This is a genomic window from Streptomyces sp. BoleA5 (assembly GCF_000373665.1).
Classification (GTDB): Bacteria; Actinomycetota; Actinomycetes; order Streptomycetales; family Streptomycetaceae; genus Actinacidiphila.
The window spans coordinates 1-56,421 of sequence record NZ_KB892110.1 but is presented as its reverse complement, the minus strand read 5'-3'; the positions used below and the strand labels follow the sequence as shown (position 1 = coordinate 56,421).

48 protein-coding genes and 2 pseudogenes (1 of these 50 only partly in view) are annotated in these 56,421 nt (G+C 74.0%); 29 read left to right on the top strand and 21 right to left on the bottom strand.

Translation table 11 applies throughout. The features are described from left to right. Together B085_RS0123145 and B085_RS0123140 are read left to right on the top strand one after the other, a co-directional pair. Positions 1-780 carry the 3' portion of an ABC transporter ATP-binding protein gene (locus tag B085_RS0123145; protein WP_018560978.1) on the top strand. The gene continues 21 nt to the left of window position 1, outside the view, so only the last 780 of its 801 coding nucleotides appear in the window; its start codon lies off the left edge, out of view; it ends in the stop codon at positions 778-780. After that, on the top strand, positions 777-1,280 hold the full coding sequence (locus B085_RS0123140) for a methyltransferase family protein (protein ID WP_018560977.1): 504 nt from the start codon (positions 777-779) through the stop codon (positions 1,278-1,280). The genes B085_RS0123145 and B085_RS0123140 overlap by 4 nt, the downstream gene beginning before the upstream one ends. Here the strand turns inward: B085_RS0123140 and B085_RS0123135 are convergent. Together B085_RS0123135 and fes are read right to left on the bottom strand one after the other, a co-directional pair. Continuing rightward, positions 1,253-1,771: a GNAT family N-acetyltransferase gene (locus tag B085_RS0123135; RefSeq protein WP_026251342.1), complete on the bottom strand. Its 519-nt coding sequence runs from the start codon at positions 1,769-1,771 to the stop codon at positions 1,253-1,255. The genes B085_RS0123140 and B085_RS0123135 overlap by 28 nt on opposite strands. A gap of 303 nt (positions 1,772-2,074) precedes the next feature. Continuing rightward, entirely contained in the window at positions 2,075-3,427 is a 1,353-nt protein-coding gene (fes, locus tag B085_RS0123130; protein ID WP_037732309.1) for an enterochelin esterase, read from the bottom strand. A gap of 172 nt (positions 3,428-3,599) precedes the next feature. Here fes and B085_RS0123125 point away from each other — a divergent pair, with 172 nt between their 5' ends. From B085_RS0123125 to B085_RS0123115, 3 genes are all read left to right on the top strand, one after another. Continuing rightward, a complete protein-coding gene (locus B085_RS0123125; protein WP_018560974.1) occupies positions 3,600-5,525 on the top strand; it encodes a DUF5107 domain-containing protein in 1,926 nt (641 codons plus the stop codon). Between the two features lie 73 nt (positions 5,526-5,598). Continuing rightward, positions 5,599-6,669 carry an RNA ligase (ATP) gene (locus B085_RS0123120; RefSeq protein ID WP_018560973.1) on the top strand — a complete coding sequence of 357 codons (1,071 nt, stop codon included), beginning with the start codon at positions 5,599-5,601 and terminating at the stop codon, positions 6,667-6,669. 88 nt (positions 6,670-6,757) lie between these two features. Next, positions 6,758-7,171: an SseB family protein gene (locus tag B085_RS0123115; protein WP_018560972.1), complete on the top strand. Its 414-nt coding sequence runs from the start codon at positions 6,758-6,760 to the stop codon at positions 7,169-7,171. Positions 7,172-7,244: 73 nt separating this feature from the next. Here the strand turns inward: B085_RS0123115 and B085_RS0123110 are convergent, their stop codons facing one another. After that, entirely contained in the window at positions 7,245-8,729 is a 1,485-nt protein-coding gene (locus B085_RS0123110) for a phosphatase PAP2 family protein (RefSeq protein WP_037732295.1), read from the bottom strand. Between the two features lie 120 nt (positions 8,730-8,849). After that, positions 8,850-9,230, bottom strand: a complete 381-nt coding sequence (locus B085_RS0123105; protein ID WP_026251341.1) for a DUF2795 domain-containing protein — start codon at positions 9,228-9,230, stop codon at positions 8,850-8,852. A 152-nt stretch (positions 9,231-9,382) separates the two neighbouring features. On the opposite strand from B085_RS0123105, the gene B085_RS0123100 reads away from it, so the two are divergent. Beyond that, on the top strand, positions 9,383-9,643 hold the full coding sequence (locus B085_RS0123100) for a DUF6158 family protein (protein ID WP_018560969.1): 261 nt from the start codon (positions 9,383-9,385) through the stop codon (positions 9,641-9,643). 104 nt (positions 9,644-9,747) lie between these two features. Here B085_RS0123100 and B085_RS0123095 read toward each other — a convergent pair whose 3' ends face one another. Continuing rightward, positions 9,748-9,909 carry a hypothetical protein gene (locus B085_RS0123095; RefSeq protein ID WP_018560968.1) on the bottom strand — a complete coding sequence of 54 codons (162 nt, stop codon included), beginning with the start codon at positions 9,907-9,909 and terminating at the stop codon, positions 9,748-9,750. A 167-nt stretch (positions 9,910-10,076) separates the two neighbouring features. On the opposite strand from B085_RS0123095, the gene B085_RS0123090 reads away from it, so the two are divergent. Then, positions 10,077-11,309 carry an aminotransferase class I/II-fold pyridoxal phosphate-dependent enzyme gene (locus B085_RS0123090; protein WP_026251340.1) on the top strand — a complete coding sequence of 411 codons (1,233 nt, stop codon included), beginning with the start codon at positions 10,077-10,079 and terminating at the stop codon, positions 11,307-11,309. 449 nt (positions 11,310-11,758) lie between these two features. On the opposite strand, the gene B085_RS0123085 is transcribed toward B085_RS0123090, so the two are convergent. Further along, on the bottom strand, positions 11,759-12,427 hold the full coding sequence (locus B085_RS0123085) for a DedA family protein (RefSeq protein ID WP_018560966.1): 669 nt from the start codon (positions 12,425-12,427) through the stop codon (positions 11,759-11,761). Beyond that, positions 12,424-13,206, bottom strand: coding sequence for an MBL fold metallo-hydrolase (locus tag B085_RS0123080; protein ID WP_018560965.1), 783 nt, complete (start codon positions 13,204-13,206; stop codon positions 12,424-12,426). The genes B085_RS0123085 and B085_RS0123080 overlap by 4 nt, the downstream gene beginning before the upstream one ends. A 167-nt stretch (positions 13,207-13,373) precedes the next feature. On the opposite strand from B085_RS0123080, the gene B085_RS0123075 reads away from it, so the two are divergent. Then, positions 13,374-15,596: a phage holin family protein gene (locus B085_RS0123075; RefSeq protein WP_018560964.1), complete on the top strand. Its 2,223-nt coding sequence runs from the start codon at positions 13,374-13,376 to the stop codon at positions 15,594-15,596. Between the two features lie 187 nt (positions 15,597-15,783). Further along, positions 15,784-16,215 (top strand): hypothetical protein, encoded by a 432-nt coding sequence (locus B085_RS0123070; RefSeq protein WP_018560963.1) that lies wholly within the window; start codon positions 15,784-15,786, stop codon positions 16,213-16,215. A 12-nt stretch (positions 16,216-16,227) separates the two neighbouring features. Here B085_RS0123070 and B085_RS0123065 read toward each other — a convergent pair whose 3' ends face one another. Together B085_RS0123065 and B085_RS0123060 are read right to left on the bottom strand one after the other, a co-directional pair. Beyond that, entirely contained in the window at positions 16,228-17,331 is a 1,104-nt protein-coding gene (locus B085_RS0123065) for a calcium:proton antiporter (protein ID WP_018560962.1), read from the bottom strand. A 62-nt stretch (positions 17,332-17,393) separates the two neighbouring features. Further along, positions 17,394-17,618 (bottom strand): annotated as a pseudogene (locus B085_RS0123060) (ATP-binding protein); the annotation flags it as partial. A 72-nt stretch (positions 17,619-17,690) separates the two neighbouring features. Between B085_RS0123060 and B085_RS0123055 the strand changes: the two are divergent. Beyond that, the gene (locus B085_RS0123055) at positions 17,691-18,701 is read left to right on the top strand and encodes a helix-turn-helix transcriptional regulator (RefSeq protein WP_051102147.1); all 1,011 of its coding nucleotides are present in this window, start codon (positions 17,691-17,693) and stop codon (positions 18,699-18,701) included. Between the two features lie 109 nt (positions 18,702-18,810). On the opposite strand, the pseudogene B085_RS47330 reads toward B085_RS0123055, so the two are convergent. Then, positions 18,811-19,821, bottom strand: a pseudogene (locus tag B085_RS47330) (MFS transporter); the annotation flags it as partial. Positions 19,822-19,932: 111 nt separating this feature from the next. Here B085_RS47330 and B085_RS0123045 point away from each other — a divergent pair. Next, the gene (locus tag B085_RS0123045; RefSeq protein ID WP_018560958.1) at positions 19,933-20,436 is read left to right on the top strand and encodes a DinB family protein; all 504 of its coding nucleotides are present in this window, start codon (positions 19,933-19,935) and stop codon (positions 20,434-20,436) included. Positions 20,437-20,510: 74 nt separating this feature from the next. Next, positions 20,511-21,359, top strand: a complete 849-nt coding sequence (locus B085_RS0123040; protein ID WP_234018642.1) for a hypothetical protein — start codon at positions 20,511-20,513, stop codon at positions 21,357-21,359. Positions 21,360-21,468: 109 nt separating this feature from the next. Here the strand turns inward: B085_RS0123040 and B085_RS0123035 are convergent, their stop codons facing one another. The 3 genes from B085_RS0123035 to rhaI form a co-directional block, all read right to left on the bottom strand. Continuing rightward, on the bottom strand, positions 21,469-22,956 hold the full coding sequence (locus B085_RS0123035; protein WP_018560956.1) for a rhamnulokinase: 1,488 nt from the start codon (positions 22,954-22,956) through the stop codon (positions 21,469-21,471). A 139-nt stretch (positions 22,957-23,095) separates the two neighbouring features. Beyond that, positions 23,096-25,141, bottom strand: a complete 2,046-nt coding sequence (locus tag B085_RS0123030) for a bifunctional rhamnulose-1-phosphate aldolase/short-chain dehydrogenase (protein WP_018560955.1) — start codon at positions 25,139-25,141, stop codon at positions 23,096-23,098. A gap of 50 nt (positions 25,142-25,191) precedes the next feature. Next, complete coding sequence (gene rhaI / locus B085_RS0123025) at positions 25,192-26,358, bottom strand: L-rhamnose isomerase (protein ID WP_026251338.1); 1,167 nt, start codon at positions 26,356-26,358, stop codon at positions 25,192-25,194. Positions 26,359-26,671: 313 nt separating this feature from the next. Here rhaI and B085_RS0123020 point away from each other — a divergent pair, with 313 nt between their 5' ends. The 5 genes from B085_RS0123020 (at position 26,672) to B085_RS0123000 (ending at position 32,503) form a co-directional block, all read left to right on the top strand. Then, entirely contained in the window at positions 26,672-28,192 is a 1,521-nt protein-coding gene (locus B085_RS0123020) for a sugar ABC transporter ATP-binding protein (protein ID WP_018560953.1), read from the top strand. A 2-nt stretch (positions 28,193-28,194) separates the two neighbouring features. Then, complete coding sequence (locus B085_RS0123015; RefSeq protein WP_051102146.1) at positions 28,195-29,244, top strand: ABC transporter permease; 1,050 nt, start codon at positions 28,195-28,197, stop codon at positions 29,242-29,244. Next, on the top strand, positions 29,237-30,268 hold the full coding sequence (locus B085_RS0123010; protein ID WP_018560951.1) for an ABC transporter permease: 1,032 nt from the start codon (positions 29,237-29,239) through the stop codon (positions 30,266-30,268). Before B085_RS0123015 ends, B085_RS0123010 begins: the two co-directional genes overlap by 8 nt. 110 nt (positions 30,269-30,378) lie before the next feature. Then, positions 30,379-31,464: a rhamnose ABC transporter substrate-binding protein gene (gene rhaS, locus B085_RS0123005; protein WP_018560950.1), complete on the top strand. Its 1,086-nt coding sequence runs from the start codon at positions 30,379-30,381 to the stop codon at positions 31,462-31,464. Positions 31,465-31,474: 10 nt separating this feature from the next. After that, a complete protein-coding gene (locus tag B085_RS0123000; RefSeq protein WP_018560949.1) occupies positions 31,475-32,503 on the top strand; it encodes a LacI family DNA-binding transcriptional regulator in 1,029 nt (342 codons plus the stop codon). Between the two features lie 165 nt (positions 32,504-32,668). Here B085_RS0123000 and B085_RS0122995 read toward each other — a convergent pair whose 3' ends face one another. Next, complete coding sequence (locus tag B085_RS0122995) at positions 32,669-34,021, bottom strand: diacylglycerol kinase family protein (protein ID WP_018560948.1); 1,353 nt, start codon at positions 34,019-34,021, stop codon at positions 32,669-32,671. A gap of 214 nt (positions 34,022-34,235) precedes the next feature. Here B085_RS0122995 and B085_RS0122990 point away from each other — a divergent pair, with 214 nt between their 5' ends. Beyond that, a complete protein-coding gene (locus B085_RS0122990; protein WP_018560947.1) occupies positions 34,236-34,529 on the top strand; it encodes a hypothetical protein in 294 nt (97 codons plus the stop codon). A 28-nt stretch (positions 34,530-34,557) separates the two neighbouring features. Here the strand turns inward: B085_RS0122990 and B085_RS43530 are convergent, their stop codons facing one another. After that, a complete protein-coding gene (locus B085_RS43530; protein WP_234018641.1) occupies positions 34,558-35,760 on the bottom strand; it encodes a glycoside hydrolase family 3 N-terminal domain-containing protein in 1,203 nt (400 codons plus the stop codon). Between the two features lie 63 nt (positions 35,761-35,823). Between B085_RS43530 and B085_RS46265 the strand changes: the two genes are divergently transcribed. From B085_RS46265 to B085_RS0122955, 6 genes are all read left to right on the top strand, one after another. Further along, a complete protein-coding gene (locus B085_RS46265; RefSeq protein WP_018560944.1) occupies positions 35,824-36,894 on the top strand; it encodes a TIGR00725 family protein in 1,071 nt (356 codons plus the stop codon). A gap of 77 nt (positions 36,895-36,971) precedes the next feature. Then, entirely contained in the window at positions 36,972-40,835 is a 3,864-nt protein-coding gene (locus tag B085_RS0122975; RefSeq protein ID WP_051102143.1) for a S8 family peptidase, read from the top strand. A 177-nt stretch (positions 40,836-41,012) separates the two neighbouring features. Then, entirely contained in the window at positions 41,013-42,014 is a 1,002-nt protein-coding gene (locus B085_RS0122970) for a helix-turn-helix domain-containing protein (RefSeq protein ID WP_026251335.1), read from the top strand. A 74-nt stretch (positions 42,015-42,088) separates the two neighbouring features. Then, positions 42,089-42,925 carry a PP2C family protein-serine/threonine phosphatase gene (locus B085_RS0122965; RefSeq protein ID WP_018560941.1) on the top strand — a complete coding sequence of 279 codons (837 nt, stop codon included), beginning with the start codon at positions 42,089-42,091 and terminating at the stop codon, positions 42,923-42,925. Continuing rightward, positions 42,922-43,923 carry an MASE1 domain-containing protein gene (locus B085_RS0122960; RefSeq protein ID WP_018560940.1) on the top strand — a complete coding sequence of 334 codons (1,002 nt, stop codon included), beginning with the start codon at positions 42,922-42,924 and terminating at the stop codon, positions 43,921-43,923. Before B085_RS0122965 ends, B085_RS0122960 begins: the two co-directional genes overlap by 4 nt. An 87-nt stretch (positions 43,924-44,010) precedes the next feature. Next, entirely contained in the window at positions 44,011-45,723 is a 1,713-nt protein-coding gene (locus B085_RS0122955) for a GAF domain-containing sensor histidine kinase (protein ID WP_018560939.1), read from the top strand. On the opposite strand, the gene B085_RS43515 is transcribed toward B085_RS0122955, so the two are convergent. From B085_RS43515 to B085_RS0122940, 3 genes are all read right to left on the bottom strand, one after another. Next, positions 45,724-46,617 carry a hypothetical protein gene (locus B085_RS43515; RefSeq protein WP_018560938.1) on the bottom strand — a complete coding sequence of 298 codons (894 nt, stop codon included), beginning with the start codon at positions 46,615-46,617 and terminating at the stop codon, positions 45,724-45,726. Positions 46,618-46,758: 141 nt separating this feature from the next. Next, positions 46,759-47,460: a response regulator gene (locus tag B085_RS0122945; RefSeq protein ID WP_018560937.1), complete on the bottom strand. Its 702-nt coding sequence runs from the start codon at positions 47,458-47,460 to the stop codon at positions 46,759-46,761. A 179-nt stretch (positions 47,461-47,639) separates the two neighbouring features. Then, positions 47,640-48,104 carry a Crp/Fnr family transcriptional regulator gene (locus B085_RS0122940; RefSeq protein WP_018560936.1) on the bottom strand — a complete coding sequence of 155 codons (465 nt, stop codon included), beginning with the start codon at positions 48,102-48,104 and terminating at the stop codon, positions 47,640-47,642. Positions 48,105-48,215: 111 nt separating this feature from the next. On the opposite strand from B085_RS0122940, the gene B085_RS0122935 reads away from it, so the two are divergent. Together B085_RS0122935 and B085_RS0122930 are read left to right on the top strand one after the other, a co-directional pair. After that, positions 48,216-49,994 carry a SulP family inorganic anion transporter gene (locus B085_RS0122935; RefSeq protein ID WP_018560935.1) on the top strand — a complete coding sequence of 593 codons (1,779 nt, stop codon included), beginning with the start codon at positions 48,216-48,218 and terminating at the stop codon, positions 49,992-49,994. A 91-nt stretch (positions 49,995-50,085) separates the two neighbouring features. Then, positions 50,086-52,077, top strand: coding sequence for an ABC transporter ATP-binding protein (locus B085_RS0122930; protein WP_018560934.1), 1,992 nt, complete (start codon positions 50,086-50,088; stop codon positions 52,075-52,077). Positions 52,078-52,079: 2 nt separating this feature from the next. On the opposite strand, the gene B085_RS0122925 is transcribed toward B085_RS0122930, so the two are convergent. Continuing rightward, on the bottom strand, positions 52,080-52,979 hold the full coding sequence (locus tag B085_RS0122925) for a haloalkane dehalogenase (RefSeq protein ID WP_018560933.1): 900 nt from the start codon (positions 52,977-52,979) through the stop codon (positions 52,080-52,082). Between the two features lie 98 nt (positions 52,980-53,077). Between B085_RS0122925 and B085_RS0122920 the strand changes: the two genes are divergently transcribed. Beyond that, the gene (locus B085_RS0122920; protein WP_018560932.1) at positions 53,078-53,569 is read left to right on the top strand and encodes a MarR family winged helix-turn-helix transcriptional regulator; all 492 of its coding nucleotides are present in this window, start codon (positions 53,078-53,080) and stop codon (positions 53,567-53,569) included. Between the two features lie 6 nt (positions 53,570-53,575). On the opposite strand, the gene B085_RS43510 is transcribed toward B085_RS0122920, so the two are convergent. Continuing rightward, entirely contained in the window at positions 53,576-53,929 is a 354-nt protein-coding gene (locus B085_RS43510) for a Zn-ribbon domain-containing OB-fold protein (RefSeq protein ID WP_018560931.1), read from the bottom strand. 49 nt (positions 53,930-53,978) lie between these two features. Continuing rightward, positions 53,979-54,683: a TetR family transcriptional regulator gene (locus B085_RS0122910; RefSeq protein ID WP_026251334.1), complete on the bottom strand. Its 705-nt coding sequence runs from the start codon at positions 54,681-54,683 to the stop codon at positions 53,979-53,981. 104 nt (positions 54,684-54,787) lie between these two features. On the opposite strand from B085_RS0122910, the gene B085_RS0122905 reads away from it, so the two are divergent. Beyond that, positions 54,788-55,939 (top strand): acyl-CoA dehydrogenase family protein, encoded by a 1,152-nt coding sequence (locus tag B085_RS0122905; RefSeq protein WP_018560929.1) that lies wholly within the window; start codon positions 54,788-54,790, stop codon positions 55,937-55,939. Positions 55,940-55,970: 31 nt separating this feature from the next. Then, positions 55,971-56,421 (top strand): hypothetical protein (locus tag B085_RS0122900; protein WP_018560928.1); only part of this gene is annotated, 451 nt, incomplete at its 3' end.

The window sequence follows — 56,421 nt, the reverse complement described above, 5'->3', positions numbered from 1 at the left end:
CGCAAGGTGTACGAGGGCCGCGGCCGCGTCGTCGAGGCGCTGCGCGGCATCGACCTCACTGTCGAGCGCGGCGAACTCGTCTGCGTCGTCGGCCCGTCGGGCTGCGGCAAGACCACCCTGCTCAAGTGCGTCGCCGGCCTCCTCGCACCCACCGCGGGACAGGTCAGGCTCGCCGGGCGCGTCGTCGACGGGCCGCCGCCCGGCATGGCGGTGGTGTTCCAGGAGTACGGCCGCAGCCTCTTCCCGTGGCTCACGGTCAGCCAGAACGTCGAACTCCCGCTCCGTGAGAAGCGGGTGCCGGGCCCGCGCCGCACCGCCCTCGTCCAGCAGGCGCTCGCCGCCGTCGGTCTGGACGACGCGGGCTCCGCCCACCCCTGGCAGTTGTCCGGCGGCATGCAGCAGCGGGTCGCCATCGCCCGCGCCGTCGCATACGAGCCCCAGGTCCTGCTCATGGACGAGCCGTTCGCCGCGGTGGACGCGCAGACCCGTGCCGACCTCGAGGACCTCCTCCTCGGACTCTGGCACCGTCTCGGCATCACCACGATGCTCGTCACCCACGACATCGACGAGGCCGTCTACCTCGCGCGCCGGGTCGTCGTCCTGTCCGCCGCGCCCACCGTCGTCCAGGAGGACCTGCACGTCGACCTGCCGCACGACCGCGACCAGATCATCACCCGCTCCGACCCCCGCTTCGCGGAACTGCGGGCCCACGTCTACGGGCAGATTCGCGCCGCCACGACGTATCCGGGACGCCCGCCGGCGGGCACCATGAAGGCATGAGACGGTCCACGGCCGCGCTCGGCAGCGCGGTCTTCCTCCTCGCGGCACCCGGCGTCGTGGCGGGACTCGTGCCCTGGTGGCTCACCCGCTACGCCTCCGGCGACGGCCCCTGGCCGGTGCGGGCGGCCGGCGGCCTGCTCGCCCTGGCCGGGGCGGCGGTGCTCCTGCACGGCTTCGCCCGCTTCGTACGCGAGGGGCGCGGCACGCCCGCACCCGTCGCCCCCACCGAACGCCTCGTCACCGGTGGCGCGTACGCCCGGGTCCGCAACCCCATGTACCTGGCCGTCGTGGCGCTCGTGGCCGGGCAGGGACTGCTGCTCCTGCGGCCCGTCCTGCTCCTCTACGCCGCCGCCGTGTGGCTGACCGTCGCCGCGTTCGTCCGCTGGTACGAGGAGCCGACGCTGCGCGCCGCGCACGGCGAGGAGTACGAGGCGTACCGCCGGGCCGTGCCCGCGTGGCTGCCGCGGTGCGCTCAGACCCGGTCGAAGGGCTCCGCGTAGCGGAACGCCCCGCTCAGCGACGGGGTGTAGCCGGACAGCGTGCGCACCTGGAAGTACGGCCCCCAGGCCGGGTCGGGCGGCGTGATCCGGTAGTCCGTGCTCGCCCTGAAGCCGTACCGGCCGTAGTAGTCCGGGCTGCCCAGCAGCGCCACCAGGGGTTCCCCGAGGGCGTCCGCGGCGCCCAGAGCGGTGTGCACCAGGGCCAGTCCGACGCCCTTGCGCTGGTGCTCCGGCGCGACGCTCAGCGGGCCGAGGCCCACCACGGGCGTGCCTCCGGCGTGCGCCCGCGTGCAGACCACGTGGCCGATGACGCTCTCCCCGTCGGAGTCCACGGCGACCAGGGACAGCTCCGGCAGCCAGGCGTCGCTCCTCCGCAGCTCGGCCAGCAGCGTGACCTCGACGGGAACGGGACGGTCCGCCGAGGCGAACGCCTCCCCGGTGAGCGCCTGCACTGCGGGGACGTCGTCGGGGGTCTCACGTCGAATCAGCATCCGGGCAGTCTGGACGCCCCGCCCCCGCCCGGCAAGCGCATTTCGAGCACCGCCACCCCGTCGGCCGTCTTCCCGGCGGCCTCGTGCGCCGTGCCACGGCGGCGCGGGGGCTGGACGGGCGGCGGCTCCGGCGACACCGCGAGCCGACAGGGCGTGGAGGGCGGTGCCGTGCCGCGCCGAACCGGCGTACGACCGACTCCGGAAGGCAGCACCACCGCAATACGCGGCGACCACCTACGGCCGCGCGCCGGGTCGGCGGCGCGCGGCCTGACCGCGGTCACCACGAGCCCCGGCGCCGCCGCGTCAGACCGGTTCCGTGTCGGCCGGGGCCGACACGCGAGGGCCACGGAGAGTGCCCGGGAAGGGGCCGCGCAGCAGGGAGACGAGCCCGTGGGCGAGTTCCTCGCGCCAGCACAGGTAGTCGTGGCCGCCGTTGTACTCGTGGTGCGCCACTTCGTAGCCCTGGGCCAGCAGGGCGTCCCGCAGCCGGCGGACCGCGGCCGTCAGACCCCACTCCTGCAGGCCCGCCGACAGGTGGAAGCGGACCGGTCTTCGGGCGAGGGACGCCACGCGCCCGGTCAGCCACTCCTCGGGCAGCGCCTCGGCGCGGTGCCCGGCCGGCCACCAGAAGGCGCCGGACTGAGCGAGCACGTTCCCGAAGCGCTCGGGCCGCCGCAGCGCGGCGTACGCCGCGGCCAGTCCGCCGAGGCCCTGGCCGGCGACGACCGTGCGCGCCGGGTCGCCGCTGACCGGCCACCGGCGGGCCGCCCAGGGCAGCAGTTCGCGGGTCAGGAAGGCCACGAAGCGGTCGTCGCAGGTGAGTTCGCGGCGCCGGGTGTCGCTGTCCAGGGCGTCCGGCATCAGCGCGACCAGCGGCGGCAGCGCACCGGCCGCCACGAGCCCGTCGAGCAGCGACGAGACGTCGAGATGCTGCTGCCACACGTCCCCGTCGAGCAGCACCAGCACCGGCAGCCCGGCCAGGTCCTCGTAGCCGGTCGGCGCATAGGCCCACACCCGGCGCCAGTTGCGCAGGTGGGCGCTGCGCATGGTGTGGACGGAGACCTCGCCCGCGGGCGCCCCCGGCCGGTCCCGCCACGCGCCGAGTGGCGCCGGGGCCGCGGGGAGGGCGACGACCGAGAGCGGTTCGGTACCCCAACGGGTCGGGAAGACGGCCCGGTTGAAGGGGTCGCGGCGCGGGTGGCGGCGCAGTCCGCGCAGGTACGCCTGCCCCTTGGGCCCGATGGGAGCCGCGGCGGCGCCCTCGCCCTCGTCCACGCACAGCGCGTACGTGGCGCGCCAGTCGGCGCGCATCCTTATCGTCCAGTGCCACACGTCCGTGCCCGGCACGCGCGACATCAGGTTGCCGGCCAGGTCGTCAGGGTCGAGCACCTGGTTGGGCAGGGCCAGCACGGCGCGCGTCGCGGCCGTGCCGCGCCAGAGGAAGGTGACCGCGGCGTGCCCGGGGTCGCCGTCCAGGGGTTCCACCAGGGGTGTCCCCTCGGCCTCCACGGTCCGCCAGAACTCCGCCTCGCGCCCGGGGCGGGCGGCCAGCGCCGCGAGCCGCGGACTGCGCGCGCGCTCGACGGGCGCCGGGCGCGGGACGCGGGGCGCGCGCGAGGGCGTTCCGTTCGGCGGGCTCCAGAGCGTGGACAGCATGATCGGCAAACCCTCCCGGACCCGTCCGACGGCAAAAGAAGGCCAAAACTACGTTCACCACATATTGAAGTCCGCACACGGCCCGGTCCAGGAGGCCCAAACCCCTGACGGCGCGGGCCGATACGAGGTTCCATGTCCTCACCCGACCAGCGGTGACAGAGAGAGGGACCTCTTGGCCACCACCGTGCGACGCACCACCCTCACCCTCCCGGCCAGCCCGCTCGGCCCGGAGAACCCCCTGCCCGCGCTCAGGGCGCCCGGGGACCCGCACCTCCTCGACCCGGCCGAGAGCGCCGCGCTGCCGCCCGGCATGGCCCGGCGCATCGGCTACGGGCGGCTGCGCACCCTGCTCCCCGTACCGCGTCTCGACGGCTACACCCGAGAACGCGTGCCCACCGCACTGGACGCGGTCGTCCTGGAGAACGACCGGTTGCGCGCCACGGTCCTGCCGGGGCTCGGCGGCCGCCTGTACGCGCTGCACCACAAGCCCTCGGGCCGCGAACTGCTGCACGCCGACCCCGTCCTGCAGTACGCCGACTTCGGCCTCGCCGGTGCCTGGTTCTCCGGCGGCGTCGAATGGAACCCGGGCGCCACCGGACACACCGCGCTCAGCTGCGCCCCGCTCCACGCCGCCCGGGTCCCGGCTCCCGGCGGCGGGGAGATGCTCCGCCTCTGGGAGTGGGAGCGGCTGCGCGACCTGCCCTTCCAGATCGACCTGTGGCTTCCCGAGGGCTCCGACTTCCTCTACGCGGGGGTACGCGTCCGCAATCCTCACCACCGGACCGTTCCCCTCTACTGGTGGTCCAACACCGCCGTACCCCAGGCACCTGGCACCCGCGTCGTCGCACCCGCCACCCACGCCTGGCACTTCGGCGCGTCGCGCACCCTCCGGCGGGTGCCCGTCCCCGAGGCGCCCACCGCCTCCGAGCACCCGGCCGACTGGTTCTACGACCTGCCCGACGGCACCCGCCCCTGGATCGCGGCCCTCGACGCCGACGGCCGCGGCCTCGTGCAGACCTCCACCGACGCCCTGCGCGGCCGCAAGCTCTTCGTCTGGGGACAGGGTTCCGGCGGACGCCGCTGGCAGCGCTGGCTCGCCGGGGACGAGGGCGACGGCCCCGGCTACCTGGAGATCCAGGCCGGACTCGCCCCCACCCAGCTCGAACACCTCCCCCTGGCCGCGGGTGCCGCCGTGAGCTGGCTGGAGGCGTACGGCCCGCTGGAGGCCGCCCCCGGCGCGGATTCGTGCGCCGTGGCGGAACGCCTGGAGGCGGTCCTGCCGCGCGAGCACCTGCGCGCCGCCCACGAGGCGTGGCTGCCGGCCGCCGACGCCGAACCCAAGGACGTCCTTTCGACCGGCTCCGGCTGGGGCGCGCTGGAGGTCACCCGCGGCCGGTTCGACCTGCCCGGCACGCCCTTCGCGCCCGACACCCTGGGCGAGCGGCAGAAGCCGTGGCTGGAACTCCTGCTCGCCGGGGTCTTCCCGAGACTCGGCGAGGACACCGTCCCCGGCCCGGTGCTCGTCTCCCCGGAGTGGCGGGAACTCCTGGAGACCGCGGGCACGTACGAGGGCAACGCGTGGGCCCTGGACTACCATCTGGGCCTCGCCCAGTGGCACGCGGGCGACCGCGCGCAGGCCGTCCGCAGCTGGGAGCGGGCCGCCGCGGGATCGGGTTCGTGCCTTCCGCTGCGCTGCCTCGCCGTCGCCGACCAGAGCGACGGCAACCCCGAACGCGCCGCGCAGCGCTACCTCGACGCCTTCCGGGCCGTCCCCGGAGGCGAGGCATGGGCCACCGCCGCGGCGGCCCTGGCACGCGAGGCCGTGCCGGCGCTCCTGGCCGCCCGCCGTCCCGGCGACGCCGCCGCCGTCCTCGACGCCCTGCCCGCAACGACCCGCGCCCGAGGGCGCTTTCGGCTGCTGCACGCCCAGGTCCTGCTGGCCGCCGGGGACACCGCGGGCGCGCGGGCCGTCTTCGAGGAGGGTTTCACCGTCGACGACCTGCGGGAGGGCGAGGAGTCGCTGCACACCACATGGCGCGCCCTCACCGACGAACCCCTGCCCGGGGGGTACGACTTCCGCATGGCCCCGGAGCCCTGAAAAACCGTTCGCCCGCGGCGGGCGGCACCCCGCACAGTGGTGCGATCCACGCACCACCACGAGGGGGAACCCGATGTCGACGCTGCGCGTCACGGCCGAACGGCTCACCGTCCACGACCACCCGAACGCGGACGCCCTGGAACTCGCCCAGGTCGGCCTCTACCGGGCGGTCGTGGCCAAGGGTGCCTACCGGACGGGCGACTTCGCGCTGTACATCCCCGAGCAGTCCGTGCTGCCCGCCGCGCTGATCGCCGAACTCGGCCTGACCGGACGGCTCGCCGGCCCCGCCGCCGACCGCGTCAAGGCGGTCCGGCTGCGCGGCGAGCTGTCCCAGGGCGTCGTCTGCCTCCCGGCCGCACTCGACGGAACGGACCTGGCACGGGCCGCCGGGGACGGCACCGACTTCGCGGAACTGCTCGGCATCACCAAGTGGGTGCCGCCGGTCCCGGTGTCGATGAGCGGCGACGTGGAGTCGGCGCCGGACCTGCTGCCGTGGATCGACATCGAGAACGTCAAGCGCCACCCCGGTGTCTTCACCGCAGGCGAGCCGGTCGCGATCACCGAGAAGCTCCACGGGACGGCCTGCTGCCTGACCTACCTCGCCGACTCCGGACGCGTGCTGGTCACCTCCAAGGGGCTGGGCGCCCAGCGCCTCGCGCTGAAGGAGGCCGACGGCAACCTCTACTGGCGCGCGGTCCGCGGCCACGGCCTGCCCGACGTCGCCGCGGCCCTCGCCGGCCGGCTCGGCGCCACCCGGGTGGCGATCTTCGGAGAGGTCTACGGCGCCGGTGTCCAGGACCTCGGCTACGGCGCCGACGCGGGCCGCGGCACGCCCGGCTACGCGGCGTTCGACGTCGCCGCCGAGGTCGACGGGGCCGTGCGCTGGCTCGACCCCGCCGAGGCGCTCCCGGCCGGGAGCGTGCCACTGGTGCCCGCGCTGTACGAGGGCCCGTTCGACCTCGGCGCCGTCCTGGACCTCGCGCGGGGCGCGGAGACCGTCTCCGGCCGCGGACTTCACCTGCGTGAGGGCGTCGTGGTCCGGGCGGTACCGGACCGGCACAGCCCCGAGCTGGGCGGGCGCGCCGTCCTCAAGGCGGTCAGCGAGGCCTACCTCACCCGCAAGGGCGGCACCGAGTACGAGTGACGTCCGGCGAACGCGCATGACCGTTCCCTCGCTGGGTACGCGCAGCCCCCGAGCCACCCCGTACGCAAGCAACGGAAAGGGAACGGCCATGACCGAATTCACCACTCCGAACGGTGCGCAGCCCCCGGCGCAGCGAGCCCTGCACGAGATCGCCACCGGTGGTGACAACGCGGCCGCGCTCAGCACCCTGGCGGCCAGCGACATCCTGCTGCCGGTGCCGGCGCCGCCGGAGGAGCCCGCGGGGGACGGGGCGCAGGAGGAGACGATCAGCCTGCCGGTCTTCGAGCAGGAGGACGGGACGAAGCTGGTCCCGGTCTTCACCTCGGAGGTTCGCCTGGCGCACGCCCTGCCCAACGCGCGGGGTTACCGCATCCTGCCCCTCGCGGCGCTCAGCAGCGGCTGGCCGTCGGACGACCTCACGCTCGCGATAGACGCCGGGTCGCCGGACACCCTCACCATCAAGGGCGAGGGCGTCCGGGCGCTGGCGGGACTGTCGGGCTGACGACGGTCCGCCCGCCCCCACCCGCGAAGCGGGCCGCGCCCCTGGGGAGCGCGGCCCGCTTCGTGTGTCCGGCTCAGAGCGGCCGGTAGACGGTCAGGGCCTCGTTGGCCTTGTCGATGACCAGCTCGCGCGGCGCGGGCGCCACCTCGCCGTCGAAGGCCAGGCGGATGCCGGGGTCCACGCCACCGATCCGCAGCCGCCGCAGCAGCGCCGTCGTCGAGCCGGTGAGGGCGGCCGCGAGCAGGCGGGTGCGGGCGTACGGGCTGCCGGGGACGATGCGGACGTCGAGTTGCCCGTCGGACAGGGCGCGGCGCCGCAGCGGCGCCGGGCCGATGCTGCGGTAGGCGCCGTTGCCGGCGAACAGCATCCACACCGAGTGCCGCCGCCCGTTGATCTCCAGGTCGATCGGGGCGGAGGTGCGCAGCACGTGCAGCGCGGCCAGCACCCCCGCGGGCCAACTGCCCACGCGCCGCGACCAGCGTTCGCGGTAGCGGACGAGGTCGGGGTAGACGCCGATGCTGAAGGTGTTGAGGAAGACCGTGGACTCCGCGGACCCGGCCTCCTCGCCCGCGGCGTCGCCGGTCGGGGAGACCCGTGCGACGTCGACCGCGATCGCGGTGCCCTCGCGGACGGCCCGCGCGGCGTCGTCGATGCTCTCGATCGACAGGTCGAGCGCGAAGTGGTTGTACGTGCCGCCGGGGGAGACGAGCAGCGGCACGCCGTGCCGCAGCGCGACCGACGCGGCCAGGCTGACGCTGCCGTCCCCGCCGTGGATGCCGAGCGCGCCGCCGGCCTCCGCCGCCTGCCGGGCGGCCTTCTCCAGCATCTCGGCGAGGTCGTCGTCCTCGGAGCACTCCTCGACCACGGCCTCCGGCAGCGCGCCGCGCAGCCGTTCGGCCGGCGGGCCGAGCAGCGGCGGCGGGCCGGAGACCTCGTTGACCACCGCGAACAGTCCGCGGCCGTCCGGCAGGGCCGGTGCGTCGGCCCGGGGGGTCGGGGGCACCGCCAGCTGCCTTCCGGTCGGCACGAGGCCGCGTACGGCCAGGGCCGCGCCCGCGCCGAGGGCCATCCCGGCGGCGACGTCGCTGGGGTAGTGCACGCCGGTGTAGATCCGGGAGAACGCCACCGACCAGGCGACCGGCAGCACCGCGGCCCCCCAGCGGGGCGACTCCAGGGCGACGCCCGCGGCGAACGCGGCGGCGGACGCGGCGTGGCCGGACGGGAAGGACGTCGTGCCGGGCTGCCGCGACAGACGGCGCATCACGGGCACGGAGTCGAGGACGGGACGGTTGCGGCGCACCGCGCCCTTGCCGATGGTGTTGACCACCGCCGACGCCACCGCCAGCGACCCTGCGCCGCGCAGGGCGGCGCGGCGGCCGGTGCGGCCGCCGACGGCCGCGATGCCGGCGGCGATCCCGAACCAGAGCAGTCCGTGGTTGGCGGCCCGGCTCAGCCGGGGCAGCACCGGCTCGGCGGCCGGCCACGAGCGGCTCGCCACGTTCAGGAACAGCTTCTTGTCCCATGCGCTCAGGATCCGGCGCACAACGACTACCTCCATGATCGATCGATTCCCGGGCGTTGCGGGCGGTGCGGTCCGGGGCCGTGGCCCAGGGGCGGTCGTACGGCGCGCGGGGCCGGTCACCCGGTCCCGCGGCCGGCGTCGCGGTCGTGCCGTTCGTCAGGCCTCCGGGCGCATGCCCAGGGTCCGTACGACTTCCTGGACGTTGGCGTACCGCCGGTTGTCGCCGGGGAGCCCGTCCACCAGGTCGGTCAGGGGGTCCGGCGCGTGCCGGGCGCGCAGGGCGCGCAGCAGGTCGCCGCGCCGCGCGGGGAACGGCTGCCGCGTCAGGTGCCGGGCGAGCTCGAACCGCACCGCCGTGCCCTCGGGGGCACCGGCCCAGGCCGGTCCCGTGCCGACCTCGGGGTCGTCGTCGGCGGCGGGCTCGGGGTCGTGCCACTCCTCGACCCGGGTCGAGTGCCCGGAGCGCAGCATCTCGCGCAGCTCGTGCTTCATCTCGTCGTCACGGTGGACGCTCAGACGGTCGCTTCCTCGTTGCACGGTGGCTCCTTTCCTCAGGGGTCAGGTCTCTCCATCGTCTACCCGGACCACGGGTCCGATGCCTGTCGAATGCCCGCAGAAGCGGATGAATCCCCGCACCCGGGGTACCAAACGGGCGAGGTGACCGGAGGCGAAAGGAAGGTGCGCGCCCCATGAGTCGCTACCCCGGCGGGGTCGACCCCGCAGACCTGGACGAACGACAACTGGTGCAGGAACTGGAGTCGGTCCACCGGACCCGCCACGAGACGCTGCTCTACGGCTCCGGCGCGGCCCTCGACGCCCACAACTCGCGGATGGCGGCCCTGGAGGGTGAGTACCTGCGCCGCCATCCCCAGCGGATGGTCTCCTCCGGCCGTACCCGGGCCGGGGCGAGGGCCCGGACGCTGCGGATGCCGGTCCAGGCCCAGCACTAGGCCGACCCGGACTGGCGGACCGGGCGGCGGACACCCGCGTGTGCGGGGCGCGCGGCCGCCCGAGGACCGCCGCTCGCCCCGCGTTCCGCTCGCGGTTCCCCGCACTACCACCGGTACCAGCGCGAGCCGCCGGAACCGCTCCGTGCCACGAATCCGAGCAGCCACAGCACCAGCACGACCAGGGCGACCCACCAGAGGATCTTGACGGCGAAACCCGCGCCGAAAAGGACGAGGGCCAGCAGCAGAACGAGTAGCAGCGGGACCATGGGACCACCTCCTGGATTCCGGTTGCCCTGGATTCCCGGCGGCACGCAGAGGAAATGCGCGCGCCCCGGCGGCGGGGGTGCGGAGCGCGTGCGAGGGTGGCGGCGGGGCCTGGCCCGCGGGCCAGGCCACCGATCCCGCCGGTCACCCGATCGCACCGGAGGCACGGATGCAGCGGACGTCACCGCCGGCCCCGGCCGGGCGCCTCGCGCGCGGCGGGGAGCGGCCCGACCCCGGGTTGCCGGTGCCGCGGTACTGGGCGGAGCGCCTCTCGGCCGGGATGCCGGGCGGAGCGGCACCGGAGCCGCCCGGCGGCGGCGAGGCGGTGCGTACGGCCGCGGCGGGCTACTGGCAACGCCGCGGGCTCGCCACGGCCGCCTCCGGTACCGTCGCCGCGCCGGGCGCGGAGCCCCTGCTGCTGGCGCTGCTCGCGGCGGTGGACGGCGACGTCGTGCTCGCCCGGCCCGCCGCCGCCTGGCAGGCGCCGCTGGTGCGGACCCTCGGCCGCCGCATCACGACGGTGCAGACCCCCGCGGTCGGCGGCGGCGCCCCCGACCCCTTCGCCCTGCTGGAAGCGGTGCGCCGGGCCCGCGCGGAGGGCGCCGACCCGAGGGTCCTGCTCATGGCGGCCGCCGACGACCCCAGCGGGACGGTGACGCCCCCGGAACTGCTGCACGAGGTGTGCGAGGCGGCCGAGCAGTGCGGGCTCCTCCTGGTCTCCGACGAGACGTACGCCGACACCGTGCACCGCCCGCACGAGACCGTGCTGCTCACCCCCGCCGAGACGCTGCCGGGCCGGACCGTCGTCGTCACCGACCTGTGCGCGGCCCTGGTGCCGCCGTCCTGGCCCGTGGCCCTCGCCCGTTTCCCGGCCACCGCGGAGGGCGCGCGTCTGCGGGCCGCCGTGGCGGACCACTGCGCAGGGCTCCGCGCGGTGCTCCCGGAGCCGGTGGCCGCCGCGGCCGCCCTCGCGCTCGCCGAGGGCGACGAGGTCCGGGCCCACCTCGCCGCCGCGAGCCGTCTGCACGCCGCCCTCGGCGCCGCCGCCCACCGGGCGGTCACCCGGGCCGGCGCCCTGAGCCGCCCGCCCGAGGCGGGTTTCCACCTCTACGCCGACCTCGGCCCCCTGCGGCACGCCCTGGCGGCCTCCGGCGTCACGGATGCCCCGACCCTGGAGACGGCGCTGTCCACCCGACTCGGACGTCCGCTCCCAGGCGGCCACCGCTTCGGCGACGACCCCTGCGCACTCCACGTCCGCATCGACACCGGGCCCCTGCACGGCACCGACGACGCCATGCGCCGTGCCGCCCTCGATGCCCGGGAACCGCTCGGACTGCCGCACGTAGCGGCGGCGTTGTCCGCCCTGGAGGCCGCGATCACCGGCCTGGCAAGGGGCGCCTGAGCGCCGCCCCCGTCCGCCGGCGAGGGCGACCGCCCTGGACGGCCGGGGTGATACCGACGAGGGGCTGACACGAACCGTCGACGTCGGAAACCGAGGACGAACCGCACCGGGCGCCCGCAGCCGGTGGGGCGACGGCCGCGGGACCGCGCCCGTCCGCCCTCTCCGGCGGCCCGGTTGCGTTCGCGCGCGACAGCCGTGGGCCGAGTGCCCTGACGGCGCCGTGAGGGCGGGCAGGGCGTGCGTGTCCGCTGCGGCGACGTCGTCCGCGGCCCGGTTGCGCGTGCGCGCGACTGCCGTGGCCCGGGACGCGGCTGCGTCGCACCGTCTGTCCGGCCCGGATACCGCGACCGTCACTGCGGCGCCGGCGCCGCCCCGGGGGCAGGTCCGGACCGCACCCGACGGCGGACCCGGCGCGGCAGCGGGCCCGCGGCAAGCCCCGCCGGGGGCGGTCAGTGGCCGGGGTGTTCCGCCGGGGTGTCGTCGGGCGAGGTGGGGCCGGCGGCGGAGCCGCGGAGGCGGCGCAGGAGTTGCGGCGCGGAGGCGATGACCAGGGTGAGGGAGACGGCGAGCAGGACGCCCTGCCACGGTTCGGGGAAGAGGGTGCCGCCGAGGATGCCGATGAGCTGGTAGGCCGCCGCCCAGGCAAGGCAGGCCGGGACGTCGCCACGCGCGAAGCGGCGGACGGGCATCTCGGCGAGCAGGCAGGCGACCATCACCGGGATGCGGCCGGCGGGTATGAGGCGGGACAGGACGAGGACGGTGACGCCGTGCTCGTCGAGCCGGCGTTGCGCGTCGGCGAGGTGCGCGGGGTCGGCGCGCTCCTGCAACCGCCGCATCCAGCGCGAGCCGTTGCGCGAGCGTACGCCGCGGTGGCCGAGCAAGTAGAGGCCCATGTCGCCGAGGAAGGCGGCGCAGGAGGCGATGACGAAGACCAGGGCCAGGGAGAAGGGGGCGGTCTGGTGGAAGGCGACGACGGCGGCGCTGCTGACGAGCGCGCCGGTGGGCACGACCGGTACGAGTGAGCCGAGCACGACCAGCAGGAAGAGCGAGGGGTAGCCGACCGCCTGGCCGGTGGACTGGGAGGACGTCTGCTCCGCGAGCAGGGCGAGTCCGCTCATCCCGCGGCCTCCAGCAGCATGCTCTGCCCGTGCTCCAGCCGGTGCACCGCCACCGCGGGTGCCAGCCGCCCGGCGAGCCGGACGAACTCCTCGCCCGGGGAGTGGAATTCGTGCGGGCGGACGGCGTCCATGCCGATCGGCCAGTACGTGCCGTAGTGGATGGGCACGGCGGCGCGCGGGGCGAGCCGCTCCAGGGCCTGGGCGGCGCGCGCCGCGTCGAGGTGGCCGGTGCCGAGGAACGGTCCCCAGCCGCCGACCGGCAGCAGCGCGGCGTCGCAGGGGCCGACCTCGTCCGCCATCTCGTCGAACAGCCCGGTGTCCCCGGCGAAGTACGTCCGTTCCTCGCCCACCAGCACGTAGCCCAGCGCGGGGGAGCGGCGCGGCCCGTACGGCAGCCGCCGTCCGTCGTGTGCCGCGCTCACCACGCGTACCGTCAGCGCGTCCACCTTCACCTCGTCACCGGGGACGACCTCGGTCAGCTCCAGTCGCCGGTCCGCGGCGAGCCGCCGCAGCCGGGGCACGGCGGCGGGGGCACCGCGCGGCACCAGTACCCGGGTACCCCGGGAGAGCCGGGCCAGCGAGCCGGTGTGCAGGTGGTCGGCGTGCAGGTGGGAGACGACGGCGACGTCCGCCAGCGCGGCGCCCGGCGGCGGTACCGCGCCGCGCCGCCTGCGCAGGTGGGCCAGGCGCGGGGCGAACAGCGGATCGGTGAGCACCCGCACCCCCGAGTCCCGCACGGTCACCGTCGCGTGTCCCCACCAGGTGATCTCGACCGCCACTCGTGCCTCCTCGTCTCGCCCCGAGCCTATGCTCCGGCGTGCCCGACGTGTGCCCCCGGTGCGCCGCGGAGCGCAGGGGAGACTGTGACAGTCTGGGGGTATTCGTGTTCAGGGCCGCGGACGGACATGGCGGACGGCGGCAGGCGTAGAGGAGACGTGAGGAGAGGGTGGGCGTGCTGCGTCGGTGGCGGGCCGCCGGAGGCGCGATCGTCCGCGTGCTGGTGGTGTGGGCGGTCTCGACGGCGACGATGGCCGTGCTCGCCGGGATCCTGCCCGACTTCCGCATCCAGTCGCCCACCGGCGACAGCCCCACCCGCATCGCGGTGACGGCGGCGGCCGGCGCCGGTGCCTTCGGTCTGCTGAGCGCCCTGGTCTGGCCGGTGCTCGTGCGGGCCGTGCTGCTGGTGCCCGCGCTGGTGCTCGGCCTGCTGGTGTTCTTCCTCAACGGCTCGCTGCTGCTGCTCGCGCTCCGCTTCACCCCCGACTGGCAGGGCGACATCGCGCCGGCCACGGCCGTGGTGATCGCCGCCGTGATGTCGGCGGCCTCGTCCGCGACGAGCACGACGCTCGCCATGCGCGACGACGCGGCGTACGGCCGCCGTCTGGCGCGCCTGGCGGGCCGGCGCCGGGGCGCGGGACACGACGCGGAGGACGCGGACGGCACGGACGGCACGCGCGAGCCGGGCTTCGTCTTCGTCCAGCTGGACGGCGTCGGGCACGACGTGCTGCGCGAGGCCGTACGTCCGGTCGCGCGCAAGGGGCGTCTGCGCCCGTCCGCGATGGAGACCGTCGCCGAGTGGCTCGACGGCAGCCACCGCCTGGTGCCGTGGACGACCGACTGGAGCAGCCAGACCGGCGCCAGCCAGCTGGCCATCCTGCACGGCAGCAACGAGGACGTGCCGGCCTTCCGCTGGTACGAGAAGGAGACCGGGCAGGTCATGGTCTGCAACCGGCCTTCCTGCGCCGCCGAGCTGGAGCGCCGCGCGGTCGCCCGCACCGGGCGGGCCGGGCTGCTGGCGCCGGACGGCGCGAGCCGGGGCAACCTGTTCAGCGGCGGCGCCGGGCAACTGGCGCTGGTGATGTCCGTGTCGACCCGCCGCCGGCGCTTCTCCGCGGACCGGCTGGCGATGGCCCGGCTGCGGTCCCGGGCGGTCGGCGCCCCGGAGGGCGGCGATCCCACGGCCGTGCTGGCCCCGGTCAGCGCCACGCGCTCCCGGACCGGCTACTTCGCGTACTTCTCTGACCCGGCCAACGCCGTGCGCACCGCCGCGTCCTTCTTCGCCGAGGTCGTCCGCGAGGTCACCGAGTCCGTCTCCGCACGGCTGCGCCACGAGCGTCCGCGGGTGCGGCGCGGCGGGCTCTACCCCTTTCTGCGGGCCTTCGCCACCGTCGTCGAGCGGGACGTGGCGGTGGCCGCCGTCGTCGGCGACATGCTCGCCGGACGCGGCGCCGTCTACGCCGACCTGGTCGCGTACGACGAGGTCGCGCACCATTCCGGGCCGCGCAGCCGGGACGCGATGCGGGTGCTGCGGCGCCTGGACCGCGCCATCCGGCTGATCGCCGACGCCTCCCGGTACGCGCCGCGGGGCTACCGGATCGTGCTGCTCTCCGACCACGGGCAGAGCCAGGGCGAGACCTTCGAGACCGCGTACGGCCTGACCCTGAGGGACCTGGTGCGGGCGGGGTGCGGGCTGCCGGTGCGCCGCCGCGCCCGGGGCACGGCCAGCGGCACCGAGGCGCGCGCGGCGGCCCGTGCGGCACTGCACCGGCCCGAGCACGGGGGCCGCGCCGGCGAGGAGCAGGAGACGGCCGGGCCGTCCTCGGAACCGGTGGTGCTGGCCTCGGGGAACCTGGCGCTGATCTCCTTCCCGGAGCTCCCAGGGCGCGCGGACCGGCAGGACGTCGAGGCCCGCCACCCCGCCCTGCTGCGGACGCTCGCCGAGCACCCGGGCATCGGCTTCGTGCTGGTCCTGGACCGGGAGCGCGGCCCGCTCGTCCTGGGCGGGGACGGCGGCGAGCACGAGCTGGAGACGGGCCGGGTCACCGGCCGCGACCCGCTGGCGATGTTCGGGCCGGGCGCGGCGGCCGCCGTACTGCGCACCGCCCGCTTCCCGCACGCCGCCGACATCATGGTCAACTCCGCGTACGACCCGGTCACCCGGGCCGTGCACGCCTTCGAGGAGCAGGTGGGCTCGCACGGCGGCCTGGGCGGCGACCAGAGCCGCGCCTTCCTGCTGCACCCCTTCGACCTGGACGGGCCTGACCCGCTGGAACGGCTGGTCGGCGCGGAGGCCGTGCACGCGCTGCTGGCCGGCTGGCTCGGCCGGAAGCCCGTGGCCGAGGCGCCCCCGGTCGAGGACGGGAAGGACGAGCAGCCGGTCGCCGGCTGACGGGCGCCGCGCGCGGGACTGGTGTCCTGTGCCGGTCCCCTTCGGGTGGGTTCCCCGTCCGCCGGGGGCACGCCGCCGGGTTCCCGCCACGTACGGGTGATTGACCTACGGGCCCCACTGCTGGACGCTTGCCCGCGATTGATCGAACGGTGCGCGCGGGCGGGGTCCGTGGGCGGGAGAGGCTGCGATGCCGTACTACGAGGACCTGAGTCCGTACGCCTACTTCACAGAAACGATTCCTCCGGATGTCTCCGCCCATGCGGTCGGCTGGCTGGACCCCGCCCACCCCTTCCCGCAGGGCGAGCCCTCCGCCGAGTTCGCCGACCGCCTCTTCGCCCTGTGCCGCGACCACCTGTGCGCCATCACCCACGGCTGGTACGGCTGCATGCTGTGCCGCCGCAGGCTGATCGGCGGCGGCCGCTTCAACCCGGTGAGCGTGTCCCGCGGCGGCGAGCGGATCCTCGTGGGCCACGGCGAGGTACGGGTGGAGGGCGGCGCCGGCACCTGGCTGATCGCGCCCGACCTCGTCGTCCACTACGTGCTGGCCCACCGCTACGCCCCGCCCGAGCCCTTCGTGGAGGCCGTCCTGGCCGGCCGCGTCGTCGCCGGCCGCCGGTAGTCGCCCTCCGGCTCACGGGCTGATCGCGAGCACCACGTACGCCGCCAGCAGTGACAGGTGCACCGCGCCCTGCAGGGGGGTGGCACGTCCCGGTATCACCGTCAGCGTGCCGACGGCGACGGTGATCGCCAGCAGCACCATGTGCGTCGACCCCAGCCCCAGCAGCAGCGGGCCGGACATCCAGAGCGACGCCACCGCGACCGCCGGGATCGTCAGCCCGATGCTCGCCATCGCCGAGCCGAGCGCCAGGTTGAGGCTGGTCTGCACACGGTCGCGGGCGGCCGCGCGGACCGCGGCGATGGTCTCGGGCAGCAGCACCAGCAGGGCGATGACGACGCCGACGAAGGACGAGGGCAGACCGGCGTACTGCACGCCCTGCTCGATCGTCGGCGACTCCACCTTGGCCAGCCCCACGACCGCGATCAGCGCCACCACCAGCAGCGCCAGGCTGAACAGCGCGGCGCGGGTGGTCGGCGGGACGGTGTCGTCCTCCGAGACGTCGATCACCTCGCCGCCCGGCTTGACCGGCAGGAAGTACGCCCGGTGCCGCACCGTCTGCGTCGCCACGAACAGGCCGTACAGCACCAGCGACGCCAGGGCGGCGAAGGTGAGCTGGGCGGTGGAGAACCGCGGGCCCGGGGTGCTGGTGGTGAACGTCGGCAGCACCAGGCTCAGGGTGGCCAGCGTCGCCACCGTCGCCAGGGAGGCGCCCGTGCCCTCCGGGTTGAAGACCGCCACCCGCCGGCGCAGCGCCCCCACCAGCAGACAGAGCCCCATGATGCCGTTGCAGGTGATCATGACCGCCGCGAAGACGGTGTCGCGGGCCAGGCCGGCGCTCTTCGGGCCGCCGTCCGCCGTCAGGGTGAGGATCAGGGCCACCTCGATCACGGTCACCGCCACCGCCAGCACGAGCGCGCCGTAGGGCTCGCCCACCCGGTGCGCCACCACCTCCGCGTGGTGGACGGCGGCGAGCACCGCCGCGGCCAGGAAGACCGCGACGACCACGACCACGGCCACCGGCAGCACACGCCCCCATGTGAGGGCCAGCAGGACCACCGAGAACGCCGGGACGAGGACCGTCCAGTGCAGGGCGGACACGGGGAAGCGAGCGGTCATGCATCCGAGACTGACACCTCGTCAGGGTCGGCGCGACGCGGGGAACCCGGACGTGCCGCCGCTCATCGCCCGGCCGGGGGAAACGCCTGTTCGGCCCAGATGGTCTTGCCCGCGGAGGTCTGCCGGGTCCCCCAGGCCCGACTCAACTGCGCGACCAGCGGCAGGCCGCGGCCGCCCTCGTCGTCGGACAGGGCACGGCGCAGGTGCGGGGCGGTACTGCTGCCGTCGGAGACCTCGCAGATCAGGGTGCGGTCGCGCATGAGCCGCAGCTGGATCGGCGGGGTGCCGCCGTAGCGGCCACGGCCGCCCCATGCCTGCGCCCGGGGCGACTGTCGGTGGCGGCGGCGATACTGGCCGCCATGCGCGCGAGCCGGCTGGTGTCCCTCCTCCTGCTCCTCCAGTCGCGGGGCCGGATGACCGCCGCGGAGCTGGCGGAGGAGCTGGAGGTGTCCGTACGCACCGTCTACCGGGACGTCCAGTCGCTGCACGAGGCGGGCATCCCGCTCTACGGCGACGCCGGGCACGAGGGCGGTTACCGGCTCCTCGACGGGTACCGCACCCGGCTGACGGGCCTGACCGCCGACGAGACGCAGGCCTGGTTCCTGGCCGCGCTCCCCGATCCGGCCGCGCAGCTGGGACTCGGGGAGGCAGCGGCGGCGGCCCGGCTGAAGATCAGCGCCGCGTTGCCGCCGGCGCTGCGGGAGCGGGCGGAGCGGGTGCGCGAGCGCTTCCTGCTGGACGCGCCCGGCTGGTACGGCTCCGACGAGCAGGTGCCGCATCTGCCCGTCGTCGCCGACGCCGTGTGGAACCGGCAGGCGGTCCGGGTGCGCTACCGACGGTGGCGGGAGCCCGCCGAGACCGATCGCAGACTCGAGCCCTACGGCCTGGTGCTCAAGGCGGGCCGCTGGTACGTGGTGGCCCACGACGGCCGCGAGCGGCGCACGTACCGCGTGGACCGGATGCTCGAGGTGCGCGTCCTCGACGAGACGTTCGCGACCCCGCCCGGCTTCGACCTCGCCGGGTACTGGCGGGAGTACCTCGCCGGATTCCACGCGCGGCTCCACCGGGAGCAGGCGCTGATCCGGCTGTCGCCGCGCGGGGCCGAACGGCTGCCCGCGCTGCTGTCGCGCGCCGTGGCGCGGGCGGTGGCAGAGGACGGCGAGCGGGAGCCGGACGGCTGGGTCCGCGCCCGTGTGCCCATCGAGTCGGTCGCGCACGCGCACGGCGAGTTCCTCAGGCTCGGCGCCGACCTGGAAGTCCTGGCGCCCGATCCGCTGCGGGAGTCGCTGGCGGAGTCGGCGCGGGCGCTGGCCGCGCTCTACGCGCCGCCGCGAGCCACACCGCCGCCCCCGCGGACGTCAGCGCGCTGAGACCGGCGACCGCCGCGAAGCCGGTCGGCACCCCGGCGCGGGCCGTCACCGCCGAGGTCCCGAGCATCACGGCCACGGTCGCGGCGAGCCCGTAGGCGTTCGCCGTCCCGAAGGCCCGCCCCACGCGGCCCTCGTCGACCGCCGTCATCAGCAGCGTCCGCGAGGCGATGCGCGCCTGCCCGAAGACGAACGCCCCGGCCGGGACGAGCAGCAGCAGCCCCGTCACCCCGCACCGGGGCTGCAGCGCGAACAGCAGGGCGCAGACCGTGAAGCCGGCGAACGCGAGCCGCAGATCCCCCAGCCGGGCGCCCGTCCGCCGGTAAGCGGCCGCCGCCAGCAGGAAGCCGGCGCCTCCGAGCGCGTCCACCGCGCCGACGACGGCCGGGCCCCGGTGCAGTTCGGCGATGACCAGCACCGGCATCAGGGCGTTGAAGACGGTCACCACCGCACTGCCCTGGGCGTACAGTACGACCAGCGGCCCGTGCGGCCCCCGCGAGGGGACCGGCCGCGCCGTGGGGACCGCTGCGGCGGAGCCCACGGCGGCGGAGCGCCCCGGCCCGCGCCCGGTCGCCAGGACGAGGACGGCGGAGGCCACGAAGGTCGCCGCGTTGAAGACGAACAGCGGGGCGGGCCCGGCGTACTGCAGGGCGATACCGCCCACCGCCGCCGACAGCAGCATGCCGCTCTGCAAAGCCATCTCGTACCGGGCGTTGAACCGCCGCAGCCGGTCCTCGGGCACGCGTTCCCTGATCAGTGCCGCGCTCACCGGCACGAAGAGCGCGGACGCCACCGCCAGCGCGAGGTTGCTGCCGTAGACGACCGCCCCGAGCGGCCGGCCCGGTGCCGTCCCGAGCGCCAGCGCCAGGGCGACGACGGCGCTGAGCAGGTCGCAGCCCGCCCACAGCGCCCGCCGGTCGAAGCGGTCGGCCATCCGGCCGGCCAACGGCGACAGCACGGCCTGGGGGACGGCGACGGCGATGAACAGCCAGCCCACGTCGAGCACCGAGCCCTCGGCGCGCACGATCAGCAGGGCCGCGGCGATCAGCTGGATGTTGTTGCCCAGGGAGGTGATGAACACGGCGGGCAGGAGGAGTCGTTGAGTGCGTCCGGTGGTGGTCACGGGGACCGATGGTCCCGCTCTCCGCTGACATCCGCTGTCAGGGGGACGCCGTGGGGCGCCCCCCGGTTAATCGGTGGACATGCCGCCCTCGCTCCCGACAGCATTCCGGCGATGACGAGAACCGACACACCCACCGCCTGGGACGAGCGCTCCGCGCTGACGACCCTCCTCGACTACGCCCGTGACACCGCCCGCGCCAAGTGCGAGGGCGTCACGCCCGAGCACGCCCGCAGCGCCCCGCTCCCGGCTTCGCCGCTGATGACGATCAGCGGACTGGTCAACCACCTCCGCTGGGTCGAGTACTACTGGTTCGAGGTGGTCTTCCTCGGCGGCGAGGACGAGGGCCCCTGGACGGAGGAGGACCCCGACCGCGAGATGCGGATCGCCGTGGACCTCCCTCTCGCCGACGTGCTGGCCGACTACGAGGCGCACACCGCCCGTTACCGCGAACTCGTCGCCGGGCTCGACCTGGACGCCGTCGCCAGGCGCCCCATCCGCGACGGCCGCCACCCCAACCTTCGGTGGATCCTGCTGCACCTCGTGGAGGAGACCTCCCGCCACAACGGCCACCTCGACGTCCTGCGCGAACTCGTCGACGGCACCACGGGCGTCTAGCGCTGTCAGCCGTCCGCGATACCGTCCACAGCGAACACACAAGATCGACCACGAACGACCCAGGGGTGGGCAGCATGAGCAGCGGGACCAAGTACATGAGGCAGAAGCGGCGGATACGCGTGGCCGCCACGGTGGGGGCCGCCGCCGTCGCGCTGGCCGCGACGGCGGGCTGCGGCGCCGCGCGCGACACCGCGGACGCCGTGAGCAGGACGGACTCGATCGCCCAGATCCTCTCCCGCGTCACCAGCCAGACGGAGAAGGTCGGCTCGGCCAAGGTCGACATGTCGACCGACCTGGGTCAGGGCAGCCCCATCACGATGAAGGGCACCTACTCCTGGGGGAAGGGCGTCGCGTACGACGTCATGATGGACACCTCGGCGGCTCAGATGCAGCCGCTGCAGGACGACCCCGAGCTGCGGGCGCTGATGGTGGACGGCGCCTACTACTACAACGTCGACCCGCAGCCCGCCGGCCTGCTGAAGGGCAAGCACTGGCTGCGTGTCGACGTCTCGGCGGTCCTCGGCAAGGCGGGCGCCGCCGCGGTCGCGAAGAGCGGGGACCCGACAGCGGGGCTGCGCTACATCGGGCTGACCAAGGACGTCGAGGACCTCGGGGAGCAGTCGATCCGCGGCCGCGAGGCCCGTCACTACCGGGCGACCCTCGACAAGAGCCGCCTGGGCAACCTGGGGAAGTCGCTCTCGTCCTCCGAGGAGAAGAGCATCTTCAACTCCGCCACCGGGCCGCTGGACGAGATCACGATCGACGTCTGGGTGGACGGCAAGGAGCTGCCGGTGCGCATGGTCCAGGTCATGGGCAAGGCGAAGGTGACCATCGACTTCCTCAAGTTCGGCGGCACCAAGGCCGTCACCGCGCCCCCGGCGTCCGACACGGCCGACTTCAGCTCGCAGTTCCCCTCGCAGTAGCAGGGCCGAGGCACTGATCGCGACCGTCGACGAGATCGCCGAGATCCCGCGTGCCCTGCGCCAGGGCGCCGAGGTCACCCGCTCGGCGGGCTGAACGCGGCGCCGCCCCTCAGGGCCGCCGCGCCGCGCCGAACTCCGCCAGCCGCGCCGCGGCCGCGTCCCAGGCCCGGCCGTCCGCGGCCGGCTCGTACGTGCGCAGCGGCTGGGTGGCCGCGACCAGGGCGCGCATCGCCGCCAGTCCGTCGGGACCGTCGCCGACGGCGCCGTGGGCGCGGGCCTGGACGAGGATGTTGCCCAGGGCCGTGGCCTCGGTGGGGCCCGCGACGACCGGGAGGCCGGTGGCGTCGGCCGTGAACCGGCACAGCAGTTCGTTGCGGGAGCCGCCGCCCATGAGGTGCACGCGGTGGATGTCCCGGCCAGCGAGTTCGGCGGCCTCGCGCAGGGTGCGGCGGTGGGCCAGGGCGAGGCTCTCCAGGATGCAGCGGACGACCGCCCCGTGCGACTGCGGGGGCCTCTGGCCGGTCCGGAGGCAGAAGGCAAGGATCCGGGCCGGCATGTCGCCGGGCGCCAGGAACCCGGGGTCGTCCGGGTCGATGAGGGCCGCGAAGGGCTCGGCGGCCGCGGCCACGGCGAGCAGTTCCTGCAGGGGCAGGCCCTCCCCCCGCTGCTCCCAGGTGCGGCGGCACTCCTCCAGCAGCCACATGCCCATGATGTTGCGCAGGTAGCGGATGGTGCCGTCGATGCCGCGCTCGTTGGTGAAGTTGGCGAGTCGCGAGGCCTCCGTGAGGACCGGGGCCTCCAGCTCGAGACCCGCCAGCGACCAGGTGCCGCAGGAGATGTAGGCGAAGTGCGGCCCCGTGGCCGGGACCGCCGCCACCGCGGAGGCGGTGTCGTGCGAGGCGACGGTGACGACAGCGGTGTCCGCCGGAAGCCCGGTGTACGCGGCCACGTGGGGCAGCAGCGTGCCGGCGTGGGTGCCCGGGCGGCGCAGCGGCGGCAGCAGGCCCCGCTCGATGCCGAGCCGGCCGAGGAGTTCCTCCGACCAGGTCGCCGTGCGCGCGTCGAAGAGGCCGGTGGTGGAGGCGTTGGTCTCCTCGGCGCCGATGGCGCCGGTGAGCCAGTGGGTGAGCAGGTCGGGGATCATCAGCAGCGTCCGCGCGGCGGCGAGCTGCGCGCCCTCGCGGGCCGCCGCCAGCTGGAAGACCGTGTTGAAGGGCAGATGCTGCAACCCGGTGACCCCGTACAGCTCCTGCGGGCCGATGTCGTCCCTGACGCGGCCTGCGACGTGCTCCGTCCTGCTGTCGCGGTAGTGGTGGGGGATCCCGAGCAGGGCGCCGTCCGCGTCGAGCAGCCCGTAGTCGACGGCCCAGCTGTCGATGCCGACCGACGTGACGCCGTCACCGGCCCGGGCCGCCAGGCGCAGGCCGTCCAGGCTCTCCCGGAACAGGGCGAGGACGTCCCAGTGCAGTCCGGTGGGCAGCCGGACGGGGGTGTTGGCGAAGCGGTGCACCTCGTCGAGGGCGAGGTGGTCCGGGCCCACCCGGCCGAGGATGACGCGGCCGCTGGTGGCGCCGAGGTCGATGGCGGCGAATGGCACGTGGGCCCCTCGTGTTCTGGTCGTTCGGGTCGGAGCGACGGGTGCGGTCGGTGCGGCGCGGCGCACCGCGGGGGGTTCGGTGGGTGGTACGGGTGCGGGGGAGCCGGCCGGCCGGCTCCCCCGCGTGGTGCGGACGGCGTCAGCGCAGGAAGGCCGCGGCCACGCCCGCGTCGACCGGGACGTGCAGGCCCGTGGTGTGCGTCAGTTCGCCGCCCGTCAGGGCGAACACCGCGTTGGCGACGTGCTCGGGGAGCACCTCGCGCTTGAGGATGGTGCGCTGGGCGTAGAACTCGCCGAGCTTCTCCTCCGGCACCCCGTACGTCGCGGCGCGCTGGGCGCCCCAGCCCGAGGAGAAGATGCCCGAGCCGCGGACGACCCCGTCGGGGTTGACGCCGTTGACGCGGATGCCGTGCTCGCCGAGTTCGGCGGCCAGCAGGCGGACCTGGTGCGCCTGGTCGGCCTTGGTGGCGGAGTAGGCGATGTTGTTGGGGCCGGCGAAGACCGCGTTCTTGGAGGCGATGTAGACGATGTCGCCGCCGAGTTTCTGCGCGATGAGCACGCGGGCCGCCTCGCGGGAGACGAGGAAGGAGCCGCGGGCCATGATGTCGTGCTGGAGGTCCCAGTCGCGGGCGGTGGTCTCCAGCAGGGGCTTGGAGACGGAGATGCCCGCGTTGTTGACCACCAGGTCGACGCCGCCGAAGGCCAGCAGGGCCTCGTCGAAGGCGGCCCGGATGGCGTCCTCGCTGGTGACGTCCACGGTGACCGCGACCGCGCGGTCCGGGCCGCCCAGGTCCTTCGCGACGGCCCGCGCGTTGTCCGCGTCGAGGTCGGCGACGACCACGCAGGCGCCCTCCGCCACGAGGCGGTGCGCGATGGCCTTGCCGATGCCCGAACCGGCCCCGGTGACCAGGGCGATACGGGTGGCCAGCGGCTTGGGCTTCGGCATCCGCTGGAGCTTGGCCTCCTCCAGCGCCCAGTACTCGATGCGGAACTTCTCCGCCTCGTCGATCGGGGCGTAGGCGGAGACGGCCTCGGCGCCGCGCATCACGTTGATCGCGTTGACGTAGAACTCGCCCGCGACGCGCGCGGTCTGCTTGTCCTTGCCGTAGCTGAACATGCCGACGCCGGGAACGAGGACGATCGCCGGGTCCGCGCCGCGGATGGCGGGGGAGTCCTCGGTGGCGTGCCGGTCGTAGTAGGCCTGGTAGTCGGCGCGGTAGGCGGTGTGCAGCTCCCGCAGGCGGGCCACGGCGTCCTCGAGCGGTGCCGTCGGGGGCAGGTCGAGGACGAGGGGGCGGACCTTGGTGCGCAGGAAGTGGTCCGGGCAGGAGGTGCCGAGCGCGGCCAGCCGGGGGTGCTCGGCGTGCGCGAGGAAGTCCAGGACGGGCGCGGAGTCGGTGAAGTGGCCGACCTGCGGACGGTCCTGGGAGGAGATCGCCCGCAGGACCGGGGCGAGGGCGGCGGCCCGGGCCCGGCGCTCGGCCTCCGGCAGCGGCTCCCAGCCGGCCAGCGGCGCGCCGAACGGGTCCCGCCTGCCGTGGCGCTGCAGGAACTCCTCGGCGGTGCGGATGATCCACAGTGCGTTGCGCTCGCACTCCTCGGAGGTCTCGCCCCAGGCGGTGATGCCGTGACCGCCCAGGATCACCCCGACGGCCCGCGGGTTGGCCTCCTTGACGGCGGCGATGTCGAGGCCGAGCTGGAAGCCGGGGCGGCGCCACGGCACCCAGGCGACCTTGTCGCCGAAGCACTCCTGGGTGAGCTTCTCGCCGTCCGCGGCGCAGGCCAGCGCGATGCCCGAGTCGGGGTGCAGGTGGTCGACGTGGGCGGCGTCGACGAGGCCGTGCATGGCCGTGTCGATGGACGGGGCGGCGCCGCCCTTGCCGTGCAGGCAGTAGTCGAACGCCGCGACCATCTCGTCCTCGCGCTCGGGGCCCGGGTAGACGGCGGTCAGGGCGCGCAGCCGGTCCAGCCGCAGCACGGCGAGGCCGGCCTCGGTGAGCGTGCCCAGGTCGCCGCCCGAGCCCTTGACCCACATCAGGTCCACGGCGCCGCCGGTGACGGGATCGGTGGCGGTGGCCTTGGCGGAGGCGTTGCCCCCGGCGTAGTTGGTGTTGCGCGGGTCGGCGCCCAGGCGGTGGGCGCGCTCCAGCAGTGCGGCGACTTCCGGATGGGTGGCGGATGCCATGGGGGTGTCCTTCGGGAGGGGAGGAACGAGGAGGAGCGGGACGGCGGTGCCTACGCGCCCCAGCCGGCCTGGGTGCCGCCGACGCGGTCGGCGACGATGTGCTCCTGCCAGCCGGAGGCGTGGTAGGCGGCGACGGGGTCTGGGGCCAGGCCCCGCTCCTCGCGCACCTCGCGCAGCAGCGGCCGCACGTCGGTGTTGTACGCGTCCATCAGGGCGGCGTTGGCGGCGAGGACGTCACCGGAGCGCTGCGCCTCGCCCAGGGCGTCGAGGTCCACCAGGAGTGCCTTGGCGGTGGCCTCCTGGACGTTCATCACCGAGCGGATGACGGCGGGGATCTTGGCCTCGATGTTGTGGCACTGGTCGAGCATGAAGGCCACGCCGGTCTCGGCCTCGAGGCCGCGGTTCCTGGCGACCTCGTGCAGGATCCGGAAGAGCTGGAAGGGGTCGGCGGCGCCGACCATCAGGTCGTCGTCGGCGTAGAAGCGGGAGTTGAAGTCGAACCCGCCGAGCTTCCCCTGGCTCAGCAGGAAGGCGACGATGAACTCGATGTTCGTGCCCGGCGCGTGGTGACCGGTGTCGACGACGACCTGCGCCTTGGGGCCGAGCTTGAGGCAGTGCGCGTAGGCGGTGCCCCAGTCCGGGACGTCGGTGGTGTAGAACGCCGGCTCGAAGAGCTTGTACTCCAGCAGCATCCGCTGGTCGTCGCCGAGACGCTCGTAGACCTCGGCCAGGGCCTCGGCGAGCCGCTCCTGACGGCCCACGATGTCGTCCTGGCCGGGGTAGTTGGTGCCGTCGGAGAACCAGAGCTTGAGGTCGCTCGAGCCGGTGGCGTCCATGATGTCGACGCACTCCAGCAGGTGGTCCGTGGCCTTGCGGCGGACCCGGGGGTCGGGGTGGCAGACGCTGCCGAGCTTGTAGTCGTCGTCCTGGAAGACGTTGGAGTTGATCGCGCCGAGCTCCAGGCCGCGCTCCTTGGCGTGGGCGCCGAGCGCGGTGTAGTCCTCCACCCGGTCCCAGGGGATGTGCAGGGCCACCTTGGGGGCGACGCCGGTGAACTCGTGCACCTTGGCCGCGTCGTCGAGCTTCTCGTACGGGTCACGGGGCACCCCGGCCTGGGCGAAGACCTTGAAACGGGTGCCGGAATTGCCGTAACCCCAGGACGGCGTCTCGATCCGCTGGGCTGTGAGTGCGGCCTTGACGGCTGCGATGTCAGGCATGTCCACCTCGGATGGCTCGGTGAATCGGCTCAGTGGACCGGGCTTCCAGTGAATCGATTCATTCGGCTGTGAAGCTATCCACGTCCACCGCGGGTCGTCAAGGGGTCTGCCGGTCCGGATCCCCGTTATTGAATCGTGTCATCCGTCCCACGAAAGCGCGTTGTTGCTGTTCGTGCGGTGTTGTCAGGGCTGTTACCTGCGGGTTTCGCGAGGGTGCAGGTCAGGGGGGCGAGGCGGCGGCTCTTGACGCCTCCGCAGGGCGGGGCTAGCTTCCCGGCAACTCCGTTGAAACATTTCATAGCAGGAGGGCGCAATGACGCACCCCGAACCGGAGACCACTCCGGTGCTCGCGCTCGAGGGGGTGAGCAAGTCCTTCGGTGCCGTTCGCGCACTGCGCGGTGTGTCGCTCCGGCTGCACGCCGGTGAGGCCCACGCCCTGGCGGGCGAGAACGGCGCCGGCAAGTCGACACTGATCAAGACCCTCGCGGGTGTGCACCGCCCGGACACGGGCACGGTGCTGCTCGACGGCCGGCCCGTGGAGTTCCACGGCCCGGGGGACGCCCGTGACGCGGGGGTCGCCGTCATCTACCAGGAGCCCACGCTCTTCCCCGACCTGTCGGTGGCCGAGAACATCTTCGTCGGCCGGCAGCCGCGCCGTTCGCTCGGCAGGGTCGACCACAAGGCCGTGCGCGAGGCCGCGGCCGACCTCTTCCGCCGCCTCGGCGTGGACCTCGACCCGGAGCAGCCGGCCCGCGGACTGTCCATCGCCGACCAGCAGTTGGTGGAGATCGCCAAGGCGCTCTCCTTCGACGCCCGTGTCCTGATCATGGACGAGCCGACCGCCGCACTCACCGGCAGCGAGGTCTCCCGGCTCTTCGGCGTCGTCAAGTCCCTGCGCGAGCAGGGCGCCGCGGTCCTGTTCATCTCCCACCGCCTCGAGGAGATCTTCGCCCTCTGCCAGCGGGTCACCACCCTGCGGGACGGCGCGTGGATCGCGAGTGAGCCCCTCGACGGGCTCACCGAGGACGACCTGGTGCGCCGCATGGTCGGCCGCGACCTGGACGAGCTCTACCCCAAGCAGGACGCCGAGATCGGCGAGGTCGCCCTCAGCGTGCGCCGGCTCACCCGCGAAGGCGTCTTCACCGACGTCTCCTTCGAGGTGCGCCGCGGTGAGATCGTCGGCCTGGCGGGCCTCGTCGGCGCCGGGCGCAGCGAGGTCGCCCGGGCCATCTTCGGTGTGGACCGCCGGGACGCCGGCGAGGTCGTCGTCGACGGCAAGCCGCTGCGCGGCGGCGCGCCCAGCCTGGCCATGGCCGCGGGCATCGCGCTGGTCCCCGAGGACCGCCGGGCCCAGGGCCTGGTGATGGACATGTCCATCGAGCGCAACATCGGCCTGACCGGCTTCGCCGCCACCACCAAGGGCGGTCTGATGAGCCGTCGCGCCGAGCGCAGCCGCGCCCTGGACTGGGCCGTGCGGCTCCAGGTGAAGTACGCCCGGCTGGCCGACGTCGTCGGCACCCTCTCGGGCGGCAACCAGCAGAAGGTCGTCCTCGCCAAGTGGCTCGCCACCGCGCCCGGGGTGCTGATCGTCGACGAGCCCACGCGCGGCATCGACGTCGGCACCAAGGCCGAGGTGCACCGGCTGCTGTCGCGGCTCGCGGCCGAGGGCGTGGCCGTACTGATGATCTCCTCCGACCTGCCGGAGATCCTCGGCATGGCGGACCGCGTCCTGGTGATGCACGAAGGACGGCTGACGGCCGAGATCCCCAGGTCGGAGGCGACCGAGGAATCCGTGATGGCGGCGGCCACCGGCCGCGTGAGGAGGGCGGCGTGACCGTGACCGCCGACACCCCGCAGCAGATCGCCGCGGACGAACCGACCGCGTCCCGCCGCTTCCTGGACCGGGTGCTGAAACTGCGGGCGCTCGCCGTGCTCGCCGTGCTCGTGGTCATGCTGGCCGCGACCCAGATCTACAACAGCGAGTTCCTCTCCCAGCAGGGCGTCAAGGACCTCCTGCTGAACGCCACCATCCTCGTGCTCGTCGCCGTCGGCCAGGCCATGGTCGTGATCACCCGCAACGTCGACCTGTCGGTCGGCTCGGTGCTCGGCATCTCGGCCTTCGCGGCCGGCACCTACCTGCACGGCGGCGGCAACCCGCTTCTCGCCGTGCTCATCGCCGTCGGACTCGGCGTGCTCTTCGGCCTGCTGAACGGCCTGCTGGTGAGCCTGGGTCAGGTCCCCGCGCTCGTGGTGACCCTGGGCACGCTCTACATCATCCGCGGCATCGACTCCATCTGGGTCGGCTCCCGCCAGATCACCGCGAACGACCTGCCGGAGAGCTTCGTCGACTTCGGCCACGACGGCCTGTCGGTGATCCCCTACCTCGCGCTGCTGACGCTCGCGGTGCTGGTCGCGGCCGGCTACTACCTGCGCAGCTACCGCGGCGGCCGCGACCTGTACGCGCTGGGCTCCAGCCCCGAGGCCGCAAGGCTGGCCGGTGTACCGGTCCGCAAGCGGATCCTCACCGCGTACGTCGTGTGCGGGGCGCTCGCCGGACTCGCCGGCGCGCTCTACCTCGCCCGGTTCGGCAACGTCGACTCCGGCACCGGCAACGGCTACGAACTGACCGTCGTCAGCGCCGTGGTGGTCGGCGGCGTCGCCTTCACCGGCGGCTCCGGCACCGTGTACGGCGCCGCCCTCGGCGCCCTGCTGCTGACCTCGATCAACAGCGTCCTGCCCTCCATCGGCGTCAGCTCGGTGTGGGTGCTGGCCATCGACGGAGTCCTGCTCCTGCTCGCCATCGCCGTCGACCGGATCGTGGCGCTGCGGGTGGCCGGCGTCCTCCGCAAGCGGGCCGCACAGATGAGGAGTGCCCACCATGCCTGAGACCACCAAGGCCCCCGCCCCGCTCGCCCGCCTCGGCGGCGCGGTGCGCTGGGACACCGCGGTCGGCGCCCTGCTCGTCGTCCTGCTGATCTGCTCCTTCTCCTTCGTGGAGAACTTCGGCAACGCCCTGAACGTGTCCTTCCTGATCGGCAACACCCTGCCGATCGCGCTCATCGCGCTGCCGATGACCATGCTCGTCGTCTCCGGCGAGATCGACCTGTCCGTCGGCTCGACCGCCGGCCTGTCCGGCGCCGTGATGGGCGCGCTGTGGAACGGGGGCATGGCGATCGAGACGATCATCCCGCTCTGCCTGCTCCTCGGCGCCCTGTGCGGCCTCGTCAACGGCCTGCTCGTGACCCGGCTCGGCCTGCCCTCGCTCGCCGTCACCATCGGCACGCTCGCCGCCTACCGCGGCATCGCGCAGATCGTGCTCGGCGCCGACTCCGTCACCGACTTCCCGCAGCAGTACCTCGACTTCGGCGCCGGCCGGATCGACGGCACCTTCATCCCGTACGCGGCGATCCCCTTCGCCGTGCTGCTGCTGATCGCCGTCCTGGTGCTGCACGCGACCCCCGTCGGGCGCTCCCTGTTCGCCGTCGGCGCCTCGGAGGAGGCGGCCCGGTTCGCGGGGGTGCGCGTGCGGCGGCTGAAGCTGGCGATGTTCGTCACGACCGGCCTGGTCTCCTCCCTCACCGGCGTCTTCTGGGCGCTGCACTACGCCAGCGCCCGCTACGACAACGCCACCGGCCTGGAACTGTCCGTCATCGCGGGCGTCCTGCTCGGCGGCATCGACTTCGACGGCGGCAAGGGCACCCTGGGCGGCGCGATCGCCGGTGTGTTCCTGCTCGGCGCGGGACAGAACGTCATGAGCCTGCTCAACGTCTCGGCCCAGTCCCAGATCGTCGTCACCGGCGTGCTCCTGGTGATCTCCGTCCTCGCCCCGAGGATCGGCCGCCAGGTCTCGCAGGCCAGGGCGCGCAGGAGGTCGGCCGACAAGGCCCCGGCCGCGCTCGCCGCCTCGTGAACCCCCAGCTCCCCCCGCACACGTCACACGGCACCACCACCCCCCGCAGCACCCCCCGCACCACCTCCCGTCCTCACTCCGGCGCCCGCACCGGCAGCGAAAGGATCACCATGTCCAGAACCCTCACCCGCCGAGCCACCGTCGTCGTCGCCGTGACCGCGGCCGTCGCGCTCGGCGCCACGGCCTGCGGCGGCACCACCAAGAACTCCTCCAAGGACAGCGGTGGCGGCGGCGCCAAGGCGACCGCGTCGGCCGACCCCGACGCGGCGACCAAGAAGGGCCTGACCGTCGCCTTCCTGCCCAAGCAGGTCAACAACCCGTACTTCACCATCGCGGACGGCGGCGGCAAGCAGGCCCTGGACGCGCTGGGCTCCTCCTACAAGGAGGTCGGCACCAGCAGCGGCACCGACACCGCCGGGCAGGTGAGCTACGTCAACACCCTGACTCAGCAGCAGGTCGACGCGATCGCCGTCTCCGCGCAGGACCCGGGCGCGCTGTGCACCTCGCTGAACCAGGCCCGCAAGAACGGCATCAAGGTCGTCACCTACGACTCGGACACCAAGCCCGAGTGCCGCGACCTGTTCGTCTCGCAGGCCAGCTCCGAGGACCTGGGCCGCACCGAGGTGCAGCTGCTCGCCGAGCAGATCGGCTACAAGGGCGAGATCGCGATCCTCTCGGCGGCGCAGACCGCCACGAACCAGAACACCTGGATCGACTTCATGAAGGACGAGCTCAAGGACCCCAAGTACAAGGACGTCAAGCTGGTCAAGGTCGCCTACGGCAACGACGACGCCCAGCAGTCCTTCCAGCAGACCCAGGGCCTGCTCCAGCAGTACCCCAACCTGAAGGGCATCATCTCCCCGACCACGGTCGGCATCAAGGCCGCGGCCCAGTACCTGGCGGGCTCCAAGTACAAGGGCAAGGTCAAGCTGACCGGCCTCGGCACGCCCAACGACATGCGGGCCTACGTCAAGAACGGCACCGTCGACGCCTTCGAGCTGTGGGACCCGGCCAAGCTCGGCTCGCTCGCCTCGTACGCCGCGGTCGCCCTGGCCTCCGGCCAGATCTCCGGCGCCGAGGGCCAGAGCTTCAAGGCCGGTGACATGGGCAGCTACACCATCGGCAAGGACGGCGTCGTGGTGCTCGGCAAGCCGACCGTGTTCACCAAGGACAACATCGACCAGTTCAAGTTCTGAGAGCCCGGGCGTGGCGGAGAAGGGCCGCACGGTGGGGATCAAGGACGTCGCCCGTGAGGCGGGGGTGTCCGTGGGCACGGTCTCCAATGTGATCAACCGGCCGGACGCGGTCCCCGAGGCGACCCGGGTCCGCGTACAGCGCGCCATCGCCCGGCTGGGGTACGTACGCAGCGAGTCCGCACGGCAGTTGCGGGCGGGCCGCAGCAGGATCATGGCCCTGCTCGTCCTCGACATGGGCAACCCGTTCTTCGTCGACGTGGCACGCGGCGCGGAACGGGCGGCCCGGGAGGCCGGGCTCGGCGTGATGGTCTGCAACAGCGCGCAGAGCCCGCGGGAGGAGGCCGCGTACCTGTCGCTCTTCGCGGAGCAGCGGGTGCGCGGGGTGCTGGTGACGCCGGCCGACGCCGACGGCGGCAACCTCGCCGCGTTCCGGCGGCACCGCATCCCCTTCGTCCTCGTCGACCGGGTCGCGGCGGGCACCTCCGAGTGCTCGGTGTCCGTGGACGACGTGGCCGGTGGCCGGATGGCCGTCGGCCACCTGGCGGCCGCCGGGCACCGGAGGATCGCGTACGTCTCCGGCCCCGGGCACCTGCAGCAGGTCCGGGACCGGCGCGAGGGCGCCCTCGCGGCCCTGGAGGAGGCCGGACTGCCGCCGGAGACCCTGCGCGAACTGCCCACGGAGCGGCTGGACGTCGCCGCCGGACGGGACGCGGGCCACCGGCTGCTCGGCCTCCCGGAGCGGCCGACCGCCGTGTTCTGCGCCAACGACCTGCTCGCCCTCGGGGTGCTGCAGGCGCTGTACGCGGCGGGGGTGGACGTCCCGGGCGAGATGGCCATCGTCGGCTACGACGACATCGAGTTCGCGGCCGCGGCGGCCGTGCCGCTCACCTCCGTGCGGCAGCCCGCCGCGAACATGGGCACGCTGGCCGCCGGGATGCTGCTGGAGGAGACCGGGCCGCAGGCCCGGGAGCACCGGCACCGGCGGGTCGTGCTCCAGCCGGAACTGGTGGTCCGCGACTCCAGCCTGATCAGACGCTGAGCCGCGCCCGCCCTACGCGGGCGCTCCGGTGGCCGGTCGGCCGGGGGAGCGCCCGCTTCGGCGGGTCGTGCCCCGGGCGGAGCCGGTGGGTCCGCGACTCGAGCCTGATCGGGCGCTGAGGCTGTCCGGGGTGCCGGGGTGCCGGGGTGCGCGGCACCGGCCCGATCAGGCGCCGGGCCGGTGCGGGCGGCCGGCGGCCGTGCGGCCCATGGTCAGCGCGAGTTCGCGCAGCCGCCGCCAGTCCGTGCGGACGCCCGTCGCCGGCACCCCGGGGCGGCTGCGCGGCACCCGCACCCGCAGCGCTCCGTGGCTGATCCGGCAGCGTACGGGCGTGGGCAGCACGAGGGCCTCGCCGTCCACGCCCGCCTCGATCTCGGCGGCGTCGGCGGTGGTCACCACCTCCCGGGCCGTCGCCACGGTGAGCCCGGAGGCGACCCGGGGGCCCATCAGCAGCCCGGCGGCCTGGGCCGCGTTGTCGACCTTGACCCCCAGCACCCCCAGCAGACCGGTGTCGAGACGGTCCCGGCGGCCGAGCCCGGCCGGGTCGTCGGTCCGGTACGGGTTGTTGCTCACCAGCACGGCCTGCGGCTCGTCGATGACGGTGTCCCCGGCCGTCGCCGTCAGCCGGGGCCCGGCGCGGTGGGTGAGCAGGTCGGGCAGGAGCTCCAGGATGGTGCCGACCTTGTCGTCGCGGTACGCGGGACTCTGCACGACGGCCGCGTAGGCGCCGAACGACACGTTGTTGACGAAGGGCCGGTCGCCCACGTAGCCGAGGTCGACGCGCAGCTCCACGCCGTCCCTGAGTGCGTCCAGGCACGTCGCGGGGTCCGCGCGGTCCAGCCCCAGGTCCATGGCGAAGTGGTTGCGGGTGCCCGCGCAGATCACCAGGAACGGCAGTCCCCGCTCGGCCGCCACCCCGGCCACCAGGGCCTGCGTGCCGTCCCCGCCGGCCACCCCGAGCAGGTCGGCGCCCTCGTCCGCGGCCCGCCGGGCGAGCTCGGCGACGTCCTGCGGTTGGTCGGGGTCGAGCAGCACGACCCGGGCGCCGAGGGCCTCCGCCTTCTCCTTCAGTCCGAAGTCGCCGACCTTTCCGCCGCCCGAGCGCGGGTTCATGATCAGGAACGGCCGCCGAGGCCGGGCCGCGATCCGCTCCCTCAGCCGCGCCTCGTGGGCCCGGGCGGCGCGCATCGCGCTGCGCCCGGCGGCGACGGCCAGCGCCCACAGGCCGAGCGAAGAGGCCACGACCCAGAGCAGATTGACCCGGTCGTAGTAGGCGAGGACGGCCAGCGGGGTCGCGGCGGTCAGCACCACGGCCAGCGCCCGCGCCACACCGCGGCGGGTCAGCACCCACCACGCCCCGGCCGCCGTCAGCGCGGTGCCGCCCAGCGCGGCGGCCACCAGCGCGATGCTGCGCAGCCCGGCGACCACCAGCGGCAGCGCCACGGCCGCCCCCGCCGCGGTCAGGGCCAGACGGGCCAGCCAGCGCTGTGCGACGTGCCTGCGGGAGAGCTGCTCCATGCCTCGACAGTGCCACCGACGGGCCCCGCGCCGCCATCCCGGCCGTTCCCCCGGGTGGTGATCCGGCCCCCGGTTCCCCGGTGCCACGGTCCCCGGCCATCCGGCGGCGGACCTCACGCACCGTCACCGCCTCTCCTGGGAAGGAGTCCGGAGCCGTGGCCGAAGGTGACGCCGCCGCCGGTATTTCACCCGTCGCGACGGCTTCCGGAAGCCGATGCGTACACCCCCGGCGGACGAGAACCTGCTGTGGGCGCTGCAGACACCGGCGATCTCGTCCGGCAGCCGGCCTACGGCGTCCGGGAGTTCCTCGGACGAAGTGGGGAGGGCGGTGTCCGGGGACTCCCCGGGGCCGCCGTCGGTGAACACCACGACGGCGGTCGTGCGCAAACGCCCCGACAGCGCGTTCGAGCTCCGCGACAAGTACGGCCAGTCCGTGAACACCGTGCTCACCGCCCGTGAGCCGGCCTCGATCCTCGCCGCCCTGGCGGCGCGGATCGAGGCCGGCTGACCGGCCGCGCGGACCCGACGCGGTGGCGTCAGCCCGTGCAGCGCAGCACGCCCGCGGCCTGCTTGGCGGTCAGCACGCGGCGGACGCTGTTGGAGACCAGCGTCCGTACCTTCGGCTCGTGGCGCATGGCGTAGCGGATGCCCTCGGCCATCGTGGGGATGCCCTTGGGGGAGACGGTGAGGGTGAGGTCGCCGCCGGCGCGCAGAAAGGACAGGGCGCGCTGGCCGAGCGCCGTCGACTGGGCGGAGGCCGCCTTGCCGAGGTCGTCGGAGATGATGACGCCCTTGAAGCCCAGGTCGCGGCGGAGGGTCTGATCGACGATCACCGACGAGAAGACGGCCTTGTGCTTGGGGTCGATGCGCTTGTACGTCGCCAGTGAGACCATCACCAGCCCCGCGCCCGCGGAGATGCCCGCGCGGAAGGGGGCGATGTTGCTGCCGGTGCGGGTCAGCGTCGTGTCCGTCACCGAGGCGGTCGTGTCCGTGTTGCCCTTGACGCTGCCGAGGCCGGGGAAGTGCTTGGGCGTGGTCAGCACCCCGGCCGTCTTCGAGCCCTGCACGTACGCCGTGACGTGCGGGGACACCACGCCCGACGTCGAGCCGAACTGGCGGCCGTAGCGGCCGATGGGGGCGTTCCCGGTGCCGATCGAGGTGGGGACGATGTCGGCGACGGGGGCCAGGTTGACGTTGACGCCCGCCTTCTTCAGCTCCTTCGCCCAGGTCTCCGCGCGGGAGCGCAGCGTGGCGGCGGACCAGGTGCCCTGGGTCTTGCCGCTGGGGATCGTGGAGAAGCCGGAGCCCTTGAGGACCTGCACCTGGCCGCCCTCCTGGTCCGTGGAGACCAGCAGGCCGATGCGCTGTCCCGCCACCGTCACCCCCAGCGACTTCTGCAGGCCGTCCACCAGGGACCGGGTCTTCGTCACTCCGGAGGTGCTGCGGCCCGCGAGGAACACCGACCCGACGGCGTACGACCGCATCGCGTCGAGGTCCGCCTTGGGCGGAGTGGGCAGCTGGGCCGCGCCCATGAAGAGCTGGCCCACGCGCTGCGTGTCGTTCATCGCCGCCAGGACCCGGTCCACACAGGACGCCTTAGGGGCGGTGGTGGCCGCGGGCCGCCCCGTGGCGACCATGGACTCCGGGGCGGACGGCGCGCCCTGGCAGGCTGCGGGGGCCATCGTCGTGGCCAGCAGGGCGAGGGACACGCGGCGGGAGGTGCGGGCATACGAGGTCACCCATGCAGCGAATATCCTGATTGTCCTCTCTGTCAATCGGAGCGGGACGCCGGGGGAGGGGTCATGACGAGCCGTTATGTCGCCGTGGTGGGGCCGGCCGAGGCCACCGTGTCGGAACGCCGGGTCGCCCGCAGGCTGGGCGAACTCCTGGCCCGGCGCGGCGCCGTCGTCGTCTGCGGCGGGCTCGGCGGGGTGATGGGCGCCGCCTCCGAAGGAGCCCGCGCGCAGGGCGGGACCACCGTGGGACTCCTCCCGGGCCGGGACCGCCGGGCGGGTGACCCGTCGCTGACCGTGGCGATCGCCACCGGCCTCGGCGAACTCCGCAACGGCCTGGTCGTCGCCGCCGCCGACGCCGTGGTGGCGGTCGGAGGCAGCTGGGGCACCCTCAGCGAGGTGGCGCTCGCCCTGCGGACCGGCAAGCCGGTCGTCGTGGTCGGCGGCTGGGACGTGCGGGGGCCCGGACCCGGGGAGACCTTCCTGCGGGCGGCCTCCGCCGAGGAGGCCGCCGACGCCGTGGAGGCCGCGCTCGCGGAGTCCTCCTCCGGAGGCTGCACGACCGGGGAGGGAGCGCGGGTGGGAGCCGGCCCCCGCCGCGCCGCGCCCGCAGCCGGTCGCGTTCGCCTTGAAGCCGCCCTGGACGTGGCAGCTGCCAGTGCGGACCCGCCGGGCGATCTCCAGGCCGTGCCCCGGGTCCGGCGTCCACACCCCGCCGCCAGGGCCGCGCTGGGAGTCGTCGGCAAGGGGCCGGGTCCGTCGGGTTGCCCACCACGAGACCGTCGGCGGCGTGTTCAGTGCCGTGACGGGCTCCTCGTGGCGGCCGCGCGGGCCGGGACGCGTGTCCGCTCGGTGCGTGCGCGCCCCGGAGCAGTCGCCGATCACGTCGTTCTCCGGGCGCCCGCCACGACCTGGCCGAGGCGGCGTCCGCCGGAACGGTCGTTGCGCACCTGCCGTCCGGTTGCGCGAGGGGGACGCGCAGGGCGGTCCCCGCCGCGGCGCCGGCGACGGCGCGGCCCGCCGGTTGGGGGCGGTTCGTACCGGCAGCGGGGGGTTCGCCGTGGCCTGGTGGGGGTCGTCGCCGGTTGCCCGAAGCGCCCTGTCGCCGTTGGGACATGTCGCAGCTGTGACAGCCGATAACCGGTGACACCTTCCCGGCATCGGCGGATTCTGGCGGACAGCGCGTGACCCGGAGCTGTACGAAAGGTGTTTGGGTGATGGCAAGGTTCCGCCTCACGGCGGCGATATCGACAGTGCTGGTGGTGACGCTCGGGGGCACCACGGCCGCCTCCGCGGGGAGCGCACCGGACGGACCGGCGCGATCCGCCGACCGTACGGGGACGTCCTCCGCCACCGTACGGCTGGTGACCGGCGACCGGGTGACGGTGACGTCGCTGCCCGGTGGGCGGCACACCGCCTCGGTCCAGCCGGGGCCCGGCCGCGAGCACATCCCCTTCCGCACGCTGGAGCCCGACGGCAAGTCCCTGACCGTCATACCGTTCGACGCCGAGGCGCTGGTGTCCGCGGGCACCCTGGACCGCCGGCTGTTCGACGTGACGGCGCTGATCGCCGCAGGCTTCGACGAGGCGCACACCTCCACGCTGCCGCTGATCGTCTCCTCGCGGCCCGAGCCGGCCCGGGACGGCGCGCGCGTCACCGTGCAGGCGGCGAAGACCGCCGAGGCGACCGCCGACCGGCTGGTGGCGCTCCGCGCGGACAAGACGGCCTCGCGCACCCTGGAGAGCATCGACGCCCGCTCCTTCCGGGTCGACGGTGACGAACTCGGCGCCTTCTGGAAGACGCTGACCCCCGGTGGGTCCTCGGACGCCGTCCGGGTCGCGGTGACCCCGCGGGTCTCGCTGGACGGCAAGGTCAAGGCGGTGCTGGACCGCAGCACCGCGCAGATCAACGCGCCCGCCGCGTGGAAGGCCGGGTACGAGGGCCAGGGCGTGAAGGTCGCGGTGCTGGACACCGGTGTCGACGCGAACCACCCCGATCTCGCGGGGCGGATCGCGGAGGCCAGGAACTTCTCCGACAGCGTCAACACGGACGACCACTTCGGCCACGGCACGCACGTCGCCTCGACCGTCGGCGGCACGGGCGCGGCGTCGTCGGGCACCCGGCGGGGCGTGGCGCCGAAGGCGGACCTGCTGGTCGGCAAGGTGCTGGGTGACGACGGCTCCGGCTCGGAGTCCCAGGTCATCGACGGTATGGAGTGGGCGGCCGGCGAGCACGCCAAGGTCGTCAACATGAGCCTCGGTGCGGACATGCAGACCGATGGCACCGACCCGATGAGCCAGGCCGTCAACACCCTGACCGCGTCGACGGACACGCTGTTCGTCATTGCCGCGGGCAACGCGGGCCCGGGCCCCTCCACGGTCGGCTCTCCGGGCGCCGCCGACGCCGCGCTGACCGTCGGCGCCGTGGACCGGGACGACTCCCTCGCCTCCTTCTCCAGCCGCGGCCCGCGCTACGGCGACGGCGCCGTCAAGCCCGACGTGACCGCCCCGGGCGTGGGCATCGTGGCCGCCCGTGCCGCGGGCACCACCATGGGCGACCCGGTCGACGCGAACTACGTCGCCGCCTCCGGCACGTCGATGGCGACGCCGCACGTCGCGGGTGCCGCGGCGCTGCTGGCCCAGCAGCACCCGGGCTGGGGCGCGCAGCAGATCAAGGACGCGCTGATCAGCACCTCGCGCACGGTGCCCGGCACCAAGGTGACCGAGCAGGGCGGCGGCCGGATCGACCTGGCCACCGCCACCGGCACGATCACCGCGACCGGCACGGTCACGCTGCCCCCGGTCCAGAACGGCGGAACGGCGGGACGGCAGCAGGCCGCCACCGTGCGCTACACCAACACCGGTGACAAGAAGGCCGATCTGAAGCTGGCCGTCAAGCTGTCCACCGGAACCGGGCGCGCCCTGCCCGACGGGGTCGTCACCCTCGGCTCCGGCACCGTGAGCGTCGCGCCCGGTGCCACCGCCGACGTCCCGCTGAGCACCGACGCGGCCCACGCCGCGCGCGGGAGGTACTACGGCTACGTCACCGCCACGGCGGCCGACGGCACCGTTGTCGCCCACACCACCGTCAGCCTCAACGTGCACGCCCCCAAGCACAAGTTGACCGTGATCGCCCGGGACCGCGACGGCAAGGTCATCGAGGGCGCGGCGCCGACGATCTGGGGCGCCGACGGGTTCGTGGACTACACCGGCATCGAGCCGGCCGTCGCGGAGGTCGAGGAGGGCACGTACCAGCTCAGCTTCGGCACGCTGGACAGGGCCGCCGACGGCCAGGAGCTCCGCGAGGTGGTCAACCCGGAGGTGAAGGTCACCAAGGACACGACGGTGACGCTGGACGCCTCCAAGGTCACCGAGGTGAAGATCCGCACTCCCCGGCCCGCCGAGCAGCGCGGCATCATCAGCTACCAGACGTACCGGAAGATCGACGGCAACGGCCTGATCCAGGGCGTGATGTTCTTCGACATCGCCAAGCGGATCTACGTCAGCCCCACCGCGCGCGTCACCGACGGCGACTTCGAGTACGCCTCGCGCTGGCAGATGGTCGCCCCGCAACTGCGGGCGAAGGTCTCCGGCACGTCGTCGGCCTTCACCCCGTACTACGTGCCCGCGTCCCCGGCCTTCGACGACAAGGGCGCCAAGCTGACCGCCGTCGACGCCGGCGACGGCACCGCGGCCGAGCTGAGGAAGACCGGCGTCCGAGGGAAACTGGCCGTCGTCCGCTGGCACTTCACCGATGACCGGGAGCTCGCCAAGGCGGCCGAGGCGGCCGGGGCCAAGGCGCTGATGCTGGTCGTGGAGGAGGGCTTCTACCCCTGGACGCGGTGGAGCCCGACCGGTGACCGGATGGCCGTGCCGACCATGCGCGCCGGCACGGCGGAGGGCACCGCGCTCCTCAAGAGCATCAACAAGCGCACCACCACGGTGGAGTTCTCCGGCACGGTGCGCAGCCCGTACCTGTACGACGTGATGCAGGTGTCCAAGGGCTTCGTTCCGAAGAACCTGGTGCACACCGTCTCCGAGCGCGAGAGCGCCGTGGTCCGCAGCACCTACACCCGTACCGGCGCCTCGCAGTGGGCGAGCGAGCAGCGCTTCGGGTGGCGTCCCTACCAGGACACCGCCTGGAACCAGTACAGCCGTGAGGTGCCGACCGGCCGTGAGCGTGTGGAGTACGTGACCGGCGGGGACACCCTGTGGCGTCACACCGTGCACCACAACGTCGTCTTCGGCATGGACACCCCGCTCGGGGCGGGCATGCAGAACGTGCCGCGCACCTACCGGCCCGGTCAGCAGGTCACGGAGCGCTGGTTCGGGGCCGTGGTCCGTCCGTCGATCCCGCGTGGTGCGGCCTGGCCGTCGGAGCGCAAGGGCGACACCCTGTCCCTGTTCGTTCCGGAGTTCAACGACTCCGGCACCGGCCACTATTCGTTCTACGAGCTCAACGGCTTCGGCGGCGGCATCGGAACCGGCGCGGCCCGCGCCGCCGGCGGAGCGCCGGTGGACGACACCGCCACCGCGGTGCTCTACCGCGACGGGAAGCTGATCGCCGAGTCCGACCAGGGCGCCTGGGGCAACTTCGAGGTGCCGGCGGGCGACGCCCAGTACCGGCTGGACCTGACCACCGCCCGCACCTCGGACGACTGGCGCTTCGGCACCGGCACCCGCACCTCGTGGACGTTCCGCTCGGGCACCGTGTCGCAGCCGACCACGCTGCCCCTGCTGCAGGTCGACTACGCGGTCCCGGTCGACGCCCGCAACGCGGTGGGCCCCGCCCGCCGCCACACCCTGGGTCTGAACGTGCGGATGCAGGACGGCATGGCCGCGCCGCGCGGGGTGACCGTGCGGGTGGAGACGTCCTACGACGACGGGCGGACCTGGACCCGGGCCGCCACGGCCCGCAAGGGTGACGGCTTCACCGCCACCGTGGAGCGTCCGTCGCGGGTGCGCGGCGACGCCTACGTGACGCTGCGCGTGACCGCGACCGACGCGGCGGGCAACAGCGTCCGGCAGACGGTGGACCGTGCGTATCTGCACAGCGGCGCACGGAACTCCGGAGGACGGTGACGGTGGGGCGTCACCGTTGACACAGCGGCGGGTGCAGGGGAGTGTGGGCCCCGGCACCCGCCGCGCGCCGGTCACGAAACATTTCCCGGGTATAGTCCGGTCTTTAACGATATGTGCGGCTTGTGCGCCTACCCTGCGCACGTCGTGCGGACCGTCCCGGACCCGGAGGAACGCGGCATGCTCGAGGTGGCTGGCCTCACCGCGATGGAGGAGACCGTCTACCGGCTTCTGGTCACCACCGCCACCGCCTCGGCGGACGAGGTCGCCGCCCAGACGGGCCTGCCACCCGGGCAGACGGAGGGCGTCCTCACCACCCTCGCCGCCAAGGGGCTGGCCAGTCCCACCGACGGCCTCCCCCGCCAGTACGCCGCCACCCCGCCCGACGTGGCCCTGCTGCCGCGGCTGCAACGCCAGGCCGACTCCCTCGACAAGGCCCGCACCGCGGTCACCGACCTGCTGGAGAGCTACCGCAGCACCGTGCGCCGCCAGGACGCCGGCCAGCTCATCGAGGTCATCACCGGCAGCGAGGCGCTGCGTCAGAACCTGCGGCAGATGCAGGAGAACGCACGGCACGAGATGCTCTGGTTCTGCAAGGCCCAGTACGTCGCCATGCCCTCCGGCAGCAACCGCGCCGAGTACGACGCCCTGGCCCGCGGCGTGCGCTACCGGGTCCTGTACGAGCGGGCGTTCTTCGACGACGACGGGGCCATCGGCAACGTCGTCGAGGGGGTCCAGGCCGGGGAGATGGCGCGCTCCGTACCCCACCTGCCGCTGCGGCTCGCGGTCGCCGACCGCAGCATCGCCATCTGCCCCCTGGTCCCCGGCGGCCCGCACGGCAGCCCGAACGAACCGACGGCGGCGCTGCTGCGCGACAGCAGCCTCCTGGGGGCGCTGACCGCGCTGTTCGAACGCTACTGGGAGGACGCGGTGCCGCTGCACGTCAGCGCGTCCGGCGCGGTGAGCGGGGCCGACGGCGCCGACGACTCCGACCCGCTGAGCGAGACCGACCGCCGGCTGCTGTCGCTGCTCGTGGCGGGCGTCGCGGACAAGGCCATAGCCAGCCAGATGGGCCTGAGCCGGCGCACCGTCCAGCGCCACATCCAGCACATGATGACGCTCGCCGGCGCCGCGACCCGCATGCAGCTCGCGTGGCAGGCGGCCCGCCGCGGCTGGCTCTGAGCGGGGTGCGGGAGGGCCCGCGGGCGTAGGGTGAGGGGTGGCGTGAGTGCCCATGGCCCCGGAGCGTTGGTGCCATGTCCCGACGTCACACCGCTCCCTCCAGCAGCGCCGAGGAGCTGTTGAACACACTCGGACAGCTCACCGGCCGCATCCTGGAGCGGATCAAGATGCAGCAGGCTCGGGTGGAGCTGGCCGCCGCCCTGCAGCGGCACACCCTCGGCGCCCCCCTCCCCGCCGTCCGGGGGCTGCGCGTGGCGGGCCGGTACGCCCCCGCCCGCGACGGGCTCGACATCGGCGGCGACTGGTACGACGTGTTCCCCATGCCGGACGGCACCGTCGGCTGCGCGATCGGTGACGTGCAGGGCCACGACGTCGAGGCCGCCGCCTACATGGGCCAGGTGCGCACCTGCCTGCGGGCCGTCGCCGTCGCCACCACGGAACCGGCGGAGGTGCTCGCCCGCACCAACGACCTGCTGATCTCCATGGGATCCGGGCTCTTCGTGACCTGCACCTTCCTCCGCTTCGACCCGGAGACCCGCGAACTGGTCGACGCCCGCGCCGGGCACGTCCCGGCGGTGTGGGCCACCGACGACGGCCGCTGCGAGGTCGTGCTGGACGAGGGCGGGCTGCCGCTGGGCATCCTCGACGGCGAGAAGTACCCGTCGAGCCGCCGTGTCCTGGCCGGTACCGGTGCCTTCGTGCTGGTCACCGACGGGGTGGTGGAGGGCCCCGGCCATCCGATCGACGAGGGGCTGGCCCGCGTCGCGGAGCTCGCCGCCGCCGGCTGCTCCGCGGACCCCGGCGAGCTGGCCGCCCGGGTGATCGCCGTGGCCGACCTCACCGGCCACAGCGACGACGCCGCGGTGCTCGTCCTCGGGCACGGCGCCCCCCGAGGGACGGCCGCGCGATGACCGCCGCAGGAGCCGGCGAGGGGCTCCGGCGCCACCGGGGCACGGCCCTGTGGGTGCTGGTCCTGGCGGCCGCGTACTACGGCGGGGCCCGTATCGGACTGGAGCAGCAGCTGGTGCGCGGTCAGGTCACGCCGCTGTGGCCGCCGACCGGGATCGCGCTGGTCGGCCTGCTGCTCGGCGGTATCCGGCTGTGGCCGGGGATCGCGATCGGCGCGTTCGCCGTCAACATCATGATCGGGCCCTCGCCCCTGCCCGTGCTGGGGATCGTGGCGGGCAACACCCTCGCCCCGGTGTGCGCCTGCCTGCTGCTGCGCAGGGTGGGGTTCCGCGTCGAACTCGGCCGGCTGCAGGACGCGCTCGCACTGGTCTTCCTCGGCGCGCTCGGCGGGATGCTGATCAGCGCGACGATCGGCAGCGCACTGCTGGTGGCCTCCGGGGCCGAACCGGCCGGTGCCTTCTGGCCCACCTGGTCGGTCTGGTGGACCGGCGACGCGATGGGGGTGCTGGTGATCGCCCCGCTGCTGCTCGTCCTGCGCACCGCGCGGCTGCCGCGCGGGGTCCCGGCGTACCGCTGGGCGGAGGCGGCGGCGCTGGTGGCGGGTACCGCGCTCGTCACGGTCGTGGCCACCCGCAGCACCCCGGGGCTGCTCTTCCTCGTCTCCCCGCTGCTGATCTGGGCCGCGTTCCGCTTCCAGCTGGCCGGCGCCGCGCCCTGCGCCCTGATCACCTCGCTCATCGCGATCGGCGCCGCCGCGGCCGGGTCCGGACCCTTCGCCGGGCTCGACCTGTTCGCCAAGATGGCCACCCTCCAGGCCTTCAACGGGACCGCCGCGCTGACCGCCCTGCTGCTGTCGGCGACCGTCACCGAACGGGAGCACACCCGCCGCGAGATCGAGCAGGTCTGCCGCCGGCTCGGCGAGGCGCTGTCGCGGCTCGCGCCCGACGAGAAGACCGATCACTGGGCGGCCGTGCCGCCCGGCGAACGCGGCCACGACTAGCGGTGCCGTTCCGCGCGTCCTCCCGGCGGGGTGGCGCTACTTTGAGAGGGGGCCCCACGAGGGCCGCCACAGCGGACGGAGGTGCCGGTGGGGACTGGCGGCGGCAAGGACGCCGAGGGCCTGCCACGGTTGCAGCTCGACGAGTTGCTGGACGAGCTGCAGTCGCGCATCGACGCGGTGCGGGGGACGCGTGACCGTGTGCACAGCCTGCTGGAGGCGGTGCTGACGGTCGGACGCGAACTGGACCTGCCGCAGGTACTGCGGCGGATCGCCGAGGCCGCCGTCCTGCTCGTCGACGCGGAGTACGGGGCGCTGGGCGTGATCGGCGACGACGCGCGGCTGGCCCAGTTCCTGACGGTGGGCGTCGGCGACGAGCAGATCGAGGCGATCGGGCCGCTGCCCTCGGGCCACGGCAACCTGGGCGAGCTGGTCCGCCACCCCGCCCCGCTGCGGCTGGAGGAGATCGAGCAGCACCCGGCCTCCTACGGCTTCCCGCCGATGCACTCGTTCCTGGGAGTGCCGATCCGGGTCCGCGACGAGGTGTTCGGCAATCTCTACCTGACGGAGAAGCGGGGCGGCAAGGAGTTCGACGGCGAGGACGAGACGGTGCTGTCCACTCTGGCGGTGGCGGCCGGGGTGGCGATCGACAACGCCCGGCTGTACGAGGAGGCCAGGTCGCGTCAGCGGTGGCTGGAGGCGAACGCGGAGATCACCAGGGGCCTGCTGTCGGGCATGGAGGCGAACGCGGTGCTGGAGCTCATCGTGGAGCACGCGCGGCGGATCCTCGGCGCGGACCTGGGGGTGCTGGCCCTGCCGGCCGGGAGCGCCGACGGGATCACGGTGGCCATCGCCACCGGTATCGACGCCGATGCCCACCGGGGGCTGACGCTGCCGTGCGAAGGATCGTTCACCGGGGCGGCCATGGCCGCGAACGAGCCGCTGACCAGCGTCGACATCCAGCACGATCCGCGGGTGGTGGCGGGCCCGCCGCGGTTCGCGGGGCTGGGCCCCGCGGTGGCGGTTCCGATGGCGACCCCGCAGGGCGTGCGCGGGGCGCTGCTGCTGGCCCGTGCCGAAGGGGAGAGGCCGTTCACGGAGGCGGAGACGGCGCCGCTGCTGGGCTTCGCCGGCTCGGCGGCGCTGGCGATGGAACTGGCCGAGCGCCGGCGGGCGGCCGAGCAGCTCGTCCTCCTGGAGGACCACGACCGGATCGCCCGTGACCTGCACGACCTGGCGATCCAGCGGCTGTTCGCGACCGGGATGACACTGCAGAGCGCGGTGCGGTTCGTGGACCACCCGCAGGCGAGCGAGCGGCTGCTGCGGGCCGTGGACGACCTGGACGAGACGATCAAGATCATCCGCTCGACGATCTTCGGACTGCGCAGCCACGACACCGGCCCCGCCCGCCAGGGGCTGCGGGTGCGGACGGCGAAGGCGGTGGAGGAGGCGGTGCCCGGTCTGGGCTTCACGCCCTCGCTGCGCATGGAGGGCCTGATCGACACCGATGTGCCCGCCGCGGTCGCCGAACACGTGGTGGCGGTGCTCGGCGAGGCCCTGTCGAACGTGGCCCGCCACGCCGGCGCCCGCACCGCGGACGTGTCCCTCGTCGTCGGCTCGGGCACGCTGACCCTCACCGTCGCCGACGACGGGGTGGGCGTGCCCGAGGGCGCGCACCGCAGCGGACTGGCCAACCTCGCGCAGCGCGCGCTGCGGCTCGGCGGCACGATGACCCTCGAGACGCCCGGCAGCGGCGGCACCCGCCTGGTCTGGCGGGTGCCGTCGGACGGTGGTAAGCGCTGATCAGCCGCTCTCCACGGATCCGCGGACCGGTGGCCGCGGCGCGCGGTCCCCGGACGCGGCGGCGCCGAACCGGATGAGCATCTGCACCAGGCCCGGCCCGCAGTCCGTGGTGCGCATCGCGGCCCGCAGGTCCGGCCACTCCATCGCCTCGTGCAGCAGCGTCGCGTGGACGGTGTGCGCCGTCGCCAGGAGCACCACGCGCTCCATCGCCTGCCCCGCCCGCAGCCAGTCCGCGCACGAGTCGTGGGGCGTGCACAGCACGGCGACCAGCGGCCGCCGCCCCGGATCGAGCGATGCCGCGGCGCCGGCGCCGGAGTCCTCGTGGACCCGGCCCCCGGAACCGACGGCGCGGCCCGCGTCCGTCCCGCCGCGCTGCTCCGCCTCCGCCGTCAGCCGCAGCAGCCGCAGCGTCTCCTCGGTGCGCGGCAGCGTCAGCGACGCGCCCTCGGCGTGCGCGGCGTCGATCAGCTCCAGCACGACCGCCCCGGTCGGGCAGTGCGCGAAGTACGGCGTGCGGCAGCTGTGCCGGCGCCAGATCGCGTCGTACAGGTCGCGGTACGGGCTGTCGCCGACGTGCCGCGGGCCGATCGGGCGCACCGCGGCGAGCAGATCCGGGTCGCCGGGCACGGGCAGCAGCTGGACGGCCGGCTCCCAGCCGAAGTGCGCCAGGGCGACCCGCAGGTTGAACACCGCGGCGCCCACGGAGACGTGCAGGGCGCGGGCCGCCGCCTCCGGCTCCGGCACCCCCGGTGCGGGGACCGCGCGGACCTGGAAGGTGCCGGTGTCCGGATCGAGACGGTAGCGCCAGGGCCGGCTGCCGCGGAACGAGGGCGCCGCGACGGCGGCGGAGATCAGCTTCTCCAGGATCGCCCCGTTGAGTGTGGTGGGATTCATGGCGCGCTCCCTCCGGCCGGCGCGTCTCCCACCCTGCACGCCGCGTCGCCCCGCGGGGAGGGCCGACCGGCCCCACCGCGTGGGCCGCCGGGGGCACCTTCGCGGAACCGCCCGCGGGCGGTGCCACGGCGGCGCGCTCGTTCAGGGGCCGGAGCCCGGTGCGCCACCGGGCGTCCGCTGCCGCGTGGCGAGTACGGCCGCCTGGATGCGGCGCTCGACGCCGAGCTTGCCCAGCATCCGGGAGATGTGGTTCTTGACCGTCTTCTCCGACAGGAACAGCCGTTCCCCGATCTGCCGGTTCGTCAGCCCCTCGCCGATCAGTTCCAGGATCTCCCGCTCGCGCGGGGTCAGTCCGGCCAGCGCCTCGTCCTGCGGCTCCGGCGGCTGCTCCTGCTCGCGCAGGCTGTTCATCAGCCGGGCGGTGGTCGCGGGGTCCAGCATCGACCGGCCGGAGGCCACCGTGCGGACCGCGGAGACCAGGTCGGAGCCCTTGATCTGCTTGAGCACGTAGCCGGCGGCCCCGGCCATGATCGCGTCCAGCAGCGCGTCGTCGTCGTCGAAGGACGTCAGCATCAGGCACGCCAGTTCCGGCATGCGCGAGCGCAGCTCCCGGCAGACGCCGATGCCGTCGCCGTCCGGGAGGCGCACGTCGAGGATCGCCACGTCCGGCCGTAGTGCCGGGGCGCGGGCCAGGGCGTGGTCGACCGTGCCGGCCTCCCCGGCGACCTCGATGTCCGGTTCGGCGTCGAGCAGATCGTGCAACCCGCGCCGTACCACCTCGTGGTCGTCGACCAGGAACACCCTGATCGGCGCCCGTTCGGTGAACTCCCGTGCCTCGCTCATACCGGCCCCCCAGGGCGTCTCTTGCGATCTCCGCGGCCTCGCGCCGCCCGGTCCGCGCCGACCCGCCGCGCCGGCGTTCCTTCGTACGCAGGGGTCCAGCAGACACGTCCCCGCGCGCTGCCGCCACCGGTACCGCCCGGTCACCCGGAGCCGCCGGCGCCGAACCGGCCGGGCGCGCCTCAGCGCGCCGTGCTGGCGCTGCCCAGAGGTCCGTACAGGTCGAGGAGCCGGGTGCGGGCCCCCTGCAGCCGGTGCGCGACGATCTGCGCGACCCGCCGGGCCACCGCGCGCCCGAACACCGGGTCGGCCTCGCACAGCGCGCGTACCACCGTGGCGTCGAACTCGTCGGCACGCACCGGGCTCTGGGTCCGCGCGCCCAGGTGCCAGGAGTACGGCGGGAAGAGCCACGAGCAGCCGAGCAGGTCGCCCGGGCCCAGGGTCTCGACCACGGCGGGCTGCCGGCCGGGCACGTGCAGGTCGAGCGCCACCGACCCGGTGCGGATGATCCAGAAACGGTCGGCCCGGTGCCCCTCCTCGAAGATCCGGGACCGCGCCGGGAAGGACACGTCCCGCGCGAGTTCCAGCAGCCGTCCGCGGGTCTCCGGGGGCAACGCGTCGAGCAGGCCCGTCGTGGTGGTGGTCATCGCCGTCCTCCCTCTCGTCCGGTACGCCCTCACCCCAGGGTCCTCCGCCGCACGGGGTGCGAGGAGGGGCCGACCGGCCCCAACGCGGCGTCGCCGGGGGAGGATGGGCCCATGCCGTCCGCCGTCTCCAAGCCCGCCCCGCCGCCCGGGAGGTCCGCCCCCGGGCGCGGCCTGCGCGGACTGCTGCCGGGCCTGGCCACCCTCCTCGGCTACCGCAGGGCCTGGCTGCGCGGCGACCTGCTCGCCGGCGTCACGGTGGCGGCGTATCTCGTGCCGCAGGTCATGGCCTACGCCGAACTGGCCGGGCTGCCGCCGGTGGCCGGGCTGTGGGCCACTCTCGCCCCGCTCGCGCTGTACGCCCTGCTGGGGTCGTCCCTGCGGCTGTCGGTCGGCCCCGAGTCGACCACCGCGCTGATGACGGCGACCGCGATCGCACCCCTGGCCGCGGGCGACCCCGGCCGCTACGCCGTGCTCGCCGCGGCGCTCGCCGTCGTGGTCGGCCTGCTGGCCGTGGTGGCGTGGGCGGTACGGGCCGGCTTCGTCGCCGACCTGCTGTCGCGCCCAGTGCTCGTCGGGTACCTGGCCGGGGTGGCCTGCATCATGGTCATCGACCAGTTGCCCAAGCTGACCGGGGTGCCCGTCGAGGGCGAGGGGTTCTTCCCCCAGCTGGTCTCCTTCGTGACGCACCTGCCCCAGGCGCACGCGGGGACGGTGGCCTTCGCCGCGTCCGCGCTGCTCTTCCTCTTCCTCGTCCAGCGGTACGCCCCCCGCACCCCCGGGCCGCTGCTCGCCGTGGTGGCCGGCACGGTCGTCGTCGGCGTCTTCGGCCTGGAGGGGCACGGCATCGCCGTCATCGGCGAGGTCCCCTCGGGGCTGCCCCGGCCGGCCCTGCCCACCCCCGGCGACCTGGCCCGGCTGCTGCTGCCCGCGGTGGGCGTGCTGCTCGTGGGCTACACCGACTTCGTGCTCACCGCGCGGGCCTTCGCCGGCCGGGACGCCGACCGCCTCGACAGCAACCAGGAGTTGCTCGCCCTGGGCGCCGCCAACCTCGGCTCGGGCGTCCTGCACGGCTTCCCCGTCAGCAGCAGCGCCAGCCGCACCGCGCTCGGCGCCTCCGCCGGCAGCCGCACCCAGCTGTACTCCCTGGTGACGCTGGCGGCCGTGGTCTGCGTCCTGCTGTTCCTTAACCCGCTGCTGTCCGCGATGCCCTCCACCGTCCTCGGCGCCATCGTGGTCTTCGCCGCCTGCCGGCTGGTCGACCTCCCCGGTTTCCGCCGCCTGGCGTCGTTCCGGCGCCGTGAACTGCTGCTGGCCCTCGCCTGCCTGGTGGGCGTGCTCGCCCTGGACATCCTGTACGGCGTCATGGTCGCCGTCGCGCTGTCGGTGGCCGAGATGCTGATCCGGGTGGCCCGGCCGCACGACGCCGTCGAGGGACTGGTGCCCGGTATCGCCGGCATGCACGACGTCGACGACTACCCGCAGGCCCGCACGATCCCCGGCCTGCTCGTCTACCGCTACGACTCGCCGCTGTTCTTCGCCAACGCCGAGGACTTCCGGCGCCGGGCGCTGGCCTCCGTCGACCGGCAGCACGACCCGGTGCGGTGGTTCGTCCTCAACACGGAGGCCAACGTCGAGGTCGACATCACCGCCCTGGACGCCCTGGACGATCTGCGCCGCGAACTCGCCGACCGGGGCATCGTCCTGGCGCTCGCCCGCGTCAAACAGGACCTGCTGGACGACCTGGACGCCTACGGGCTCTCCGAGTCGGTGGGCCGGCAGCGCATCTTCCCGACTCTGCCCACGGCGGTCGACGCCTACCGCGCCTGGGCGGAGGAGGGCGCCGACGGGGGCGGGAACGGGTCCGCCGGGAGCGGGGACGGGGCGCACTGACGGGAGCGGGCCACACGGCGCCACCATGAGGAGCACCCTGTGGGAAGGCCGCCACGGCACCGCGCCGCGGCCGCCGCCGAGGGGGACGCTCATGACCAGGCGGAATCGGCAGGAAGCCCCGGAGAACCCGGACGTCCTCGCGCCCGAGGAGGTGTCTGATTCCGAACGACTGCTGTTCGGCGGGCCGTTGCGGTATGACATGGGCTGGAACAAGCACGACGGCTCCTTCCTGGAGCTGGGGCTGCGCGCCATGATCCGGCGGCTGCCACAGCTCGTCGCCACCACCGTGCGCCTGGCCCACCGGGCCGATCCACGGGCCCTGCGCGTCGTGGCGCTGGCCGAGGCGGGGCGTGGCGTCGCCCAGGCGGTGGGCCTGGTCGCCGTCAACTGGGTGCTGTCCCGGCTGCTCGTGCCCGGCGGGACCACCGAGCGGCTGACCGGCGCCGCCCCGGCGCTGGCGCTCGTGGCCGCCGCCGCGCTGACCGGGGCGCTGCTGCGCTCGGCCTCCACGGCCGGCACCGGCAAGCTGGAGCCGACCGTGGAACGGGCGGCCACCGAGATGTACCTGGAGCGGGTCGCCCGCGTGGAGCTCGCGGCCGTCGAGGACGACGAGTTCCACAAACTGCTGGACTCGGCGTCCTGGGGCGCCGCGTCGGCCCGACGGATGATCAACTTCTGCTCGTCGGTGGTCAACGCGCTGATCTCGCTGGTCGCGGCGGCCGGCGTGCTCACCGTCCTGCATCCCGGACTGCTCCCGCTGCTGGCGCTGATGACCCTGCCCAGCGCCTGGAGCGCGCTCACCATCGCCCGCCGCCGCTACATCTCCTTCCACAACTGGGTGCAGCACGCCCGCGCCGGACAACTGCTGGGACGGCTGCTGATCGAGACGCAGGCGGCGCCCGAGGTCCGGGTCCACGACCTCGGGCCCTTCCTGCTGGGGCACTTCAGGGCGATGGCCGAGAACGGCGAGCGCGAGCAGACCCGGCTGGCGCGGCTCGCGGCACGCACGGGACTCGCCGCCTCGGCGTGGACGGGGGTGGCGACCGCCGCCACGTACGGCGCGCTGGGCGCGCTGCTGTGGAGCGGGGCGATGGCCCTGTCCGTGGCGGGCACGGCGGTCATCGCCATCCGCAGCGGGTCCTCCGCCCTCGACCGTCTCGTCGTCCAACTCGGCTATCTGCACGAGGAGGCGCTGTTCGTCGCCGACCTGGAGCGGCTGTGCGCCGAGGCGGACCGCCGGGTGATCCCAGCCGGCGGGCGCGACCTCCCGGAGCGGGTCGAGGCCATCCGCTTCGAGAAGGTCACCTTCAGCTACCCGGTCACCGCCGCCGAGCCCGGCACCCCGCTCGTGAAGCCGCCGGCCCTGTGCGAGGTCGACGTCACCATCCCCGTCGGCCGGGTCGTCGCCCTCGTCGGACGCAACGGCAGCGGCAAGACCACCCTGGCCAAGCTGCTGTGCGGGCTGTACACGCCGGACTCCGGGCGGATCCGCTGGGACGACGTCGACGCGGCCGACGCCGACCGGCGGCAGATCACCGACCGGATCGCCCTGGTCTCGCAGGACGCCTACCGCTGGCCGTTCACCGCGCGGGTCAACGTCGGCATCGGCCGCCCCGACGCCTTCCTGACGGACGAACGTCTCGACGCCGCCGCCCGCTACTCCGGCGCCGACGAGGTCGTCGCGGGCCTGCCCCGCGGCTGGGACACCCTGCTGGGCCGCGGGTACAAGGGCGGCCACGAGATATCCGGCGGGCAGTGGCAGCGGCTCCAGCTCAGCCGGGCCCAGTACCGCGACGCCCGCATCCTCATCGTCGACGAGCCGACCAGCGCCCTGGACGCCCAGGCCGAGCAGCGGGTCTTCGACCTGATCCGGGAACTCGCCGCCGACGGGCAGACCGTCGTGCTGATCACCCACCGCCTGCACAGCGTCCGTCACGCCGACGTCATCTACGTGCTGGACCGGGGGCGCGTCGTCGAGCACGGCGCCTTCGCCGACCTGATGCGGCCGGGGGCGGGCACGGGCGACTTCCGTGAGATGTACCTGCTGCAGTCCCGCCAGTACCAGCATCCCGAGCACAACTGACGCTACCGGGCGGCACTCTGCGGGCTCCGCCGGGCCAGCAGCCGGTGCCGCTCGGCCCATCCGGTGACGGCCGCCGCGATGGCCTCGGGCCGGTCCTCCGGCGCGTGATGGCCGGCGGGCCCGCAGTGCTCGATCTCCAGGGCGGCGATGTGCCCGGCGCACCAGGCCGCCATCTCGTCGCCGATCATCAGCGTCGGGGACGAGTCGAAGGTCAGCAGCAGCTTGGGCACCTGCGGGCTGTCGGCCAGCCACGCGTCGTACCGCTCGACGCGGGCGACCACATCGGCCGGTTCGCCCTCCAGCGGCATCGCGCGCGGCCACTCCAGCAGCGGCCGCCGGCTGTCGGGGGTGGGGTACGGGCGTCGGTAGACGTCGTGGTCCCGGGGGCTGATCCCGGAGAGCACGGTCGGGCCGAAGCCCTGCTCGATGAAGGCGTTCTCCTCGAGGACCAGGCGTTCGCCGATGCCGGGGGTGCGGAAGGCGGTGAAGCGGTCGCGCGCGGCGGCGGGGAAGTCGTCCCAGGTCATCGGCCGCACGATGGTCTCCAGGAAGACCAGTCCGCGGGTCCGTCCCGGATGCCGGGCGGCCCGGTCGAAGGCCAGCGCGCCGCCCCAGTCGTGGCCGACCAGGACGACCTCCCCGTCCAGACCGAGCGCGTCGAACCAGGCGTCGAGGTAGCGGGCGTGGTCGCCGAACCGGTACGGAGGGCCGGGCTTGCCCGAGCGTCCCATGCCGATCAGGTCGGGGGCCAGGCAGCGGGCGTGCCCGCCGATCCGGGGCAGGACGTTGCGCCACAGATGGGAGGAGGTGGGGTTGCCGTGCAGGAAGACGACGGGAGTCCCGTCACGGCTCCCCGACTCCTCGTGGTACATGGTCGAGTCGAGCACCTCGGTCACGGGCATGGCGGATCCCCTTCCATAGCGTTGGTGCCACTAACGTTTGTGGCGCTAACGAACTTAGGTCGTTAGGGCCACTAACGCAAGGGGGTAGGATCGCCGCCGTGAGCGAGAAGGAGAGAGGCGGCCCCGCTGACGCCGGGCCGGGGGAGAGTTCCGCACGGCTGCGGGAACTGCCCAGCAGACTGCTGTCCCTGACGGCACTGACGGCCGACCGCCTGGTGAACGAGGCGCTGGCCGCCCTGGACGCCCGCAAGTGGCACTACGCGGTCCTCGCGACGCTGCGCGAGTCGGGTCCGGCGAGCCAGGCCGCGCTGAGCCGCCGCACCGGCGTCTACCGCAGCGACCTGGTCGCCGTCATCAACGAACTGGCCGCGTCCGGATACGTGGAACGGGCGCCCGACCCCGGCGACCGCCGGCGCAACGTCATCACCATGACCTCGCCAGGCCGTGCCCGGCTGCGCCGGCTCGACACCCTGCTCGCCGGCGTGCAGGACGAACTCCTGGCACCCCTCGACGGGCCCGAGCGCGAGCAGTTGACCCACCTGCTGGGCCGGTTGCTGGAGCATCACCACGCCGGGCAGGCGATGGACTGAGGGCGGCTACCAGCCGTGCGGGGCGGCGGGCGGTTCGCAGAGTTCGAAGACGAGCTCGCCCGCGTCGGCGACGGCCGTACGGGCCACCCGCACGCGCGCGCCGCTGCGCACGTGCATCGGCAGGGCGCCGACGATCCGGCCCCGCACCGAGAACCCCTCGGAGAGGTCCACGAGGGAGGCGTCCCGCATCAGACGGACGATCACGCCCGTGCCGTCGCTGCGCACCTCGTCGAGTTCCGTGGAGGCGCAGGTGGGGCAGAGGAGGCGCTGGAAGGCGGTGTTGCCGCACCAACGGCAGCGCTGGACCAGCAGCCCGCCGTCAACCGATTCGTCGTGCGCGTCAAGAGTCCGGTCATCCATGGCGGACACCATATGGCACTGAGTGCACATAGGGAAGGCACTGAGTGCCCTATGTGGAGGGCCCCTCCTCCGCGAGGCCGGCCTCGATCTCCCGGACGACCCGCCACATGGGCGTCCGCCGCTTGGTGATCACGATCACCACGTCGTCCTCCGCCTCCGGCGGACCCTGCCGCGTGGCGCCCTCGCCGTTCCAGGCGGCGCGCACGAACTCCAGCGCGTGGTCCACGGCCGCGCCGGCGTCGCCCTCCGCGCCCGAACGCAGCCAGGTGCGCAGGCCGTTGTTGTGGGCGGCGACCACGGCGGCGGCGATCACGTCGGCCCGGAGCTTTCCGTCGGGGCGGTCCGCGTAGCGCGCCCCGAGGTAGTCGGCGAGCGCGCGTTCGTAGCGCCACACGACGGAAAGTTCGTACGCCCGCAGACCGGGCACCTGCTTGGTGAGGCGGTAGCGCTGCACGGAGAAGGTGGGGTTCTCGGCGTACATGCCGAGCACCAGGCGCGCCGCGTCGCAGACCCGCGCCACCGGGTCGTCCCCGTCGGCGCTGGCCTCCAGGAAGCGGGTCATGTCGGCGAGCGCGCGCTCGTGGTCGGGGAAGACCACGTCTTCCTTGGACGGGAAGTAGCGGAAGAACGACCGGCGCCCGACGCCGGCGAGCGCGACGATGTCGTCGATCGTCGCCGCCTCGTAGCCGCGTTCCAGGAAGAGCTGGAAGGCCGCTGCGACGAGGGCGTCCCGCATCGGGGGCTTCGTGGTCATGGAGGCGAACCTAACACCGGGGAACCGTCGATCGATGGCACTGGGTGTGCATAATTGAGGGTACTCGATGCCATGGCGGCCTGACGCGGACTGGAGTAACGGACGTGAGTGACAATTTCGACCTCTTCCGGACGTCGGAGGAGCACGACATGCTCCGGGACGCGGTGCGCTCCCTCGCCGAGGCGAAGATCGCCCCCTTCGCCGCGGAGGTCGACGAGCAGGGCCGGTTCCCGCAGGAGGCGCGTGACGCGCTGGAGGCGAACGACCTGCACGCGGTGCACGTGCCGGAGGCCTTCGGCGGCGCCGGTGCCGACGCGCTGTCCACGGTGATCGTGATCGAGGAGGTGGCGCGGGTGTGCGCCTCGTCCTCCCTGATCCCCGCGGTCAACAAGTTGGGGTCGCTCCCGGTGCAGCTGTCGGGCTCGGAGGAGCTGAAGGCGAAGTACCTCGGGGCGCTGGCCCGTGGCGAGGGGATGTTCTCGTACTGCCTCTCCGAGCCGGAGGCCGGCTCGGACGCGGCGGGGATGAAGACGCGCGCGGTGCGTGACGGGGACTTCTGGGTGCTCGACGGCGTCAAGCGGTGGATCACCAACGCGGGCGTGAGCGAGTTCTACACCGTCATGGCCGTGACCGACCCTGACAAGCGCTCCAAGGGCATATCGGCCTTCGTGGTGGAGAAGGGCGACGAGGGCGTGTCCTTCGGCGCCCCGGAGAAGAAGCTGGGCATCAAGGGGTCGCCCACCCGTGAGGTGTACTTCGACAACGTACGCATCCCGGCCGACCGGATGATCGGCGCCGAGGGCACGGGCTTCGCCACGGCGATGCGCACCCTGGACCACACGCGCGTGACGATCGCGGCGCAGGCCATCGGCATCGCCCAGGGCGCGCTGGACTACGCCAAGGGGTATGTGAAGGAACGCAAGCAGTTCGGCAAGGCGATCGCCGAGTTCCAGGGCATCCAGTTCATGCTTGCGGACATGGCGATGAAGCTGGAGGCGGCGCGGCAGCTGACCTACGCGGCGGCGGCGAAGTCGGAGCGCTCGGACGCGGACCTGACCTTCTTCGGCGCGGCCGCCAAGTGCTACGCGTCGGACGCGGCGATGGAGATCACCACGGACGCGGTGCAGCTGCTGGGCGGTTACGGGTACACGCGCGACTACCCGGTGGAGCGGATGATGCGCGACGCGAAGATCACCCAGATCTACGAGGGCACCAACCAGGTCCAGCGCATCGTCATGGCCCGCAACCTGCCGTAGTCGGCAAACCGAGAGTGTGGAGGGACATCAAGTGAGCTTGAGGATCGTTGTCGCGGTGAAGTACGTGCCGGATGCGACGGGGGATCGTCATTTCGCGGGGGATCTGACGACGGATCGGGATGCGGTGGATGGTCTGTTGTCGGAGCTGGACGAGTATGCGGTGGAGCAGGCGTTGCAGGTCGCGGAGGCGTCGGGTGATGCCGAGGTGACGGTGGTGACGGTGGGTCCGGAGGATGCGAAGGACGCGTTGCGCAAGGCGTTGTCGATGGGGGCGGACAGGGCGGTNCATGTCGAGGACGAGGGGCTGCACGGTAGTGATGTGATGGGTACGTCGCTGGTGCTGGCCAAGGCGGTCGAGCGTGTGGGGTTCGATCTGGTGGTGACGGGGATGGCGTCGACGGATGGCACGGCGGGTGTGGTGCCGGCGTTGCTGGCGGAGCGGTTGGGTGTGCCGCAGGTGACGTTGTTGTCGCAGGTGACGG

Bases quoted from the DNA above. Each gene is read 5' to 3' on its own strand.
- B085_RS0123140 (WP_018560977.1), top strand. From the start codon at position 777: ATGAGACGGTCCACGGCCGCGCTCGGCAGCGCGGTCTTCCTCCTCGCG.
- B085_RS0123135 (WP_026251342.1), bottom strand. From the start codon at position 1,771: ATGCTGATTCGACGTGAGACCCCCGACGACGTCCCCGCAGTGCAGGCG.
- fes (WP_037732309.1), bottom strand. From the start codon at position 3,427: ATGCTGTCCACGCTCTGGAGCCCGCCGAACGGAACGCCCTCGCGCGCG.
- B085_RS0123120 (WP_018560973.1), top strand. From the start codon at position 5,599: ATGTCGACGCTGCGCGTCACGGCCGAACGGCTCACCGTCCACGACCAC.
- B085_RS0123115 (WP_018560972.1), top strand. From the start codon at position 6,758: ATGACCGAATTCACCACTCCGAACGGTGCGCAGCCCCCGGCGCAGCGA.
- B085_RS0123110 (WP_037732295.1), bottom strand. From the start codon at position 8,729: ATGGAGGTAGTCGTTGTGCGCCGGATCCTGAGCGCATGGGACAAGAAG.
- B085_RS0123100 (WP_018560969.1), top strand. From the start codon at position 9,383: ATGAGTCGCTACCCCGGCGGGGTCGACCCCGCAGACCTGGACGAACGA.
- B085_RS0123095 (WP_018560968.1), bottom strand. From the start codon at position 9,909: ATGGTCCCGCTGCTACTCGTTCTGCTGCTGGCCCTCGTCCTTTTCGGC.
- B085_RS0123090 (WP_026251340.1), top strand. From the start codon at position 10,077: ATGCAGCGGACGTCACCGCCGGCCCCGGCCGGGCGCCTCGCGCGCGGC.
- B085_RS0123085 (WP_018560966.1), bottom strand. From the start codon at position 12,427: ATGAGCGGACTCGCCCTGCTCGCGGAGCAGACGTCCTCCCAGTCCACC.
- B085_RS0123070 (WP_018560963.1), top strand. From the start codon at position 15,784: ATGCCGTACTACGAGGACCTGAGTCCGTACGCCTACTTCACAGAAACG.
- B085_RS0123065 (WP_018560962.1), bottom strand. From the start codon at position 17,331: ATGACCGCTCGCTTCCCCGTGTCCGCCCTGCACTGGACGGTCCTCGTC.
- B085_RS0123055 (WP_051102147.1), top strand. From the start codon at position 17,691: ATGCGCGCGAGCCGGCTGGTGTCCCTCCTCCTGCTCCTCCAGTCGCGG.
- B085_RS0123045 (WP_018560958.1), top strand. From the start codon at position 19,933: ATGACGAGAACCGACACACCCACCGCCTGGGACGAGCGCTCCGCGCTG.
- B085_RS0123040 (WP_234018642.1), top strand. From the start codon at position 20,511: ATGAGCAGCGGGACCAAGTACATGAGGCAGAAGCGGCGGATACGCGTG.
- B085_RS0123030 (WP_018560955.1), bottom strand. From the start codon at position 25,141: ATGGCATCCGCCACCCATCCGGAAGTCGCCGCACTGCTGGAGCGCGCC.
- rhaI (WP_026251338.1), bottom strand. From the start codon at position 26,358: ATGCCTGACATCGCAGCCGTCAAGGCCGCACTCACAGCCCAGCGGATC.
- B085_RS0123020 (WP_018560953.1), top strand. From the start codon at position 26,672: ATGACGCACCCCGAACCGGAGACCACTCCGGTGCTCGCGCTCGAGGGG.
- B085_RS0123010 (WP_018560951.1), top strand. From the start codon at position 29,237: ATGCCTGAGACCACCAAGGCCCCCGCCCCGCTCGCCCGCCTCGGCGGC.
- rhaS (WP_018560950.1), top strand. From the start codon at position 30,379: ATGTCCAGAACCCTCACCCGCCGAGCCACCGTCGTCGTCGCCGTGACC.
- B085_RS0122995 (WP_018560948.1), bottom strand. From the start codon at position 34,021: ATGGAGCAGCTCTCCCGCAGGCACGTCGCACAGCGCTGGCTGGCCCGT.
- B085_RS0122990 (WP_018560947.1), top strand. From the start codon at position 34,236: ATGCGTACACCCCCGGCGGACGAGAACCTGCTGTGGGCGCTGCAGACA.
- B085_RS46265 (WP_018560944.1), top strand. From the start codon at position 35,824: ATGACGAGCCGTTATGTCGCCGTGGTGGGGCCGGCCGAGGCCACCGTG.
- B085_RS0122975 (WP_051102143.1), top strand. From the start codon at position 36,972: ATGGCAAGGTTCCGCCTCACGGCGGCGATATCGACAGTGCTGGTGGTG.
- B085_RS0122970 (WP_026251335.1), top strand. From the start codon at position 41,013: ATGCTCGAGGTGGCTGGCCTCACCGCGATGGAGGAGACCGTCTACCGG.
- B085_RS0122965 (WP_018560941.1), top strand. From the start codon at position 42,089: ATGTCCCGACGTCACACCGCTCCCTCCAGCAGCGCCGAGGAGCTGTTG.
- B085_RS0122960 (WP_018560940.1), top strand. From the start codon at position 42,922: ATGACCGCCGCAGGAGCCGGCGAGGGGCTCCGGCGCCACCGGGGCACG.
- B085_RS43515 (WP_018560938.1), bottom strand. From the start codon at position 46,617: ATGAATCCCACCACACTCAACGGGGCGATCCTGGAGAAGCTGATCTCC.
- B085_RS0122945 (WP_018560937.1), bottom strand. From the start codon at position 47,460: ATGAGCGAGGCACGGGAGTTCACCGAACGGGCGCCGATCAGGGTGTTC.
- B085_RS0122940 (WP_018560936.1), bottom strand. From the start codon at position 48,104: ATGACCACCACCACGACGGGCCTGCTCGACGCGTTGCCCCCGGAGACC.
- B085_RS0122935 (WP_018560935.1), top strand. From the start codon at position 48,216: ATGCCGTCCGCCGTCTCCAAGCCCGCCCCGCCGCCCGGGAGGTCCGCC.
- B085_RS0122930 (WP_018560934.1), top strand. From the start codon at position 50,086: ATGACCAGGCGGAATCGGCAGGAAGCCCCGGAGAACCCGGACGTCCTC.
- B085_RS0122925 (WP_018560933.1), bottom strand. From the start codon at position 52,979: ATGCCCGTGACCGAGGTGCTCGACTCGACCATGTACCACGAGGAGTCG.
- B085_RS43510 (WP_018560931.1), bottom strand. From the start codon at position 53,929: ATGGATGACCGGACTCTTGACGCGCACGACGAATCGGTTGACGGCGGG.
- B085_RS0122910 (WP_026251334.1), bottom strand. From the start codon at position 54,683: ATGACCACGAAGCCCCCGATGCGGGACGCCCTCGTCGCAGCGGCCTTC.